The 57,671-nt window shown below is 58.1% G+C and carries 44 protein-coding genes (2 of these 44 running past the window's edge); 26 read left to right on the top strand and 18 right to left on the bottom strand.

The features are described 5' to 3' along the window. Positions 1-622, top strand: the final stretch of a protein-coding gene (locus HMPREF3155_RS01570) for an amino acid permease (RefSeq protein WP_070432415.1). It extends 656 nt beyond the left edge of the window; the window shows 622 of its 1,278 coding nt (coding positions 657-1,278); the start codon falls outside the window, past its left edge; the stop codon is at positions 620-622. Between the two features lie 54 nt (positions 623-676). Beyond that, a complete protein-coding gene (locus HMPREF3155_RS01565) occupies positions 677-1,717 on the top strand; it encodes a histidinol-phosphate transaminase (protein WP_062035692.1) in 1,041 nt (346 codons plus the stop codon). 26 nt (positions 1,718-1,743) lie between these two features. On the opposite strand, the gene HMPREF3155_RS01560 is transcribed toward HMPREF3155_RS01565, so the two are convergent. Next, entirely contained in the window at positions 1,744-2,457 is a 714-nt protein-coding gene (locus tag HMPREF3155_RS01560) for a TetR/AcrR family transcriptional regulator (RefSeq protein ID WP_070432414.1), read from the bottom strand. A gap of 164 nt (positions 2,458-2,621) precedes the next feature. On the opposite strand from HMPREF3155_RS01560, the gene HMPREF3155_RS01555 reads away from it, so the two are divergent. From HMPREF3155_RS01555 to HMPREF3155_RS01540, 4 genes are all read left to right on the top strand, one after another. Then, entirely contained in the window at positions 2,622-4,133 is a 1,512-nt protein-coding gene (locus HMPREF3155_RS01555) for a flavin monoamine oxidase family protein (protein WP_062035694.1), read from the top strand. 3 nt (positions 4,134-4,136) lie between these two features. Beyond that, complete coding sequence (locus tag HMPREF3155_RS01550; RefSeq protein ID WP_062035695.1) at positions 4,137-5,060, top strand: universal stress protein; 924 nt, start codon at positions 4,137-4,139, stop codon at positions 5,058-5,060. A 75-nt stretch (positions 5,061-5,135) separates the two neighbouring features. Next, the gene (locus tag HMPREF3155_RS01545) at positions 5,136-6,698 is read left to right on the top strand and encodes an APC family permease (protein WP_070432413.1); all 1,563 of its coding nucleotides are present in this window, start codon (positions 5,136-5,138) and stop codon (positions 6,696-6,698) included. A 72-nt stretch (positions 6,699-6,770) separates the two neighbouring features. Next, positions 6,771-8,147 carry an NAD-dependent succinate-semialdehyde dehydrogenase gene (locus HMPREF3155_RS01540; protein WP_070432412.1) on the top strand — a complete coding sequence of 459 codons (1,377 nt, stop codon included), beginning with the start codon at positions 6,771-6,773 and terminating at the stop codon, positions 8,145-8,147. 123 nt (positions 8,148-8,270) lie between these two features. On the opposite strand, the gene HMPREF3155_RS12760 is transcribed toward HMPREF3155_RS01540, so the two are convergent. The 4 genes from HMPREF3155_RS12760 to gabT form a co-directional block, all read right to left on the bottom strand. Then, positions 8,271-15,449, bottom strand: coding sequence for a putative Ig domain-containing protein (locus HMPREF3155_RS12760; protein ID WP_070432411.1), 7,179 nt, complete (start codon positions 15,447-15,449; stop codon positions 8,271-8,273). 481 nt (positions 15,450-15,930) lie between these two features. Further along, positions 15,931-17,154 carry an aromatic amino acid transport family protein gene (locus HMPREF3155_RS01530; RefSeq protein ID WP_070432410.1) on the bottom strand — a complete coding sequence of 408 codons (1,224 nt, stop codon included), beginning with the start codon at positions 17,152-17,154 and terminating at the stop codon, positions 15,931-15,933. Between the two features lie 147 nt (positions 17,155-17,301). Then, positions 17,302-18,783 carry an NAD-dependent succinate-semialdehyde dehydrogenase gene (locus HMPREF3155_RS01525; protein ID WP_070432409.1) on the bottom strand — a complete coding sequence of 494 codons (1,482 nt, stop codon included), beginning with the start codon at positions 18,781-18,783 and terminating at the stop codon, positions 17,302-17,304. Positions 18,784-18,814: 31 nt separating this feature from the next. Next, a complete protein-coding gene (gabT, locus tag HMPREF3155_RS01520; protein ID WP_070432408.1) occupies positions 18,815-20,143 on the bottom strand; it encodes a 4-aminobutyrate--2-oxoglutarate transaminase in 1,329 nt (442 codons plus the stop codon). Positions 20,144-20,287: 144 nt separating this feature from the next. On the opposite strand from gabT, the gene HMPREF3155_RS01515 reads away from it, so the two are divergent. The 6 genes from HMPREF3155_RS01515 (at position 20,288) to HMPREF3155_RS01490 (ending at position 27,042) form a co-directional block, all read left to right on the top strand. Next, complete coding sequence (locus HMPREF3155_RS01515; RefSeq protein ID WP_070432407.1) at positions 20,288-21,796, top strand: PucR family transcriptional regulator; 1,509 nt, start codon at positions 20,288-20,290, stop codon at positions 21,794-21,796. An 83-nt stretch (positions 21,797-21,879) separates the two neighbouring features. Beyond that, a complete protein-coding gene (locus HMPREF3155_RS01510) occupies positions 21,880-22,812 on the top strand; it encodes a carbohydrate ABC transporter permease (RefSeq protein WP_371326264.1) in 933 nt (310 codons plus the stop codon). A gap of 16 nt (positions 22,813-22,828) precedes the next feature. Further along, entirely contained in the window at positions 22,829-23,653 is an 825-nt protein-coding gene (locus HMPREF3155_RS01505) for a carbohydrate ABC transporter permease (RefSeq protein ID WP_061920921.1), read from the top strand. Positions 23,654-23,717: 64 nt separating this feature from the next. Further along, the gene (locus HMPREF3155_RS01500; protein ID WP_070432406.1) at positions 23,718-25,040 is read left to right on the top strand and encodes an ABC transporter substrate-binding protein; all 1,323 of its coding nucleotides are present in this window, start codon (positions 23,718-23,720) and stop codon (positions 25,038-25,040) included. Between the two features lie 44 nt (positions 25,041-25,084). Beyond that, the gene (locus HMPREF3155_RS01495; protein WP_070432405.1) at positions 25,085-26,164 is read left to right on the top strand and encodes an ABC transporter ATP-binding protein; all 1,080 of its coding nucleotides are present in this window, start codon (positions 25,085-25,087) and stop codon (positions 26,162-26,164) included. Positions 26,165-26,586: 422 nt separating this feature from the next. Then, a complete protein-coding gene (locus HMPREF3155_RS01490) occupies positions 26,587-27,042 on the top strand; it encodes a hypothetical protein (protein WP_141744808.1) in 456 nt (151 codons plus the stop codon). 85 nt (positions 27,043-27,127) lie between these two features. Here HMPREF3155_RS01490 and HMPREF3155_RS01485 read toward each other — a convergent pair whose 3' ends face one another. Both HMPREF3155_RS01485 and HMPREF3155_RS01480 read right to left on the bottom strand, forming a co-directional pair. Next, positions 27,128-28,369, bottom strand: coding sequence for a M20 family metallo-hydrolase (locus HMPREF3155_RS01485; RefSeq protein WP_070432403.1), 1,242 nt, complete (start codon positions 28,367-28,369; stop codon positions 27,128-27,130). A gap of 51 nt (positions 28,370-28,420) precedes the next feature. Beyond that, a complete protein-coding gene (locus HMPREF3155_RS01480) occupies positions 28,421-30,028 on the bottom strand; it encodes an amidohydrolase (RefSeq protein ID WP_070432402.1) in 1,608 nt (535 codons plus the stop codon). Between the two features lie 112 nt (positions 30,029-30,140). On the opposite strand from HMPREF3155_RS01480, the gene HMPREF3155_RS01475 reads away from it, so the two are divergent. The 7 genes from HMPREF3155_RS01475 to HMPREF3155_RS01445 all read left to right on the top strand — a co-directional run bounded on the left by HMPREF3155_RS01475 (position 30,141) and on the right by HMPREF3155_RS01445 (position 36,829). After that, the gene (locus tag HMPREF3155_RS01475) at positions 30,141-31,265 is read left to right on the top strand and encodes a helix-turn-helix domain-containing protein (protein WP_070432401.1); all 1,125 of its coding nucleotides are present in this window, start codon (positions 30,141-30,143) and stop codon (positions 31,263-31,265) included. 182 nt (positions 31,266-31,447) lie between these two features. After that, positions 31,448-32,800 (top strand): MFS transporter, encoded by a 1,353-nt coding sequence (locus HMPREF3155_RS01470; protein ID WP_070432400.1) that lies wholly within the window; start codon positions 31,448-31,450, stop codon positions 32,798-32,800. An 11-nt stretch (positions 32,801-32,811) separates the two neighbouring features. Further along, complete coding sequence (locus HMPREF3155_RS01465; RefSeq protein ID WP_070432399.1) at positions 32,812-33,426, top strand: cation efflux transmembrane domain-containing protein; 615 nt, start codon at positions 32,812-32,814, stop codon at positions 33,424-33,426. 88 nt (positions 33,427-33,514) lie between these two features. Beyond that, entirely contained in the window at positions 33,515-33,742 is a 228-nt protein-coding gene (locus HMPREF3155_RS01460) for a hypothetical protein (RefSeq protein ID WP_070432398.1), read from the top strand. 23 nt (positions 33,743-33,765) lie between these two features. After that, on the top strand, positions 33,766-34,059 hold the full coding sequence (locus HMPREF3155_RS01455; RefSeq protein WP_148138206.1) for a hypothetical protein: 294 nt from the start codon (positions 33,766-33,768) through the stop codon (positions 34,057-34,059). 160 nt (positions 34,060-34,219) lie between these two features. Beyond that, positions 34,220-35,497 carry an arginine deiminase gene (locus HMPREF3155_RS01450; RefSeq protein ID WP_061920904.1) on the top strand — a complete coding sequence of 426 codons (1,278 nt, stop codon included), beginning with the start codon at positions 34,220-34,222 and terminating at the stop codon, positions 35,495-35,497. A 15-nt stretch (positions 35,498-35,512) separates the two neighbouring features. Then, entirely contained in the window at positions 35,513-36,829 is a 1,317-nt protein-coding gene (locus HMPREF3155_RS01445; RefSeq protein WP_061920901.1) for an amino acid permease, read from the top strand. Here HMPREF3155_RS01445 and HMPREF3155_RS01440 read toward each other — a convergent pair. The 3 genes from HMPREF3155_RS01440 to HMPREF3155_RS01430 all read right to left on the bottom strand — a co-directional run bounded on the left by HMPREF3155_RS01440 (position 36,826) and on the right by HMPREF3155_RS01430 (position 40,328). Then, complete coding sequence (locus HMPREF3155_RS01440; protein ID WP_061920899.1) at positions 36,826-37,800, bottom strand: nucleoside hydrolase; 975 nt, start codon at positions 37,798-37,800, stop codon at positions 36,826-36,828. The two genes, HMPREF3155_RS01445 and HMPREF3155_RS01440, sit on opposite strands and share 4 nt — an antisense overlap. A 104-nt stretch (positions 37,801-37,904) precedes the next feature. After that, a complete protein-coding gene (locus HMPREF3155_RS01435) occupies positions 37,905-39,479 on the bottom strand; it encodes a PTS ascorbate transporter subunit IIC (protein ID WP_070432396.1) in 1,575 nt (524 codons plus the stop codon). Positions 39,480-39,488: 9 nt separating this feature from the next. Continuing rightward, a complete protein-coding gene (locus HMPREF3155_RS01430; protein WP_070432395.1) occupies positions 39,489-40,328 on the bottom strand; it encodes a PTS sugar transporter subunit IIAB in 840 nt (279 codons plus the stop codon). Positions 40,329-40,703: 375 nt separating this feature from the next. Between HMPREF3155_RS01430 and HMPREF3155_RS12755 the strand changes: the two genes are divergently transcribed. Next, positions 40,704-41,099: a hypothetical protein gene (locus HMPREF3155_RS12755; protein WP_148138205.1), complete on the top strand. Its 396-nt coding sequence runs from the start codon at positions 40,704-40,706 to the stop codon at positions 41,097-41,099. Here the strand turns inward: HMPREF3155_RS12755 and HMPREF3155_RS01420 are convergent. After that, complete coding sequence (locus tag HMPREF3155_RS01420) at positions 41,018-42,202, bottom strand: Fic family protein (RefSeq protein ID WP_235591005.1); 1,185 nt, start codon at positions 42,200-42,202, stop codon at positions 41,018-41,020. The genes HMPREF3155_RS12755 and HMPREF3155_RS01420 overlap by 82 nt on opposite strands. 228 nt (positions 42,203-42,430) lie before the next feature. Next, positions 42,431-45,787, bottom strand: coding sequence for an exonuclease domain-containing protein (locus HMPREF3155_RS01415; protein WP_070432394.1), 3,357 nt, complete (start codon positions 45,785-45,787; stop codon positions 42,431-42,433). A gap of 306 nt (positions 45,788-46,093) precedes the next feature. Between HMPREF3155_RS01415 and HMPREF3155_RS01410 the strand changes: the two genes are divergently transcribed. Continuing rightward, on the top strand, positions 46,094-47,488 hold the full coding sequence (locus HMPREF3155_RS01410; RefSeq protein WP_062044349.1) for a GntP family permease: 1,395 nt from the start codon (positions 46,094-46,096) through the stop codon (positions 47,486-47,488). 50 nt (positions 47,489-47,538) lie between these two features. Here the strand turns inward: HMPREF3155_RS01410 and HMPREF3155_RS01405 are convergent, their stop codons facing one another. The 4 genes from HMPREF3155_RS01405 to HMPREF3155_RS01395 form a co-directional block, all read right to left on the bottom strand. Beyond that, a complete protein-coding gene (locus tag HMPREF3155_RS01405; RefSeq protein WP_070432438.1) occupies positions 47,539-48,009 on the bottom strand; it encodes a gluconokinase in 471 nt (156 codons plus the stop codon). A gap of 62 nt (positions 48,010-48,071) precedes the next feature. Beyond that, on the bottom strand, positions 48,072-48,482 hold the full coding sequence (locus HMPREF3155_RS01400) for a hypothetical protein (protein ID WP_223197716.1): 411 nt from the start codon (positions 48,480-48,482) through the stop codon (positions 48,072-48,074). A gap of 27 nt (positions 48,483-48,509) precedes the next feature. Further along, complete coding sequence (locus HMPREF3155_RS13415) at positions 48,510-48,725, bottom strand: IS1096 element passenger TnpR family protein (RefSeq protein WP_080970051.1); 216 nt, start codon at positions 48,723-48,725, stop codon at positions 48,510-48,512. A gap of 10 nt (positions 48,726-48,735) precedes the next feature. After that, positions 48,736-48,984 carry a hypothetical protein gene (locus HMPREF3155_RS01395; protein WP_061920887.1) on the bottom strand — a complete coding sequence of 83 codons (249 nt, stop codon included), beginning with the start codon at positions 48,982-48,984 and terminating at the stop codon, positions 48,736-48,738. Between the two features lie 132 nt (positions 48,985-49,116). Here HMPREF3155_RS01395 and HMPREF3155_RS01390 point away from each other — a divergent pair, with 132 nt between their 5' ends. Beyond that, complete coding sequence (locus tag HMPREF3155_RS01390; RefSeq protein ID WP_070432393.1) at positions 49,117-51,087, top strand: fructose-specific PTS transporter subunit EIIC; 1,971 nt, start codon at positions 49,117-49,119, stop codon at positions 51,085-51,087. Between the two features lie 42 nt (positions 51,088-51,129). Here HMPREF3155_RS01390 and HMPREF3155_RS01385 read toward each other — a convergent pair whose 3' ends face one another. Further along, a complete protein-coding gene (locus tag HMPREF3155_RS01385) occupies positions 51,130-51,681 on the bottom strand; it encodes a hypothetical protein (protein WP_061920882.1) in 552 nt (183 codons plus the stop codon). Positions 51,682-52,206: 525 nt separating this feature from the next. On the opposite strand from HMPREF3155_RS01385, the gene HMPREF3155_RS01380 reads away from it, so the two are divergent. After that, entirely contained in the window at positions 52,207-53,574 is a 1,368-nt protein-coding gene (locus tag HMPREF3155_RS01380) for a hypothetical protein (RefSeq protein WP_070432392.1), read from the top strand. A gap of 271 nt (positions 53,575-53,845) precedes the next feature. Further along, positions 53,846-54,766, top strand: coding sequence for a ribokinase (locus HMPREF3155_RS01375; RefSeq protein WP_070432391.1), 921 nt, complete (start codon positions 53,846-53,848; stop codon positions 54,764-54,766). Here HMPREF3155_RS01375 and HMPREF3155_RS01370 read toward each other — a convergent pair. Then, the gene (locus HMPREF3155_RS01370; RefSeq protein WP_070432390.1) at positions 54,763-55,986 is read right to left on the bottom strand and encodes an amidohydrolase; all 1,224 of its coding nucleotides are present in this window, start codon (positions 55,984-55,986) and stop codon (positions 54,763-54,765) included. The genes HMPREF3155_RS01375 and HMPREF3155_RS01370 overlap by 4 nt on opposite strands. Before the next feature lie 231 nt (positions 55,987-56,217). Here HMPREF3155_RS01370 and HMPREF3155_RS01365 point away from each other — a divergent pair, with 231 nt between their 5' ends. Together HMPREF3155_RS01365 and HMPREF3155_RS01360 are read left to right on the top strand one after the other, a co-directional pair. Further along, positions 56,218-56,979 carry a LamB/YcsF family protein gene (locus HMPREF3155_RS01365; protein WP_070432389.1) on the top strand — a complete coding sequence of 254 codons (762 nt, stop codon included), beginning with the start codon at positions 56,218-56,220 and terminating at the stop codon, positions 56,977-56,979. Next, positions 56,979-57,671 carry the start of a 5-oxoprolinase subunit B/C family protein gene (locus HMPREF3155_RS01360; RefSeq protein WP_070432388.1) on the top strand. The gene runs 861 nt beyond the window's last position, so 693 of the gene's 1,554 nt are visible here — the first part of the coding sequence; the start codon lies at positions 56,979-56,981; its stop codon lies off the right edge, out of view. Before HMPREF3155_RS01365 ends, HMPREF3155_RS01360 begins: the two co-directional genes overlap by 1 nt.

The raw sequence follows: 57,671 nt of genomic DNA, 5'->3' as shown, positions 1-57,671 counted from the left end.
TTCCCACATGGCGGCACTGTCTCAGTTCGCACTAGACATGCAGCCGGCCTATGGCGAGAAGACCGCCAAGCGCGTTGACCGCACGGAGATGCTTACCGCCATCTTGCTGGTGGTCTTTACCATGTTCTTTGTTTGGTCATGCGTCCTGGCTTTGGGCGCCGACGGAATGAATGAGGCGCTGGAACAAAACATTCCGGTACTGTCCTACTTCGCTAACGTCACCGGCACCCCGTTCATGGCCTACATGGCACCCGTTGTGGTCATGTGCGCCATCATCTCCTCCTACTTCGGCCACATGCTGGGCACCGAGGAAGGCACAGAGTACCTGCTGCGCCTAGCAGCGCCAAAGCTGGCTGAGCGCATCTCGCACCGCAGCCTGCTTAACATCATCTATCTCATCACCTTCGTTGGCACTACCCTGGTGGCGGTCTATAACCCATCCATCGTGTCGATGATTTCGGTCGTCGGTGGCATCTTCGTGGCTTTCCTCGTTTACCTGGTCCCGGTCTACATGTTCAAGAAGTTCGACGCTTATTCCAAGTTCAAAAATGACCCGTGGAACTACTTCGTATTCGGCATGGGAATCGTCATTATGGCGGTTACCGTGTGGAACATGTTCTAATTCTTATCTATCACTTCTTAAAAGTCGCTTTAAAGTTAGGAGTTTTATAGTCATATGCTTCGCTCTGATCTCAACAAGTTCCCTGATTACAAGCCCGGCAAGTCCGACGGCGACAAACTGAAGCTCTCCTCCAACGAAATCCCTAACCCGCCGCTTCCTTCCGTGCTCGAGGCAATGACGCGGGCGGCAGCGGAGACCAACCGCTACCAGATCGATGGCTGCCCAGAACTGACCACCGAGCTTTCTAAGTACCTGGGCGTTCCTGAAGATCACCTCACCATCGCAGCGGGCGCCTCGGCCATCGTTCAGCAGGCCATCGGAATGTCCTGCCACACTGGTGACGAAGTAATCTTCCCGTGGCGCAGCTTCGAGGCTTACCCGCTCTACGTGCGCATGGCCGGCGCGGAACCAGTGATGACTCCGCTTACCGAGGACGACCGCTTGGGCTTGGATGCCGTAATCGAGGCCATCACGGACAAGACCCGCGCCATCATCCTCTGCAACCCGAATAACCCAACCGGCACCACCATCACCAAGGGCGAGTTCCGTGACTTCATGGAGCGGGTTCCGAAGGACATCGTGGTTATCCTCGATGAGGCTTACTGGGAGTACAACGACGCGGAGGATACCCCGGACTCTGCCGAGGAGATTTTCAACTACCCGAACCTGGTGGGCGCCCGCACCTTCTCCAAGGCCTTCGGCCTTGCCGGTGCACGCGTGGGTTACGGCATCGCCTCCCCGGAGCTCATCCACGGCCTCAAGCTAATGACCATGCCGCTAACGGTTACCTACATGGCAGAAAAGGCTGCCATCGCAGCGCTTAACTCGGCAGAGGAGCTGCTTGCCCGCGTCGAAGAGACCAAGGTGCAGCGCGAGCGCGTAGCAGAGGCAATTGGCGCGCGCCCTTCCAAGGGCAACTTCGTTTGGATTCCACGCGGCGACGCCGAAGAGGTTGAACGCAAGCTTTCCGACGAAGGCGTCATCATTCGCCGCTACCTGGATGAAGGCGTTCGCGTTTCCATTACAACTGAGGAAGAAACAAACATCTTCTTGGCCGCCTGGGAGCGTGCGGGCATTCGCCCATACGGCGAATAATCGCCTTCTATCCCATCGCCCTTTCCCTACTTAGACGGCGGTTGCTCACCTGGAACCGCCGGCAGGAAATCTGCCAATAACGCCGCCAAACCCGTTTGAAACGGATCTTCCGCAAACGGGTTGGCGGCTTTTTGCTCTTTAGTTGCCGCAGCCGAAAGTTTTTCTTGCCATGCAGCACGAGCGCTGCGCAGATGCGGTGCTTCTATATCACCGTCTTCGGGAACCTCGAAGATTTCTTGGGGAGCATTGGCGTCGAAGGCGGAGCCGTAGATGAAGGACTCCAGCATGATGATCCGCGGCAGAATCTGCGCGGATTCGACGCCGGCAAATGCCAGTACCTCAGCTAATTTTTCGTACATTTTCACTGCCCGTGGAGCACCGGACACGGGGGTAGAAGCAATGACCTCCACCAGCGGATAGTGCCGCGCGAATACATCGCGGTAGGAACGCGCCCAGACCTCTAATGCGTAACGCACGCTCACCTCGCCCGCTAAGGCGGCGTCGAGAAGCGATGCGTCTACCTGCGCCATAACCGCATCCTCTACAAGGATGAGCAGCTCATGTTTGTTAAGTACATGGTTGTACAACGCACTCGGCCCCACCCCCACTTCGCGGGCAATTCGGGCCATTGTGAGTTTGGCATAGCCACTTTCCTCCACAATTTTTAAAGCGGCCTCGGCAATTTTCTCACGGTTTACCAGCGCCTTTGGTGGCCGACCTTTAGCGCGCGAAAAATTCATGGCTCAAACCTCTATCCAGAGTCACATTGATTCCTGTACAGTGACACGCAACACAAAATGAATGTTGTTCATTTTGCGCTGAGCTTTCAAACAATTTTCCCATAGACGTTTCCTCTGCACCGCGTAGAGGAAGATGTTCACCACTTCGCACAGGAGAACCCACCATGTTGTCATTATTTAGCAACGAATCCAACACCAACCCGGTCCTCGAGCGCGACGTTGTCGTCATCGGCGCGGGCCCTGCCGGCCTCATGGCAGCACGCACGCTGAAGAATAAGGGCCTTTCCGTCGCAGTCTTGGAAGCCCGCGACCGCGTCGGCGGCCGTACTTGGAATGGCAAGGTCAAGGATGCCGAGGGTGTCGAGCACTTCGTGGAGCTGGGCGGACAGTGGATTTCCCCGGATCAGACGCGGCTCATCGAGCTCGTTGATGAGCTAGGACTCGAAACCTTCCAGCGCTACCGCGAGGGCAAGTCCATCTACGTTGCCCCAGACGGCACCCGCCATGAGTACGAGGGCACCGTCTTCCCTGCTTCCGAGAAGACCATCGCGGAGATGGACCGCCTCATCAAGATCATGGATGACCTCGCAGCCGAAATGGACCCGGCGCGCCCCTGGGCACACCCGCGTGCGAAGGAGCTGGACTCCATCTCCTTCCGCAAGTGGCTCGAAGGCTTGTCTGATGACCCGGAGGCAATCGACAACGTCTCCATCTACGTCGCCTCGGGCATGCTCACCAAGCCTTCCTATGCTTTCTCCACCCTGCAGGCAGTCCTGATGGCTGCTTCCGCGGGCTCCTTCTCCAACTTGGTCGACGAGGACTTCATCCTGGACCGCCGCGTGGTCGGCGGCATGCAGTCCGTGTCTCTGACCATGGCCGAAGAGCTAGGTGAGGATGTTTACCTCGGCACCCCTGTGCGCGAGCTGCACTGGGCCGAGGTTGACCCAACCACCGCTGATGACCTCAACAAGGTCGCAGCCGACGTTCGCAACGGCGTGCCGAACAACGGCGAGGCCCGCGAGGTCATCGCCTACTCCGAGAAGGTCACCGTGAAGGCGCGCTACGCCGTGCTCGCGGTTCCACCAAACCTGTACAACCGCATCTCTTTCGTTCCGCCGCTGCCACGAGACCAGCAGATCGTGCACCAGCACATCTCCATGGGCTTGGTCATCAAGGTCCACGCCATCTACGACAAGCCTTTCTGGCGCGAAGAGGGCCTTTCCGGCACCGGCTTCGGCGGCGGCCGTTTAGTTCAGGAGGTCTACGACAACACCAACTACGGCAAGAACTTTGCTGCCTCTGCCGAGGGCGAAGAAGACCAGTACGGCACTTTGGTTGGCTTCGTCTCCGACGTTTATGCCGAGGAAATGTGGCACCTGCCTGAAGAAGAGCGCAAGGAGCGCATACTTTCTGCCATGGCGGACTACCTGGGCCCGAAGACCAAGGAGCCAATCGCGTTTTACCTCTCCGACATGGCCGCTGAGGAGTGGACCCGCGGCGCCTACGCCACCTCTTATGACCTGGGCGGCCTATCCCGCTGGGGCCACCTGCAGAACGAGCCGACCGGCTCCATCTACTACGCCTGCTCCGACATCGCTGCCGAGGGCTACCAGCACGTCGACGGTGCTATCCGCCAGGGCGAGCTCGTCGCCCAGGAGATTGCCGATAAGGGTTAAATATTGTCTGCTTCTGATTTTGATCGCCGCGCAGCCACCGGACATATCTTGGTGGGCTACGTTGCTACGGACTATGGCAAGGACGCGCTCCGCTTGGGCATCGCCCTTGCTAAGACCCGCAACGTCAACCTTGAGATCGTCATGGCCGCGCCGGCCAATAATTCCTTCTCCGGTGTCTACCCGCACGACCGCGGATACAGTTCCATCCTGGAAGAACAGATTGCAGGTTGGTTACAGGAGGCGCTGGGCGAAGTCCCCAGTGACATCCGCGCCACCGCCCGAATCGTCCCCGGCGAGTCTGAAGCCGAAGCGCTCAATCGCGCGGCGGAAGAACTGGACTGCGACATGATCGTGGTTGGTGCGCGCAAGGGCGGCCTTTTTGGCCGCTTCCAAATGGGTACTGCGGTCAACACGTTGTTGCACTCCGGTACTGTCCCTATCGCTCTCGCGCCACGCGGCTACTCCTACCCCGGTCCAATTAGCCGCATCACCGTCATGTTTGGTCCGCGCCCAGGCACCACGGACGTCATCGCAATTGGTTTGGACCGCGCGCGGCGCCGTCGCCTTCCGCTGCGACTGCTTTCGCTCGTGCTGCCTGGCGAGTCCGATCTGCATGGCCTCGGCACCGACGTTCCCAATGCGGTACGCGCTTATGCCAACCGCAAGCTGGGCGATATCGCCGAAGAAATGCTCTCGGCTGGTTACGCCACAACCGACGTCGCCACTGGGCGCGACGTCGAAGCCGCAATGGAAAACGTCACCTGGCAAGACGGAGAGCTCGCCGTGGTTGGCTCTTCTCGCCTCGCGGTTCCCGGCCGGCTCTTCTTGGGTGGCACGGCGTCGCGAATGCTGCGCTCCATTCCCGTTCCCATGGTCGTCGTACCAGCCGGCTACATGCACGCCGGCGCCGACCACGAAGCGATCTAGCAGACGCTTTCGCCCAGATCGCTTCCTACCACCAGACCGTATTTCCTAGTTCTTTTTGAAAGGCGGTGAGTAGTCATGACTAGTGCCACTCCTGCACCACCGATTCAGCCCACGCCAGGAAGCGGCGATAACATCGCTTCCACCAAGGGCCTGGCTACCGGGCGCGTCGGCTTACTCGGCGCAGTCGTCATCGGCATCAGCTGCATCGCGCCGACCTATACGCTGACTTCGGGACTTGGCCCCACCATTTCCGCGGTGGGCGAGTTTGTTCCGGCGGTCCTCCTTTTGGGATTCATCCCGATGCTCCTGGTGGCCTTTGCCTACCGTGAGCTCAACAATGCGGTTCCGGATTCCGGTACCTCATTTACTTGGGCCACCAAAGCCTTTGGTCCCTGGGTGGGCTGGATGGGCGGATGGGGCCTTATTACTGCCACCATCCTGGTGCTCTCGAACCTTGCCGCAGTCGCCGTGGACTTCTTCTATCTCCTCCTTGCCCAGATAGCAGGCCGCCCCGAAATTGCAGACCTAACGCGCAATCTCTGGATCAATATCCCCACCACGATGGTCTTCATCGCCATCGCAGCCTGGGTTTCCTACCGTGGCCTAGATTCCACGCAGAAGCTGCAATACGTGCTGGTTGCCATCCAGATCATGGCCATTGTGGTCTTTGACATTGTGGCCATCGTGCGCGCTTATAAGGGCGGTGGATTCGACTTCACCCCGATTTCAGTTTCATGGTTTAATCCGCTGGAAATCGGCAACTTTTCCCTCATCGCGGCCGGCATTTCCTTGTCCATCTTCATGTTCTGGGGCTGGGACGTCACGCTGACGATGAACGAGGAAACAAAGAACCCAGAAAAGACTCCGGGGCGCGCTGCAACCATCACGGTCTTGGTCATCATCAGCCTCTACATTCTGACGGCCTTGGCTGTCATCACGTGGGCAGGAACGGGTGATGAAGGCCTGGGTGCCGGCAACCCGGAGAACCAGGAATCGATCTTCGCCGCGCTCTCCTCCCCTGTGCTGGGCTCGGCCGCCCTGCTTATCTATGTCGCTGTGCTCTCAAGTTCCTTCGCCTCGCTGCAGTCCACGATGGTGGGCCCCGCCCGTACGCTGCTGGCGATGGGCTATTACAAGGCGTTGCCGCCGGTCTTTTCCAAGATCAGCCCCAAGTTCCGCACGCCGTCTACGGCCACGATTGCCTCCGCTATTGCAGCGGGCGGTTTCTACACGGTCACGCGCATCCTTTCTGAGAACGCTCTGTGGGACACCATCTCTGCCCTCGGATTGATGATCTGCTTCTACTACGGCATCACCGCCGTGGCCTGCATTTGGTACTTCCGCCACGAGCTTTTCAGCAGCGTACACAACATCATCTTCAAGTTCGTCTTCCCCCTGCTGGGTGGCGGCTTCTTGCTGCTGATGTTCTTTACCACCGCATTCGATTCGCTTAGCCCGGAATACGGTTCTGGCTCCTCAATTTTCGGAGTGGGCACCGTCTTCGTGCTGGGCATGGGAATTCTGTTGCTCGGCGCCGTATTAATGCTGTTCACGCGCTTTGCCCATCCGGATTTCTTCAAGGGCCGCACATTGAAGCGGATAACGTCCGGCGAAGACTCTCAATTGCCGCTAGTTTAGAGGCTAGCCCTATTTCAACCTAGTTCACTATTAGGCTCTAAAAAGAGCTGGATCACACAACAAGGAGTATTAATGTCTAACACTTACCGAGTTCAGAACCCTGCTACTGACGAGATCGTCGAGACCTTCGACTCCGCCACCGACGCCGAGGTAGAAGGCGCACTGGCGAAGGCCGCCGCAGCCTACCGCGAGTGGAGCGCGCGCCCGATGTCCGAGCGCGCGGAAATCGTTGCTCGCGCAGCACACCTCTTTGCGGAGCGCAAGGAGGAGCTGGCCAAGATTGCCGCGGAAGAGATGGGCAAGCCAATTTCCGAGGGCATCGAGGAAGCAGAGTTCTCAGCGGCCATCATCAAGTACTACGCCGATAACGGCGAGGAATTCACCAAGGATCAGCCGATTCCGGCTTCTGCCAATGGCACTGCGGTAATCCGCCGCCTGCCCATCGGCCCGCTGCTTGGCATCATGCCGTGGAACTTCCCCTACTACCAGATTGCCCGCTTCGTGGGCCCGAACCTGGTCCTCGGCAACACCATCGTCCTAAAGGATGCAGAAATCTGCCCTCGCTCCGCACTCGCCGTGCAGAAGATCATGGATGACGCCGGCATTCCGGAAGGCGTGTACAACAACATCTTCGCCACCCACGATCAGATTTCCACCATCATCGCGGATCCACGCATCCAGGGAGTTTCCCTGACTGGCTCCGAGCGCGCCGGCGCCATCGTGGGTGCCCAGGCAGGCCAAAACCTGAAGAAGGCAGTGCTCGAGCTCGGTGGATCCGATCCTTACATTCTTCTCGATACCGACGACGTCAAGGAAGCAGCCAAGCTGGCGTGGACGACCCGCATGTACAATACGGGCCAGGCCTGCAACTCCAACAAGCGCATGATTGTCATGGAGGACATCTACGAGGAGTTCGTGGCTGAGCTGACCAAGCTCGCACAGGCAGCAAAGGCAGCGCCTGCCGACGCCCAGGGCGAAGGCACCTACTCCTGCCTGTCCTCGCGTGCGGCTGCGGAGACCCTGCACGATCAGATTCAGCGCGCGGTGAAGGAAGGCGCTTCCTTGCGCGCTGGCGGCGAGCTGGCGGACAAGGGTGCTTTCATCTCCCCCGCCGTTATCACCGACATTCCAGTCGGCTCTGACATCTACTACGAGGAGTTCTTCGGCCCAGTTGCTGTGGTCTACAAGGTTTCCTCCGACGAGGAAGCGCTCGAGCTGGCTAACAACACCCAGTTCGGCCTGGGCGGCACCGTCTTTTCCAAGGACACCGAGCGCGCAGCCGCCATCTCTCGCCGCCTCGAGGTGGGCATGGCCAACGTCAACACCCCGGCCGGTGAGGGTGAAGAGCTGCCTTTCGGCGGCGTGAAGCGCTCTGGCTTCGGCCGTGAGCTCGGCCCGCTGGGCATGGATGAGTTCGTCAACAAGCAGATGTACTACATCGAAAACTAGTCCTGCTGGCTTGCCGCCCACGCTCATACGCAAAAGGGAGGCTGTCACTAACCAAAGCGTTAGTGACAGCCTCCCTTCTTTTGATTAAGCCCTAGGGCTCAATCAGTTGAGCTTGCCAACTGACTAGTCAGAAGATCCGGTGGAAGACCCGTCGTCGGAAGCACAGGCATCGTAGACCAGACCGCCTACCAGAAGTCCGGCAGCCACGAGGGCAAGACCGGCGCCTAGCTTGCGCACCTCCGGGGAAATCTTCGCGTTGAAGGCCGCGAGCTGGCGATTAGCCTGCTCGACCTGGCCGGCCAGCTGCGGGTTGAAGATACCCAGCTGCTTCTGCGTCTGAGTGTTGAACTGCTGCCACTGGCGTGCCAGCTGTGCCTGCATCTCAGACAGACCTGGAATGCGAACCTGTGCTGCCAGACCTGCCGGGATGAGCAGCAACAGTGGCAGCCCCACTGCCAAGCCGGTAGCCACACAACGCTCAGAAGGCTGGTAGCTCGAGGAACCATCCGAAGAGCCATCAGAAGACCCATCCGAGCTGCCTGGGTTCTTGCCGGGGTCAGTACCCGGATCAGTGTTCGGCTCGGTGACGGTCACGGTGATGCTGTCGATTTCCTTGTCGGAGTCATCGCGGACGATGACGGTTACGGTATCGCCTGGCTTGGCGTCTGGCTTGATGGTGACGATGACATCGCCGTTCTCTTCCAAGGTCGCGGAACCTGGGCCGGTGGTCTTATCGACGTTGGCACCTGCCGGTACCTTGCCGCCGACATTTGGAACCTTCACGACGCCACCAGCCGGGGCCTTCGCATCGTTCCAAGACGGTTCATCCGGGGTTGGGTCGGTTGGATCCGTCGGGTCGGTTGGATCCGTCGGGTCGGTTGGATCCGTCGGGTCGGTCGGGTCCGTCGGGTCGGTCGGATCCGTCGGGTCGGTCGGGTCCGTCGGGTCCGTCGGGTCCGTCGGGTCGGTCGGATCCGTTGGGTCGGTCGGATCCGTCGGGTCGGTCGGATCCGTCGGGTCGGTTGGGTCGGTCGGATCGGTCGGATCCGTTGGGTCGGTCGGGTCGGTCGGGTCGGTCGGATCCGTCGGGTCGGTTGGGTCGGTCGGATCCGTCGGATCGGCTGCGACGACGTCGATGGTGAACGTCGTGGTGGACTTGTTTCCAGCGGCGTTGGTTGCCGTGATAGTAACCGTGCTGCGGCCAAAGGCGCTCGGCTTGCCGCTGATGGTGCCGGTAGCTGGGTCAAATTCGACGCCAGTAGGCAGGCCGGTTGCGCGCAGCGTTGCTGCTGGGTCATCGCTGTGAACGGTGACTTCAGTGACGTCTTCGCCCAGCTTCACGGTCTGATCCGAAATCGGGTCAAGCTTCGGCGCGCTGGTATCGGCCGGCTCACGGACCACGATGGTGAAGGTTTCGTCGGTGGCATTGCCGCTGGCATCGGTGACCGTCACGGTGACCTCGTAGGTGCCCGGCTTGGTCGGGGTGCCGGTGATGGTGGCAACGCCGTCAACGGTCTCAAGCTTCACGCCATCCGGCAGACCGGAGGCCGTTACCTTATCCGTGTCCGAATCAGAAGAGACCCGAATCGTTTCAATCGGCGTATTGGCATCGACAGCCTGATCTGCAATCGGATCCACCTGCGGACCGGTTGCATCCTTTACGGTGATGGTCAGCTTCTTTTCGGTAGTATTGCCTGCCGCATCGGTGGCGGTCACCGTCACTTCATAGGTGCCCGGAGTAGTTGGCACACCGGAAATCTCGCCGGTGGACGCGAAGAACCGAACGCCATAAGGCAAGCCAGTCACGGTCAGGGTAGCCTGCGGGTCATCCGAGGTGATGTGAATCGGGTCAAGCTCGGTGTCTTCCGTGACGGTCCGATCGGCGACGCCGTCTAAGGAAGGCCCCTCAGAATCGACCACGGTGATCGTGAACTTCTCGACGGAAGACTTACCGTCGGCGTCAGTGGCCGTTACGGTGACCACGATGGGGAAGTCACCCGCGCGGGTTGGAGTACCCGAAATCGTATTGGTATTGGTGTCGTAAGTAACGCCGTCCGGCAGCCCGGTCACGGTGATCGTCGTAGAAATCGACGGATCCGTCACGGTTGGCTTAATCTCCGTAATCGCTTCCCCTAGCGGCACCTTCTGATCCGAAATTGGTTCCAGAACCGGCGCTCCAGGGTCGACGACGGTGATGGTGAAGGTCTCCTTGGTCGTGTTGCCCGCGGCATCGGTGACAACCACGGTCACGGGGTGCTCACCAGCGGTGGTTGGCGTGCCAGAGATGGTCCGGGTTTCTGGGTCGAAGCTGAGACCAGCAGGCAGGCCGATGACCGTCACGGTGTCGCTCGGATCGTCGCTGTCTACCTTGACAGGAGCGATGGCAACGCCCTTCTTTACCGCTTGATCGTCGATGGGGTTGACCTTCGGAGCAGTGGAATCGCTGACCGTGATGGTGAAGTCAACGTAGGAGGTGTTTCCGGCCGCATCGGTTGCCAGGACGCGCACTGGGTAAGTGCCCGCGGTGGTTGGCGTGCCGGAAATCGTGTTGGTAGCGGCGTCATACTGAACGCCCTCTGGCAGGCCGACTACGGAAATCTTGGCATCAGGGTCATCCGCCTTGACAACGATATCTTTAATGGCGCTGCCGGCAGCAACGTCTTGGTCACTGATCTCGTCCAGCTTTGGCCCCTGGGCATCGGTGACGGTGATGGTCGAGGTATCGATAGCCTTGTTGCCCGCTTCGTCGACCGCGGTCACGGTCACGGTGTAGGTGCCCGGCTTGGTTGGGGTACCGGTGATTAGTCCCGTCTCTGGGTCAAAAGTCATGCCATCAGGTAGGCCTTCAACCGTTACCTTCGCAGAAGGATCATCTACGCGCACTGGAATCGGGTTGGCCTCAGATCCCGCAGCGACCGTGCTATCGGGCAGCGGCTGGATGACTGGTGCACCGGCGTCATTGACGTTGATGTTGAAGACTTCTTCGGTGGTATTGCCAGCGTCGTCCTTAGCGGTGATCGTCACTGGGTAGCTTCCCGGCTTAGTCGGGGTGCCCTCAATCTGCTTGGTATCGGGGTTATAGCTCAAACCCTCAGGCAAGCCAGTGACTGTCAAGGAGGTCACCGCAACGTTGTCCTCAGCGGTGATCTCAATTGGCGTGATCGGGGAATCCGCGGGAACGGTAGGATCCGAAATCGGCGCGATCTGCGGCGCGGTCTTATCGGAGACGGTGATGACAAAATCAACGGGCTGCGAGGTATTGCCGGCGGCATCGGTAGCCGTGACCTTAATGGTGTAGGTTCCCGGCTTCTCTGGGCGGCCGGTAAAGGTGTTGGTCACGGGGTCGAAGCTAACCCCCTTCGGCAGGGTCTCCGGATCAACCTGGACGGTAGCATCCGGATCATTTACCGAGACCACGACCGGCTTAATCGTCTCGTTCAGAGCGATATCCTGCTTCTCAATCGGATCGATGACCGGGGCGGTCTTGTCTTCGACGGTGATGGTAAACGGTTCGTAGGACACGTTGCCCGCTGCATCAGTTGCCGCAATAACGACATCATAGGTACCCGGCTTAGTCGGGGTGCCGGAGATTTTCTTGGTCTCGGGATCGTAGGTCACGCCCTCGGGCAGGCCCGTGACTTCAATCTTCGCGTTCGGATCATCGGTTTTGACCGGAATCTCAGTGATTTCGTCACCTTCCGGGACGCTGACGCTGTCCACCGGAGTGATGCGAGGCGCCGTTGCATCGTTTACCGCGATGACGAAGGTCTTAGTCGTGGCGTTGCCGGCGGCGTCCGTTGCGGTCACGGTGACCACAGAAGAGCCGGTTTCCTTCGGGGTGCCGGAGATTTTCTTGGTCTCGGGATCGTAGGTCACGCCCTCGGGCAGGCCGGTGACGGTCCAGGCGAGATCCTGCGCTGCGGTGGAGTTGTCGGCCGGGTTTAGGCTCATCAGATCGATGGGTTTGATGGCCTCCCCCTGGTTAATCGTCTGATCCTCCGGATCATCGAAGGTAGGCGCGGTGGCATCGCCCACGAACAAGACAACGGTCTGCTTCGTGGAGTTACCGGCTGGGTCGGTGGCGGTAACGGTAACTTCGTAGCGCCCCGGAGTGGTCGGGGTGCCCGTGACGAGCCCCGTTTCGCTATCAAAGGTCACGCCCTCGGGCAGGCCGGTGACTTCGATCTTCGCGGTTGGGTCAGGACTGGTGACAGGCTCCAGGTTGAGCGGCTGATCTTCAGGAACCGAGACGTCGCGAAGCGGGCGCAGAGCCGGGGCAACGGTATCGGTGACCTTGATGTTAAAAGTCTTCTCGGTGACGTTTCCATAAGGATCAGTTACCTTGACGGTGACCGGGAAGTTCTTGCCATCTGGGCTCGTGACTTCAGTCTTTGGTGTACCAGAGATGATGCCCGTGGTGGGATCGATACTGACGCCTTCTGGTAGCCCGGACGCGCTGAACTTAGAATTCGGCTCATTGCTGGTCACGTGGATCGGCTCCAAGGCGGTGCCGTTTTCCACGCTCACATCAGCGATATCGTCCACCTTCGGCGCGGTGGTGTCGACTACCGTGAGAAGGAATTCCTGGGTCGAGGTATTGCCGGCGGCATCGGTCGCAGTCACCGTAATTGGGTACTTCCCCGGTGCCTGCGGGGTTCCTTCGATCTGATGGGTCTCCGGGTTATAGGTCAGTAATGGTGGCAGGCCCGCGACTACAACGTTGCTGACGGACTTGTCGAAGTTATCGGTGACGTCTACTGGAATTGCGGTGATCGGTTGACCGGCCTCTGCGGTGGCGTCGTTGATCTTGGCAATGGTCGGCGCCTTGGTGTCGGTAACAGTAACGACCAGGTTGGATACAGAGTTATTGCCCTGGGGATCGGTGGCCGATACGGCGACCGTGTAGATGCCCGGTTCGGTTGGGGTACCTTCGAGGGCACCGTTTTGCTCGTTCCAGGTCATGCCCGGCGGGATATCACCTTCCACGGTGACGGTGGCTTTAGGATCGTCCACCTTGATCGGAATCGAAGCAGGCTTATCCTCTGGGACGGTGGCATCCGGGCTGGTGAGAACCGGCGCGGAAGTATCCACGACGTTGATACTGAATGCAGTTTCGGTGACATTTCCGGCGGCATCGGTGACGCGGACGTTAACTGTCGACGCCCCGGTGGCCGACGGAGTACCGCTAATGGTTCCGGTCGCAGGATCGTAGGTGACGCCATCTGGCAGGCCACTGACCTCAACGCTGGTCACACCGACGTTATCCGTCGGCTTAACCTGAATCGGGGAGATGGCTTTGCCCAGCTCTAGGTTCTGCGAATCGATCTGCGCAATCTCCGGCGGGATGCCGTCAGTGACCGTGACCTTGGCATTGACGAGGTCGGTCGAGCCATCGGCGTAGGTGACAATGACCGGGACGGTGTAATCTTCCAGCGCAACATCGGTGCCCGGTGTGGCGGTGATGGTGCCTTGGTCATCAATCTTTACCCACGTTGGGGCGCCATCCGCCAGCTTGAAGGTGGTACCGGCTGGTGCCGGCAGGGTTTCAACGGTTGTTGCGGTAGTCGAGTCGTCGAAAAGCGGCGCCGCAACGGAACCAATGCTGCTTTGAGCCACGGTTGTAGAACCATAGGTGGGCTCGTAGCGCCCGGACGTCGGCAGTGGCTTAACGGTGAAGGAATCCTGCGTTATCGCCAGGCCATCGCGCACGCCAGAGGGCGAGACCGCAAACAAGCGTGCGGTGTAAGTGGTGGTCTTCTTCAAGTTAGGGTCGGTGACAAAACCGCAGGAAGGAAGCCTGCCACTCGCGTCCGGCGCTACCGGCGGGCAGGTGTACTGGGTCAGTTCATTGCCAGCCTCGTCGAACCACGCGATCTGATAACGCGTGTTACCGATTTTGTCGTACTGCAGGCCCGTCGTGGTGGTCTCGATGGCTTGACCCGCTGTAGCGAAGTTGGAGAAAGAGTCATACGGGGTGACGTCAAACTTCAGGTTGCCCGGGTACAGCGCAAAGTTGATGTTGGTGGCGTAATCCAGCGTACCGCCCCAGTTAGACGGCCATCCGGCCAAGGTGCCGGCGGAGGTTAAGTTGCTGGTGGTGTTGCCGGTGTAACCGTTGTAGTTAAACGGCGTGTTCACGGAAATGCCCGGCATGTCCTGCATTGAGAAGAACATCCACTCGTCGTTGACGTGCTTCGACTTCATGTTGCCGTTGACCCAAGAACCTGCCTCGGCGGAATCAGCCAGGTTGTGCCAGGTATAGTCCTTGGACAAAATACCGCGATCGTCCCAGCTATTTCCCCAGGTACCGCGGAACTGCAGCGTGTACCTACCGTTGGCGTCTGTTACCGCCTTGACGGTCTCTGCAATCCACTTCTGCTGGCCTTCCGCTGCCATCCGCTGCTTAATCCACTGCTGCAGCGCGAGTTCTTGCTGGGTACTCCAGTTGGAATCGCGCACGCGGCCCTTGTAACCGATGGCGGCCATGGTTGCGGGATCGTAGATGCGCGAAAGCGCGTAATCAGAAAGGTAGGAGCCATACACAGTGACGTCTGGAGCCACGGAGTCGATACCGTTGACGGACTGGTAGTTCTGCCACAAGAGGGCGCCGTCGGCGGCGTTGGTTTGGTTCCAGAAGACGGTACCGGAGTATTGGCCATAGGAGCCATTGGGTTTGTTGGTAGCAGCTTCGGCCAGGTTGTGCATCACGTTGTTGTTAGCGATGGGCGAGTAAGCGATCTTGATGTGGTTATAGGTATCAGACCCCACGGACTGGGTAGTGCCGGCCTCGGTGTTGGCGATGTTGCCTTCCGGCATGATCTGCTCTTGGCCATAGGAGTAGAGCAGGTTGTACTGTGAGGTATCCGGATTAATGGACCAGACGCGGAACTTCTCCCCCTCCGGCAAGTTGGGGTCTGCGTCGAAGTTGCGCCGGACGCCCTTGGCGTCAGTAAAGGAGGTCATGCCGATGTGGAACTGACCATCGGCGCCGGTGGTGGTGGTATAAATCGGCGACGCCGTGCCGTCCTTTTCGAACCACTGGGCAAAGACTTTCACGCCAGACATGGGCGCAACGTTTGGATCGCTTAGGTTCGATTGCATGGTGCCGCCGGTCTGCAGGCCCACGAAGCCGTTCACAGAGCGGGTGCTTCCCGCGGGAACCGTGGTGTTTATGGCGGTTTCTTCGGAGGAACCTGGCGCTGCGGTCACCGCCTGGGCTGCAGGCTCATTATCGAGGAGGTTGGGTACAACAACGACCCCGCCCATAACTAGCGCGGCAGCCATGCCAGAGGCAGTGAGCATACGCCAGCGGCCGCTTAAATTAAGCCCGCTGAGTGCAGTTACAGAACGAGGTGGCCGAAAAGTTATTTTGGACATGACCAATGCTTTCTCTAATTCAGGTGTTGTCGCAGCTGTAGAGCAGACAGAGCGATAGCAAAGTACGTGAGGAGGTTGGCTATTCGTAGAGGGATCGAATTACTCGAGATGTTATGTAGACGTATTGAGCTCCTTAGAAAAAGCTTTAGAAATCTCTGTGAAACCCTTACCCAATAGCAGTAACAATTCCTAGCCGAGCAGCCACTGGAAAATATATGACCCTAATCACACTAAAATCACACTAAATTGATTAGGCGTTCAGAGTTCTCATCCCGTAATGTTCGTTTTATTTCGCTATAACCTGCACTGATAGCCGGACGCGGCTGGAAAAATAAATTTCAGAAATACTTTGGAAAAACACCCCTGCCTACCCCCCTATGCAGGAGCGCTTGCCGACGCCATTTTCTTAAGCCCAGCCCGCCGGAACCAGGCCCACAATCGAGACAACCGAATAAACGAAAGCCAAGAAATAAACCACGATGATAACGCCCTGAATCAGCGGGTTTGCCAACGCGCCGACGCTCCAGCCGGGGTCACGATCACCCTTCTTGCGGGAGGCATTCAGCAACATCACCGGAATGATCGACATGATTGCACCCGCAAAGCCGCCCGCGTAGGACAGCGCTGCGACGAAACCGCCAAGACCCGCGATGGAGATAGCCAGCGGCGGTACAGCGGTCAGCGCCACGGCAATGCCACGCTGCGCGTTGTTGCCCTCCCAGTGCAAAATGTCGAGCACGTTGCGCATGGTGGTAAAACCAATCGCGAGGAAGGAGGTCAGCATCGCCGCCAACGCGAAGACATTGGCCAAGTAGTACGCGACCGGTCCAAGCGCCTCGCCCCAGGCGATGGTAACAACCTCAGTAACGTCCATTCCCAGCAGACCCAAAGCCGCAAACGGCACAAGTGCCAGCGTAAAGCCGGTAATCACCATGCCGAGCACGATGGCGCGAGCTGTCTCCTGCGGCTTCGCCGGGTCCATGCCCTGTACCAGCTCCGGCACCACGTACTGAGCCAAGAACGAGAAGACGGCCAGGTTCAAAATAGGAACGATGAAGAACGGGTGAAGCACCAACAGGTTCTCGGCCTCGATTCCAGGTCCCAGAATGGTCCAGCCGCACAGCGCGGCAATGATGATGGCCATACCTGCGGTAATAGCGCCTTCTGTGGCACCGGTGGTGTGCAGGCCGCGGTACATAACCCAAGACCCAAAGCCGAAGAAGATCAACGTACCTGCCAGCGGCGGCAGGCCGAAAATATTATTGATGAGGTCGCCGGAGCCCGAGGCGTAGGCGATGAGCGCGCCGACGCCGTTGACGATAATCGCCACGAAGACCAGCCAACGGCCCCACTGCCCCAGATAGTGCTCCGCCAAACCGGAAACCTGCAGAGGCGCTTTTGTGCGCATCGCACTTTCCGCAACATAAAGCATAGAAATCGTGGTCAGGGTACCCGCAACGAGAAGCGCCATAACGAGCGCCATGAATCCGCCGTTTCGCGCGGCATAGGGAATGGAAAGAATGCCTGCACCAATGTTGGTGCCAAAAATAAGGGCAATGCCTTGGACGAAACTCAAGGCCGGCTTCGCAGCCTGCGAAGCAGCCCCTCCAGACTTTTCAACAACCGTCATATTTTCTCCCGAATCTAAAATAGAAATATAAGTAACTGCGCATGGAACAACTGCGCCCCTCGGCACCCTCTCCTTTTTCTGCAAAAAGTGAGGGCGCCGAGGGGCAATGCCTGTAAAAATCAGCTCGCTGAGGCTTGCCGGTTAGAGCTAAGGCTTAGCGATGTAGCGCACGGAGATGTACTCCTCGATGCCTTCGGCACCACCTTCGCGGCCGAAGCCGGATTCCTTGATGCCCCCGAATGGAGCGGCCGCGTCAGAGATAGCGGAGCGGTTGATGCCCACCATGCCTGCCTCCAGCGCGTGTGCCAGGTATTCCGCGGTGTGGAAGTTCTCGGTGAAGGCATAGGCTGCCAAACCGAACTCGGTGTCGTTGGCCTTCGCCACGCCCTCTTCCAAAGTGGAGAAGGTGGTCACGGTGGCTACCGGCCCGAAGATCTCCTGGCGCAGAATCTCGGCGTCGTCAGGCACGTTCGCCAGAACGGTCGCTGGATAAAAGAAGCCGGCGCCATCCGGGCGCTCGCCGCCGGTGGTGGCGGTAGCACCCTGCTCGAGCGCGCGCTCGACCAACTGAGCCACTCCGTCGCGCTGCTTCGCGCTGATCAGCGGACCAAGCGTGGTGCTTTCTTCCAAACCATGGCCTGCCTGGATAGCAGCCATCTTCTCGGTCAGACGATCTGTGAACTCCTCAGCCACTGCCTCGTGCACGATGAAGCGGTTGGCCGCGATGCAAGCCTCACCGCCGTTGCGCATCTTCGCCTGCATTGCACAGTCAAGCACTAGGTCGAGGTTGGCGTCCTCGTGGACCAGGAACGGGGCATTGCCACCCAGCTCCATGGAGGTGCGTTGCAGACTATCGGCAGACTGGCGCACCAGAATCTTGCCCACGCCGGTCGAGCCGGTAAACGTCACCTTGCGCAGGCGCGGATCCGCCATGAGCTCGGAGGACAGCGCGCTCGACTGCGTGGTGGTCACGATGGAGAACACACCAGCCGGCACCTCGTGGCGAGCGAATACCTCTGCGATGACCTCACCCAACAGCAGCATGGTCAACGGGGTTTCCGCAGCGGGCTTAACCACGACCGGGCAGCCAGCGGCGAAGGCCGGGGCAATCTTGCGGGTGGCCATGGCCAGCGGGAAGTTCCACGGGGTGATTGCCAGCACTGGGCCCACCGGGGTGTGGGAGACGGTAATGGAACCATTGCCTGCCGGCGACTGCGAGTAGCGGCCCGGAATGCGTACGGCTTCTTCCGCGAACCAGCGCATGTACTCAGCACCATAGGCCACCTCGCCCAGCGCTTCCGCGTAAGGCTTTCCCATCTCCAGGGTCATCACGCGAGCGAAGTCTTCCTTGCGCTCAATAATGGCGTTGAAGATGTCGGTGAGGATGATAGAGCGCGTGCGCGGCGCAAAACCGGCCCACTCCTTTTGCGCGGCGTCGGCAAGCTCCAGCGCGCGCATCCAGTCAGCGGAGGTTGCATCTGCAACGTTGGCAATGACTTCTTCCGTTGCTGGGTCGAGGACCTCGAAAGTGGCGCCGCCGGTGGCTGCGACGTTCGTGCCCTCCAGCCAAAGGCCAATTGGCAGAGAACCCAACAGCTCAGAAACCTGCGAATAATCAAAGTTTGTCATTTGCTTCTACCCTTTTGGCTGCAGCCCGGACTTACTTGTACTCGTTGAACTGCTTGACCACTACCTGCAGGGCCTCGCGCCACAGATCCTCCGGGATGGCCAGGGAAGGCAGGAAGCGGATAACGTTGTGGTCAAGGCCGCAGGTGAGAATGAGGACGCCCTCTGCCTTTGCGGCATCTGCAATCTTGTGGACGAGCTCGGAGTCTGGCTCGCCATCAGCGGTGACGAACTCGAGTGCAAGCATGGCGCCACGGCCGCGGAACTCGGCGACGCGCTCGTCGCCCAGGATTGGCTCCAGCTCCTCGTGGGCAATCTTTTCCAGGTTCAGCGCGCGGGCGCCAAAGTCCTTCTCCTCAAATTCCTTGAGGGTGGCCAGCGCTGCGGCGCAGGAAACAGGGTTGCCGGTGTAGGTGCCGCCCAGGCCGCCTGGCTGCGGTGCATCCATAATCTCCGCGCGGCCGGTGACAGCGGAAAGCGGCATGCCGGAAGCAATACCCTTGGCGATGGTGACTAGGTCAGGGACGATGCCCTCGTGGTCGGAAGCGAACCAGGTGCCGGTGCGCATCATGCCAGCCTGAATCTCATCAACGATGAAGACAACGTCGTTGTCGTTGCACCACTTCTGGATAGCTGGCAGGTAGCCCTCAGCTGGGACCACGAAGCCGCCCTCGCCCTGAATTGGCTCGACCACAACGCAAGCGAGGTTGGCAGCGCCGACTTCCTGCTCGATCATCGTGATGGTGCGCTTTGCGGCTTCTTCGCCACTGAGTTGGTCGCGCAGCGGGTAGGACATCGGCGCGCGGTAGATTTCCGGCGCGAACGGGCCAAAGCCATTCTTGTACGGAGACTGCTTTGCGGTCATGGCCATGGTCAGGTTGGTGCGGCCGTGGAATGCGCGGTCCATGACCACGACGCCGCGCTTGCCGGTGTAGTTGCGGGCGATCTTCACGGCGTTTTCCACTGCTTCCGCACCGGAGTTGAATAGCGCGGTCTTCTTCGGGTGATCGCCCGGAGTAACCTCATTGAGCTTTTCAGCGACCTCAACGTAGGACTCGTACGGGGAGATGGTGAAAGAGGTGTGAGTGAAGTGCGCGACGGCCTCCTGCACGGCTTTGACGACGGCCGGGTTGGAAGCGCCCGCGGAGGTAACAGCGATGCCGGAGGCCAAGTCAATGAAACGGTTGCCGTCTGCATCGGCGAGGATGCCACCATCAGCGTCCACGACATAGCCCGGCAGCGCAGGCGCCATGCCAGCTGGGATGGCGTTCTTGCGGCGCTCATCAAGAGCAGCGCTGGCTGGCCCTGGGACCTCCTGCGCGAGGTGGCGGGTCTGCTCGATGCGGTATTCAAGTTCCTGCATGATTCTCCTTCAATCGTCTTGCTTTGTGATGTGAATCATTGTGGATGTCACAACTAGCCACAGGCCATGGACATCGCGTATATATTTTGGGGAAAAGACTATTCACTATGTCTATCGACGAGTTGCTGCAAGAAGGACCCGGCAATGAGCGAACTTCGCTTTCAATGGCTGTTTAACCAGCGCAAACTAAACCTGCGCCCGATTCTCGAAGGCCCGCGTGAGTTCACCACCATCCAAGCCAGCGAGTTGCGCGATCCCAGCGAGTTCACCACCCAGGGCGCCATCATCCTGACCTTGGGGCTAGCTTTCGAAAACTCACCCAGCGACTTTTCCGCCTATGCGCGCACCCTGGCGGCGGCGGGCGTGGGTGCCATTGGCTTCGGCACTGGCCTGACCTTCGCCACGGTTCCGCAGGAGCTTATCGACGCCGCGGCGCGCCACCACCTAACGCTTTTTGAAGTCCCCCGCGCCACGCCTTTCATCTCGATCATCAATACGGTGACTACGGAGCAATCGCGCATTGAGAACAACCTCCAGTTCACCTTGCACCGTCAACAGGAGCGCTTAAATCAGGCGGCGTCGAATGGCATTAACGCATTGTTGGAGCGTGCGTCGAAAGAACTCGGCGCTGCCGTGGCCGTGGCTAATGATTCAGGAAACGTCATCAATCGTCACGACTTAGGCGAGCTTTCCGCCGCCGAGTTCGCTATTGCCGCGGCAAGCCAAAGTTCTGGGCGCACCTCGGGCGCGCGCTCGAGCATCACCAAAGACGGCACGACGATCGCCACCATCACCAACGTGTTTAATACCCACGGCCGGCGGCGAATCGCACTTGCGGTATCCCGCGAGCAAAAATTCGACTCTTATGACCGCGCATTGACCCGCCATCTCGCAGGCTTGGCGGAGATGCTGCTGCAAAACCGCGACTCTTCGGCCCGCATCGTCTTAGGTGCGCTCGCCCTTGCAACGCAGGTCTCCGGCACCACGCCTGCGCTTGGCGCCACGGCTTTAGACGCCGCTTTCAACTCTGTGGCCTCCCACGGCCACCTCCACCTCTGCCTGGTGCAGGCCGACTCCCCCACGCGTCTTAGCCGCGCGTTGGGGTTGGTGCATCGTGCGGCGAACAAGGGCGGCTACGCGTGCTTCGTGCTGCCTTTGGAAGGCACGGCGTCGGAAAGCGCACTCATTGCCTTGCCTCCCGAAACCATCGATGCACAGGAACTATTCGGGCGCTACGCCAAAAACCTGCAGGTATCCGTACTCAAGGACACTCCGTGGGAGGAAATCAGCGCCGACCGCGTAACGGCCCTGAAGACCCACGCGCGCAGCCTGCCTCCTGGAACCATGGCGGAGTTTAGCTCCGACGCCCCCGCCTGGCTCGGTGAATCCGCAGTCCACGAGGCCTTGGGAAAGCGCCGCGCCGCGATCGTCGGAAAGCTTAAGCACCATGACGCCGCACACAATACGGAGCTGCTACGCACCTTGCGCACCTACTTGCTTGCCGACGCCCAGCTAGCCGCCGCTGCCAGCGAGCTTAATGTGCACCGCCACACCGTGCGCGCCCGTATCGAAAAAGTCCAAGCCCTGTGCGGCATCGATCTTGCCAACCCCGTGATTCGGGCGGAGACACTGCTACTTTGCCTTGGTTCTTGAGTATTTTTTCGTTCATCTTTAGTTAGCCAAGTTTTCACCCCACCGGTAGCGGGTTTTAACCTGCGCGGCTTAGCTTCTCCAAAGTGGTTATTAAACAATCGGAGCATAGTCCCGATACAGCTGCTTTACGCAAGAAAGCAGAGGGTAAAAAGCGCCAAGAGTGGTGGCTCGCGCTAGTACTCTTAGCCCCCAACCTCATTTTGTTGGGAATCTTTACCTATCGCCCACTCATCGACAATATCCGGCTTTCCTTTTTTAACTGGAATATCTCGAGCCCAACGTCGACATTCGTAGGTTTTCAGAACTACGTTGAGTGGTTCACGCGCGATGATACCAAGACCATCATCGCGAATACCCTCATCTTTACTTTCTTTGCCGTAATCGGCTCCCTGGTATTGGGGCTCGCGCTAGCTCTCTTGCTCAATCAAAACTTGAAGGGCCGCAATTTCACCCGATCGGTGGTCTTCGCACCTTTCGCGATTTCCGGAGCTGCCATCGGCATTGCTTTCCAGTTCATCTTCGATCCCAACTTCGGGCTTATTCAAGAGATGCTCAGTTGGGTAGGCGTTGAAAGTCCTAACTTCTATGCCATACCCGGTTGGGCGCTATTCATGGTGACTTTCACTTTCGTGTGGAAGAACCTGGGCTATACCTTTGTCATTTATTTGGCTGCTCTACAAGGCCTTTCCAAGGACCTGGACGAGGCCGCGGCTATCGACGGCGCGTCCACCTGGACGCGTTTCCGCCGCGTGACGCTGCCACAGCTTCGCCCCACTACTTTCTTTCTTTCGATCACGGTGACGCTGAACTCTGTACAGGTCTTCGACATCATCAACGTAATGACCCGTGGCGGCCCACAGGGTAACGGCACTACCACTCTTGTGTTCCAGATTTATCAAGAGACCTTCGTGAACTTCCGCGCTGGCTACGGCGCTACCGCCGCCACAATCATGTTCTTGATCTTGCTGATCATCACCTTGATCCAGGTACGCATCATGGACAAGCAAAACCACTAATGGGAGCGAAGCCTTAATGGACAACACCCTTAAAAAAGTTTTTGGATACATCGGCATCGTCGCCGTCCTCCTGCTGGTTGGCCTACCGCTGTTTTGGATTTTGATGACCTCCTTCAAAGCCAAAGGCGACATCTACACGGATCCAGTAAATTGGCTTCCCCCCAGCTGGGAAACCGCGAACTACAAAGACGCAACCACCCGCGTTCCTTTCTGGACGTACCTGCGCAACTCGGTGCTCATCACAGCTGTGCTGTCTGTGCTGAAGATCGTGCTTGGCGTGATTTCTGCGTATGCGCTGGCAATCCTGCGTTTTCCGGGTCGCAACATCGTCTTCCTAGTAGTCATTTCAGCGCTGATGGTACCTTCCGAAATCACCGTCATTTCCAATTACGCACTGGTCAACGCGCTGGGCTGGCGAAATACTTTCACAGGCATCATCGTGCCTTTGGCTGGCGTCGCATTCGGCACCTTCCTGATGCGCAATCACTTCTTATCGCTGCCCTTTGAACTGGTTGAGGCCGCAAGAATGGACGGCGCTGGACCTATTCGCCTGCTGACAAAGGTCTTGCTTCCGATCTCTTGGCCAACGTTGACAGCCTTCGCAGTGATCACCATCGTCAACGAATGGAACCAATACCTGTGGCCATTCTTGATGTCCGATACTGCCGACGTCGCGCCGCTTCAGGTGGGACTAACCATGCTGCAAAACAACGACGGCGTCACCAACTGGGGTCCAGTTATGGCCGCCACCATCCTCACCATCATTCCGATTCTCATAATCTTCCTGACCCTTCAGAAATACATGATCAAGGGCCTTACCACTGGTGCCGTCAAGGGATAGCCGCAGATGGTTACCTCAACCACGCTCGCCGTTTAGTCTTTCTATTTCTACAAGGAGTTAATTCATGGACCGCCGTTCATTCCTCTCTGTTCTTGCACTGAGCACCGCCTCGGTTTCTCTGACTGCCTGCGCAGGCACTTCCTCCACTGACCCACAAGCTAAGAAGAATTCCTCTGGTTCCGGGGAAGTCACCGAGCTGACCTGGTGGTCCAACCACCCGGGTTCCTCGAAGGACATCGAGACCGAGATCATCTCCCGCTTCGAAAAAGAAAACCCGGACATCAAAATCAACCTGATTGATGCCGGCAAGAACTACGAAGAAGCAGCCCAAAAGTTTAACGCGGCACTGACCGGCAGCGACCTTCCCGACATCGTGGTTCTCTCCGATGTCTGGTGGTACAACTTCGCTATCAACGGTCAGATCGCGAACGTCGACGAGCTCGCCAAGGAAGCAAACGTCGACCTTTCCTCCTACGTGCAGCCACTGTATGAGGACTACGCCTACGACGGCGGCCACTTTGCACTTCCATTTGCCCGCTCTACTCCGCTCTTCTACTACAACAAGGACGCATGGAAGAAGGCTGGTCTACCTGACCGCGGACCAAAGTCTTGGGACGAGATGGATAAGTGGGCTACAAAGCTCGCGGATGCAAACCCCGATATGCAAGCCTTTGGCTGGGGCGATGCTGTTGACTACCTGGGTTGGATCTTCCAGGGGCCGCTGTGGTCCAAGGGCGGCGCATACTCCGATGAATGGGAGCTCAAGTTCACTGATCCCAAGACCATCGAAGCCGTCGAGTGGCTGAAGAAGGTCACCGATGAAAAAGAAGGCTACTCCTACGTGGGCAACGATATGGCGATGGAATTTTCCACCGGCCGCGCCGCTGCCACGGTGCTGTCCACCGGTGATCTCAGCGGCATCACCGAAAACGCCAAGTTCGACTTGGGCACCGCGTTCCTGCCTAACCCAAACGGCGATGGTGCTTGCCCAACCGGCGGAGCTGGTCTGGCTATCCCAGCCGGCATCGACAAGAATCGCCAAATCGCAGCGATCAAGTTCATCGACTTTGTAACCAACGACCAAAACACTTCCTACTGGTCGCAGAACGTCGGTTACATGCCCGTGCGCAAGACTGCAATGGAACTGGATGAGCAAAAGAAGTTCATGGAAGAAAACCCGAACTTCAAGACTGCTATTGAACAGCTACCGGATACCCGTCCGCAGGATTACGCACGTGTATTCCTCCCCGGCGCCGATCAGGAAATCGGCGGTGCCTTCGAGAAGATCGTGACCAACCGCGATGACGTCAAGAAGACCCTAACCGATCTGGAAAAGACACTGCAGTCTATCTACGACAACCAGGTCAAGCCGGTCATCAAGAAGTAATTCATCTCGCCGCCCCGTCTTCGTACCTGAACTGAGAGGAAACCATGGCAACTGTCACTTTTGATGGTGTCTCGCGGATTTATTCCAAGGACGCCGAACGCCCCGCTGTCGATTCGCTCAACCTCGACATCGCCGACGGCGAGTTCCTTGTGCTCGTCGGACCGTCTGGTTGCGGAAAATCAACGAGTCTTCGCATGCTCGCTGGACTGGAGCCAACCGATTCCGGCTCCATCCGCATCGACGGCAAGGACGTCACGGGCGTTAGCCCATCCGATCGTGATGTTGCCATGGTCTTCCAGAACTACGCCCTCTACCCCAACATGACCGTTGCCCAGAACATGAGCTTCGCCTTGGAAAACCGGAAGACGAACAAAGCCCTCATCAAGGAGCGCGTTCAGGAAGCGGCGAAGATCCTGCAGATGGAAGACCTACTCGACCGCAAACCTGCAAACTTGTCGGGCGGCCAACGCCAACGCGTAGCGATGGGGCGCGCTATTGTGCGCGAACCGGCGGTGTTCTGCATGGACGAACCACTGTCTAACCTCGATGCCAAGCTGCGCGTATCTACCCGTGCGCAGATTTCCGAATTACAGCGACGCCTCGGTACCACGACGGTTTATGTCACCCATGACCAGACAGAGGCTATGACCATGGGCGACCGCGTGGCGGTACTAAATGCGGGTGTTCTGCAACAAGTAGCACCAACTCGGGAAATTTATGACCGTCCCGCTAATACCTTCGTCGCGGGATTCATCGGATCGCCTGCAATGAACCTCTATGACATCAACGCTTCCGTTCTGCGCCGCTGGGGTTTCGAGCAAGCGCCAGAAGGTCCACTTACGGTGGGCATTCGCCCTGAAGATTGGAAGCAGAGTTCTGAAGGCGAAGGCGGCGTAAAGTTTGTCATTCACCATGTTGAGGAACTTGGCCACGAGTCTTACCTCTACGGCGATCTCACTGGCGAGGACGGCACGGTGTTTAGCTCCACTACTCGTCTGGGTGGCAATACCGGTGTGCTCGTGGAACCGCGCAGCCATCAAAGCATCGGCGAAACCATCTGGCTGAAGCCAAATACCTCGAACGTGCATATCTTCGACCGCGAAAGCGGCAACCGCATCAACTAATGGGCAAGGACTAGAGGCAAACGGCAAGCTTCCATAAACCGCCAGTGATTGCACAGGCAGTCCCAGCGACCTAACAGCCACACATCATTGCTGTGCCAGCTGCATGCCTCATACTTTTGTTGTGCGTTTGAGAGAGCGCATGAGAGAGATAGAGAGAACCCCTCAGCTTCCGGAGGGCAGCCTTGGCTGATAATCGGAGGCGTTTAGAGAGAGACAGCGATAGCGCCCAGAGCCTTTTCGAAGACCTGGGCGCTTTCGTTGTGCAAAATCTAGCGATATACAAACCTACTATCTTTTGCACAGCGTTCTTGCGCCGGTTTCTGGGTTTTGAGGGCTCATAATTTGCGCGTGTGTTTGAGAGAACGCGCAAAGAGAGATAGAGAACAGTGCGGTACCAGCTTCCTCGAGGCAAGGCTTTCGAGATGACTAAGGAATTGCTCCGTCCTCTTGCCGTAACTGCAATCGTCGCTCTGTCCTTAAACAGCACGGTCGTGCCTACTGCCCAAGGGTTTAGCTCCGGGTCATCGTTTGGGGGTTCCTACCTCGGTGGCTTTGGAAAGAGCGAGTGGGTCAGCCCAGTGGGAATGATCGCCCGCGTAGAAAACGGCGAAATCGTGATGGACCGTCCGCTCAACGAGGGCGATGACGTCGAACAACTCGTAAAATACGGGCACGCTGACAACCTCACGCTGCTGCCAAGCGACATCGGCAGCTGGGGCGAAAGCTACTTCCCGATTCTGGATCAGAAGGTTCTCGCTGGCAAGATTTCGCTGCGCTTTATCCGGGGCTGCTGGGGTCTTAGAGTATGTTCAACGCGCAGACCGCCTCAATTGAGGTTCGCGTATCCCGCGAAATTACTGCCGATTGGAATGCTATAAAACCGGCAACCGTTGTAATCGCGGGCCGTGGCGGCTGGCAAGCGCGCAGGTAACGCCGCTGGACAAGTAACTCGAGCCAGGTGTTTTAGGTCAGCGCGCCCTCAACCAGGCGCGCTGCCACGTGGGTAAATACATCAAGACCTGCAACGCAGTCTTCATCCTTGGTGTATTCCGCCTCATTGTGGGAGACGCCGTCAACGCTTGGGATAAAGAGCATGACGGTCGGTACGTGCTCCTTCATATTCGTCGAGTCGTGCCCAGCCACGGTGAAGATCTCCTGGTGAGAATAGCCCAGCTCTTCAACCACTTCACGCGCAAGTTCCACACCGGCCTCTGGATACGGGTTGAGCGCCCACTCATGGGTAGTGTTCAGCTCAACACGGGTACGGGACTCTTCTTCCGCTGCCGCAATAATCTCCCGAACGCGCTTCTGCGCGGTCTCCAGCGTCTCGCTATTCGGCGAGCGTAGGTCGATATTGAAGCGCACCTCACGGGCAATGGTCACCGGCGAGTTTGGCTCCAAGGTCAGCTGGGACACAGATGCCTGAAGCTCAAACTCTGGAAACTCTCGCGTTAAACGCTGTACTTCGGCAATGATGAGAGAAGCGCCAAACAGCGCATCACGACGATCCACCATCATGGTGGAACCGGTATGTCCCTGCTCACCGTGCACTACCGCCTGGAACTTCTTCGCGCCCCAGGTCGCGGTCACCAGGCCGATGGTGTTGCCAGCAGCCTCCAAACCCTTGCCCTGTTCAACATGGATTTCGCCATAGGAAACCACCTTCGGGGCCTGCTCGACCGGGGTCCATTTCGCTTCCTCAAAAGCCTCTGCCACGGTGGTTCCTGCAAGGTCCGTCGATTCCAGCGCCTTTTCCAACGGCATAACTCCGGTGAACACGGAGCTGCCCATCATGGACGGAGAAAAACGCGAGCCTTCCTCGTTGAACCAGTTGATTACGGCCAGGTTATAACGCGGCGAAATCTTCCCCTCTTCCGCATGGCGGGCCACCCGGTTTGCCGCATGCGCTGCCGCCAGCACGCCGTATGCACCGTCATAGCGCCCGGCCAAAGGCTGTGAATCGAGGTGCGAACCCAGGCCTACAAAAGGCGCGTCCGGAACGAACTCGAAGAGACCGTACTGATTGCCAATCTCGTCGTAGTGCACGCGCGCACCCATCGACTCCAGCACCTGCGCAAACCACGCACGATTAACGCGGTCGCCTTCGCTCGCAGCCTGCCTTTCGACGCCACCTCCCGCAGTCGCGCCGTTCGCCGACATCTCACGAAAGTCCGCCAGGTACTGTTCATCAGTTGTTGCTCGCATTATGTATTCCTTTCCGAGTTAATTCGCAATGTGTATTAGATTTTTTGGGTTTTAGAAGCTTCCGTAGCGAAGTTCGCCACCGACCACAGTCGCCAGAATTTCTATCTCAGATAGCGCTTCCACTTGTGTTTCCAGTGGGTTCGAGCCCAACAGAACGAAATCCGCGAGCTGCCCGGGCTTTATTTGTCCCTTTCGGCCTGCCCAGCCTGTAGCTACCGCTGAACCCGCGGTATACGCGTAAAGAGCTTCAGATACGGTGATCTTGTCTGCAGGCCCATATTCATTGCCCGCAGCAGTAGTTCTTTGCGCGAAAGCTTGCATGACTTCGAGTGGGATACCACGCGTCACCGGTTGATCTGAACTACCAGGCAGAGTCATTCCGGCATCAAGGAGACGCTTAGCTGGATAAGACAGCTCTACACGCTTGGCACCGAGTTTCTGCGCCATTGCATCACCGAATTCTTTAATGAAATACGGCTGTGGGACCAGAACTACAGGCAGCTTCGCCAAGCGATCAATCTGTTCTGCTCTAACAACGCCTCCATGTTCGATTCGGTGCGGAATCTTGGGTGCGCCGTGCACACGAATGGCTTCTTCGAGCGTTTCAATCGCGAAGTCAACCGCAGCATCACCGATTGCGTGTAAAGCGAGTGACCATCCGGCGCCCGCTGCCATTAAGGCATTACGCTTGATTAGCTCCGGGTCGCCTTGAAAATAGCCTGAATGCTGGCAGCACTCATAATTCTCCGTCATCGCAGCCGTAGTCCCAAGCAGGGAGCCGTCCGTAAAAATCTTGGTGGGGCCAATTTGCAACCATTCGTTACCGAGCCCGCTTCGGATGCCGGCGTCGATACCCCAACCTATGCCATCAGTTTGATGCCCATCGAGTTCGTGGAGAACATCCATGGTCACCATTACCTGCGTACGGACTTGTAAATCAGCAGCTTGGTAAGCCGCAATCTCGCGAGGGCTATGTCCAATCCATCCGCCCGCTACACCAGCATCAGTAACTGACGTAATTCCTCGTTCGAGGTAAACTTGGTGCGCTCGTTCCAATGCACTTGAAATCTCAGTTTGAGATTCAGGCAAAAGCACCTGCTGAATCGGGCGCATCGCATTTTCGTCCAGCAAACCAGTACATCGACCAGCTGAATCGCGAACGAATTCTCCGCCTTCTACTGTCGGCGGCGCCGCAGGATCAATTCCCGCTAATTCGAGTGCACGAGTATTAACGGTATAAGCATGGCCAGAGTTGTGTTTGATAAGAAGCGGACGTCCAGCGGCCGCGCGATCCAACTCGCTAAGTTCAAGGGTCTGTCCACCCAAGCTAGATGCGACGAAGCCCGAAGCAATAATCCATTCGCCAGAAGGCTCAGCGGAGGCAACTGCATCATATACATCTTGCGCGCTAACAACCTTGGACAAATCAACTTCCATGAGCGTTTGCCCGAACCACACGGAGTGCGAATGCACATCGTTAAACCCTGGGGTAAGGACTTTTCCTTGTGCATCCCAACGTTCACCCGGAAGAGCTAACGCAGCATCATCAAGGGCAAGTATCTTCCCATTCGCGAAGGCAATCGCATGCGCTTCAGGGTAAGACGGATCCTGAGTCAGTACATGAGCATCGTAGATGATAGTGATTTGATTCTGATTCATTCACTCCTCCTTACTTATGCTGCAAGTCACACTAAGCGAAGAAGGGCAGCTGCACAGTCATTTCCCACAAATTGAGTCATTTTCCCACCCTTTAGCCAGTAGTGTTGTGCATATGCACGATGGCGATTGGGAAAGAATCCTCAAAGAAGTTCAGTCAGACATCCCAGGATTGGTCGATGACTTCATTGCTGATTTCAGCAGTCTTGGCAGCTATGGCAACTCCCCTGTCAGTGAGAAAGAACTTCGCCGCACTGCTTTTGAGGTGCTCACCATGCTGATGGAGGCCATCGCAGGCACACTGGACGACACGACTTTTCGCCAGCATGCAGACGCCTTAGGACGCAGACGCGCGCAGCAAGGCGTCCCCATCAGCACGCTCATAGATGCAGTTCAACTGGATTTTCTGGTGATTTGGAACCGCATCCGTCAAGCCGCCGGAGGAAACCAAGAAGTACTTATCTCTCACGTGGACCAACTGCACAATGCGGTCGCAAAATACAATTTCTTCGTTCGCGATGGCTTCCGGAGAGAAAATGCCCGTATTGCGCAAGATTTACGCCTAGCCAACGCCCGCCATCTCGACAAATTATTCTCCTCCGCCTCCATTGACACCATCACAATCAAGGAAATAGCCCAAACAATAGGCTGCGACGCACATAGCAATTTCAAAGTCGTCGTTTTCCACGCAAACAGCGCCTTGAAAGCTCGAGACGCACTCGAACTTGCAACAGCGGAAGGAAAGATCTTCGGCTATCCGCACAATGGTTTATTCACCGCTTTCTGGCCCATAAGCGCCGAGAATCAGCCGAACATTCCAGCATTACCCAGCGCTGTTTTCAGTAAGGTCGAAGGGCTTGCAAATGTCCGCGATGCAGTACTAGCTAGCCCCAAACTCTTTGAGGCTTCACGCACGCCCACACAGCCGACCCCAGCCCATGAACTATCTTGGGCAATTGCAGGAAGCGCACTCGCATCTTTTCCCGGTTCGAAGCAAAACGAGCTAAGCGCCGATATTACGAAGTTACGCAATTCCAACTCCCCGGCCCTAGAAACTGTAGAAGCTTATCTTCGCACCGGCTCAATCAAACAAACAGCAGCCATCAGCTACTGCCACCGCAACACTGTCATCAATCGGCTCAGCCAATTCGCAGATGCAACAGGCTACGACGTCACGCGTCCTTACGACGCTGCCGCAGTCATTCTCGCGCTCAACTATAAACCGGTAACCACTTTCTAATCCTCTTCCCCCGCCTCTCGATCCACACGGCAAACACGCCCTTCAAGCCATGGGCTGTGCAATTGCACAGCCCATGTTCAATCCGCAGGAAAAATCCCAACTTTTATATTTTTCATCCCGCTACAATTTCTCCACCGTTATTGTGTTATCCACACCACACCTTAACGACAGGAGGGAATATCTTGACTGGCCCGACCGCTCCCCTAGACACTCAGTCTTCAACCCCCGAGCAAGTCGAAGTCAACTCCAAAGACGTATTCAAAATTGCTAGCTCAGCATTCATTGGTACCGCGCTTGAGTGGTATGACTTCTTCCTGTTCGGCACCGCCTCAGCATTGGTCTTCAATGACCTCTTCTTCTCCGACGCCAGCGAAACCACAGCAACTCTCGCGTCTTTCGCGACGCTAGGCGTTGGCTTCCTTGCTCGACCTTTTGGCGCAATTTTATTCGGCCAGATCGGCGACAGGATGGGACGTCGCCCAGCACTTCTCATCTCGATTGTCGCTATCGGCGTAGCAACGGGCTTAATCGGCCTATTACCTAATTACAATTCAATCGGCATTTGGGCTCCGATTGCGCTAACCGTTCTACGTCTTGTACAGGGAATTGCAGTTGGTGGCGAGTGGGGCGGCGCCACCACGATGGCAATTGAACACGCACCTGCAGAAAAGCGAGGGCGCTACGCCGCATTCGTCCAAATTGGCTCGCCCGCTGGCACGCTCCTTTCTTCTGGCGTCTTCTCCCTCATCCTCATGCTGCCTGATGACGCAGTTTCAAGCTGGGGTTGGCGCATTCCTTTCTTGATCGCGTTCCCATTCCTCGCAATTGCGCTTTATATCCGCACAAAAGTAGAGGAATCTCCGGTCTATCAAGCCTTGGAGAAGGAAGCAGAAGAAGATGAAGCGAAACACAAAGGATCCCTCAAAGAACTATTTACCGAGCACTTCGGGCAAATAGTTCTTGCCGCTGCAGCAGCCCTGCTCGGAATCGGCGGGTTCTTCGTATTGACCACCTACACCATCAGTTACGCCACAATCACCTTGAACTTCGAGCGCCAAACGGTAGTCAATGCGACGCTCGCTGCCGCTGTTTGCCAGATCTTCATCAACCTTTACTTTGGCCGGCTCGGCGAGAAGATCGGGCCAGGCAAAGTAATGGGCTGGGGAGGTATTGCAACTGCTGTCATGGCCTATCCCATCTGGGCAATGATCGACTCTGGAAACGCAGCCTTGTTAACTGTGGCTGTCTGTCTCGGCCTCTCGTTAGTAACGAGCACCTACTCTGTCTCCGGCGTTCTTTTGTCCGAAATCTTCCCAGCGAACGTCCGCTATTCCGGCGTCGCTATCGCTGCAAACATCGCTGGAGCAATTTCCGGACTCCTGCCGTTTATCGCGACTGCAATGAACGCTTCAAACGAGACGCCAAGCTCGATTCCTGGAGTTATCATCCTCGTGGCAATCTCCCTGATTACAGCGTTGGGCTCATTCTGGGCTGAGCGTCACCGTCGTACCGATGACGTGGTCGTTAAAGACTAATATCGAGCTCCGTGAGCTCTGAACTAACTTCTTCTACCCTCGGCACCCGCGCCCGGCGCGTGGTGGCGGGGGTTGCCACATTGAACCTGTTTGGCTTCATCGTTGAAGTGGCCATGGCCTGGCACATCGGCTCGGCTTCACTGCTTGCCGACGCCGCGGATTTCCTTGAAGACTTCCTCATCAACGCACTCGTCTTGGCGGCGCTTGGATGGTCGGTAGCGGGGCGTCGGAAAGCAAGTTACGGGCTTGCGGGACTTATCCTCATTCCGGCAATCGCGGCCTTTGCCACTGCAATCTGGAAGATGATTAGCGGCACTCCGCCAGAAGCCTTCCTGCTTTCCGGTACCGCGGTATTTGCTATGCTCATCAACCTACTTTGCGCGGTATTGCTACTTAGCCTGCGCAAGCATGGAAGCGCGCTGACCAAGGGCGCCTGGCTGGCGGCCCGTAACGACGTAGCGGCCAATCTTCTTATCCTGCTGGCTGGCGTTATCACCATCTGGTGGTTTAGCCCGTGGCCGGACATCGCTGTCGGCATTGTAGTAGGCGCTATCAACTTGAGCGCTGCGAAGGAAGTTCTAGAAGCCGCCCAGGCAGAGGACCCAGAACTAGAGCTAGAGGAATAGTCCCCATTTTCCGAGGGCACTTGGGACTTTTGCCCCATACTCCTTATCAGAACCGCTGACCTCGATAAGGAAGGAACCTAGATCTCTCATGCAGTCCCAGACCACGCAGATGCCAGCCCTGACGCCTGAACGCATCGCACAGGAACGCTCCCAGATTCAGTCCAACAAGAAGGCAATGGCGCGCGTCGCCAAGCTCGAGCGTGAAGCCTTGCCTGAGGCACGCAAGCAGGAACGCGACTTAGATACCGTGTTCCTAGGCATCCTGTCTGGGGTCCTGCTGGTCTACATGGCGCTGATGGCTGCCGCTTTGGTTTAGGTGAGAATGCCGTGGTGACCACGATGGAAATTCCCAACCGATACCGCAGCAAAGCCTTCGCGGAAAAAGCCCGCGAATCGGCACGCATGGCAAAGGCTTTGGAAAACGCCAAGCGGGAGGAACAAGAGGCCGGACGCGGCACCACCTATCTGTTGGCCGTGCTGTGCGCCTTGGTAGGTATCAGCATCTTCATCAAGGTTTGGCCGTGGGTTTTGGCTTTCTGCGCCGTCGTCATCGCGACGGTTATCGTCGTCGCGCTTCTCCCCGCCTCCTACGACGAGTCCTACCCCCAGACGGGTGCAACGCGAAATTCCTGAATCTTTTGCGAATTATGCAAATCTTATTCACTACCAGCAGCATGAATGATATGTATGATTCAAATTACTATTCATTTCGTCATGTGACCCATAACTCATAAGGGTTTAGTTACTGTTGCCTCCAGCACCAAATACTTGAAAAAGGAAGGCACAGATTTACATGATGGATTCTGTTGAAACCTCCGGTAACAAAGACGGACAGCAACTCGGCGCTTGGTCAGAGGTAGGCAAACTCCGCCAGGTAATGGTCTGCCGCCCCGGCTTGGCACACGAGAGGCTCACTCCAAACAACTGCAAGGAGCTGCTTTTCGACGACGTCCTGTGGGTCGAGGAAGCGCAACGCCACCACGATGAGTTCGTCGCCCGCATGGAAGAGCGCGGCGTCGAGGTGTTGCACATGCGCATCCTGCTAGAAGAAACGCTGGCGACCAAGGAAGGCCGCGAGTTCATCCTCGGCAACAAGCTACTGGATAAGAACGTCGGCGTGGGCGTGGGCAGCGAATTGCGCGAGTGGTTTAGCGGGCTGGACAACAAGACGCTGGCCGAACTTCTCATCGGCGGAGTGCCTTTCAACGAAATCCCCAAAGGCCTCGGCCACGGCGTCATTGACACCATGCGCAACGTGTACGCTCCCGATGAGTTCGCGCTGCGTCCTCTGCCCAATAGCCAGTTCTCCCGCGATAACTCCGCCTGGATTTACGGCGGTGTCTCGCTGAATCCGATGCGCCTTCCTGCCCGCCACCAGGAGACGATGCTCACGCGTGCTATCTACCGCTACCATCCGCGCTTTGCCAACGCATCCTTTGAGTTCTGGTACGGCGACACGGACGAGGACCCAGGCCTTGCCGCCCTCGAAGGCGGCGACATCATGCCGGTGGGCAATGGTGCAGTCCTAGTGGGCATGGGCGAGCGCACTACTTGGCAGGGTGTGAGCCGCTTGGCCAGCAACCTGTTCAAGGCGGGTGCAGCAGAAAAGGTCATCATCGCAGCCATGGCCCCAGATCGCGCCTCGATGCACCTGGATACCGTGTTCACCTTCCTCGACGCCGACAAGGCCACCGCCTATCCGCGCGTGGTGGATACCATCCGTCCGCTTATCCTGCGCCCTGCAGATGATCAGAAGAAGCTGGAACTCGAAAGCCCAGACAAGCACTTCGTCACGGTGGTCGAGGAAGCGCTCGGCCTGGATAAGCTCCACGTCGTAGAAACTGGCGGCAATTCCTATGCCGCGGCGCGTGAGCAGTGGGATGACGCCAACAACGTGGTTGCCTTGGAGCCCGGAGTGGTCGTGGCTTACGATCGCAACAAACACACCAATGCCAAGCTTCGCGACGCCGGCGTCGAAGTCATCGAGATCGGCTCCGCCGAACTGGGCCGTGGTCGCGGTGGCGGACACTGCATGACCTGCCCTATCGTGCGCGATGCAGTGGACTACTAAGGGGAGAACTAGCCGATGACAACTTTTGACACTGCCGCGCCCGCCGCGGACGAGACCGCATCTACTGCCTCCCCAGTAGGTCGCGAGGGAAAGAAGACCGAAGGTACTGCGCTGGGCTGGGTGCTCGCGCTCTTCGGCACCGCGATGGGCGCAGGTATCCTCTTCCTTCCGCTACAGGCGGGCACCTTTGGCTTCTGGCCGCTGGCCTTTGCTACGGCCATCATCTTCCCAGTGGTCTATTTCTCCCACCGCACCTACGCGCGCATCGTCTCGGGCGCTCCGGTCAAAGACCACGGGCTTGACGTCCTCGAGCTGGTACGCAAGTACTTGGGCCGGCATACCGGCCTCTTCGTGGCATTGATGTACTCGCTGGCGAACATCCCCACGGTGTTCATCTACGCCATCTCGTTGACCAACGCCATCGACAGCTTCATTGTCAATCAGCTCCACGGACCATCCATTAACCGCTGGGTTCTTTCGGTCCTGTGCGTGGGCATCCTGACCGGCATCTTCGCCATCGGCCGCAAGCCCATGCTGTGGCTGGCGCAGGCACTGGTCTATCCGCTCATCATCTCTTTGGCTGCTACCTCGATTTATCTGATCCCGCAGTGGGACCTGCGTTCCTTCATGGAAGTGGAATATCAAGATGGCAGCTGGCCTTATATTCTGCTGGGCTCGGTGCTGATTCTGCCGGTTCTTGCCTTTTCTTTCTCGCACATGGCCGGCCTTTCCCAATTCTCCGTGGATATGCAGCCAACCTACGGCGAGAAGACGGAAAAGCGCGTTACCCGCATCGAGCTCTACACCGCCGCTCTGCTGGTCATCTTCACGATGTTCTTTGTCTGGTCCTGCGTGTTGGCCTTGGGCGCCGATGGCATGAAGGAAGCAACGGAGCAGAACCTGCCCGTGCTGTCCTACTTCGCCAACGTCACCGGCGTACCGCTGCTTGCCTGGCTGGCCCCGATGGTCGTTATCTTCGCGATTATTACCTCTTACTTCGGCACCATGCTCGGCGCTGAGGAGGGCACCTCTTACATGGTGCGCCTCATCGCGCCACGCACTGCGAACCGTCTGAACCGCCGCGGATTGCTCACCATCGTCTACACGTTCATCTTTGTCACCGGCACGCTGGTCTCGGTGTTCAATCCGCCAATTCTCAACCTCATCTACTTGGTGGGTGGCGTCTTCGATGCGGTGCTTATCTTCCTGCTTCCGGTCTACATGTTCCACCGGGTCAAGGAGTACAAGGCCTACCGCCATGACCCGTGGAACTACTTTGTGTTCTTCTTTGGTTCGGTGATTCTGGCAGTCACCATCTGGGACCTGTTCTAGTCCGCTTTCTGAATCGGACGGTTTGGGTTGGTCTGGGTTTCCAGGACGTCGTCAAGCAAGCCAAAGAAGCTTTCGCGGTCCGCCTTTTCGATGACCGTCGCGTTAGCTTCCAAGCCAAAGGTCTCCCAGGCCATTGCCGCATAGCCTCGCGTAATACCGTTGCCCGTGACCACGTCTACCTTGTAGCGCCCGGATTCTTGGATGAGTTCTGGGTGCAACAGCGTTGCTAGCGTCATCGAATCCGGGTGGGTGGAACCACCAATACCGGCGGCTTCATCGAAGTCCAAGGTGGTATCGCACATGGCCTTGAAAAACTTGGCAATCGGGGTGCCCACCGCGACCTTTTGGTCATACTCCGCGCGCGGCATGGTGGCGTCATTGAAGGTCACTGGATCCCACGGCATCACGACGATGTCCGCGAAGCCGGCGCTGAAGACAATCTGCGCCGCTTCCGGATCGACGTAGAAGTTAAACTCCGCGGCCGGCGTAATGTTTCCACGGCCATTGTTGGAACCGCCCATGATGTAAAGCGACTTCACATTCTTTACAAAGTTGCGGTCTTTGACCACTGCCGTTGCGATATTCGTCAGCGGCCCGATTGCCACCACGGATACCTCGCCTGGGTTCTCCGCGGTGATACGCAACAGGGCGTCGACAGCATGCTCTTTTTCTACCTCGCAGCCCGAGTAGTCCATGCTGAGGCCTCCCGAACCGTCACCGTGCACGTCTTCTGCCGAGGCCCACTCCTGCAGCATCGGCTGCGAGCAACCGGCATAGATAGGCACCTCGCCCAGCTTGCCCGCCGCATTCAAGGTCATGTGCGCATTCTTAATCTGCTGCTCAAAGCCCACGTTGCCAGCCACCATCGTGATGGCACGGAAATCCGCGCGCTTGTCCAACAATCCAACCAAGATTGCTACGCAATCGTCTTGGGCGGTATCGGTATCGAGAATGAAAGGAACGGTAGACATTATCTTCCTTAAGCAGTGTGGACATCGGCTAGTTAGGCCTCCAATTTATCCTGTGCACGGGCGCGCAAAAAAGCGCGCAAGGACATCCTTGCGCGCTTTGTAGGTTAGACCCGAGAAGGAGGAACCGGAGCACCCTTCGGAGGAAGCACCTTGGGGTACTTCTTCGAAGCTGCGGTCTGGCCAGCGGCAAGCGGCTTAACGCCAGATGCCTCAGCCTTTGGGGTGGCAGCGCCCGGCTGCTCACGCCACGGGGTGGGGTCCCAGTTGGTGGCCACAAGCTTGCGCTGAGAGAACCAGCCCAGGGCCAAGACGACTAAGCCAAGTACAGCGATGAGCACGAGGCCCAACGCTCCACCGGCCTTGGAGGACCAGCCCAGGAGCAGGCCGAACCAGCCAAAGTCGGCGTCGCCAAAGGTGGTGTTTGCATCGCCGAAGGAGCCGAGGACGCCGAGGAGGAAGGCCGGCAGGAAAGTGATGATGAGGCCGTTAACAAACGCACCGAAAATGGCGCCGCGGCGTCCGCCGGTTGCGTTGGCGTAAACGCCCGCTGCACCACCTGTGAAGAAGTGCGGCACGAGGCCTGGCAGGATCAGCGCCACGCCGAATGTTGGGCCGAGCCATGCGGCCAGAACAGCGAGGCCGATGAGGCCGCCGATGAAGGAGAAGATGAAGCCCACCAGCACGGCGTTTTGTGCGTACGGGAAGACGATAGGCGCGTCCAGAGCCGGGATGGCACCGGGGACGACCTTGGCGGCGATGCCCTGGAATGCAGGGACGAGCTCGCCCAGGATGGTGCGCACGCCGAAGAGGATCACGGCCACGGCCACGCCGAATTGGAGGCCTTGGGTAAAGGACTGCATGAGGTAGTTACCCACGTTGGTGGCACCGCCTTCGAATGCAGTGAAGGCCTCCTCGGTACCAGCGCGCACCATGAACATGACGGCGAGCACGATGTACATGAGAGCCATGGACAGTGCGGTAGCCACCATGGAGTCACGCAGGAAGCGCAGGCCTTCGGGAAGCTTGAGCTCCTCCGTAGACTTAGACATCTTCTCGCCCTTGCCGCCAACTGCCTTGCCCACGGCACCGGCAGCGAGGTAGCCGGCGGTACCGAAGTGACCAATTGCGATGGAGTCGTCGCCGGTGATGCGGCGCGTCCACGGGTGTGCGATGGCAGGCAGGGAGACCATCAAGATACCCAGCAACGCGGCGCCGAAGGCAACCACGATCCACGAAGAGTATCCAGCAGGTGCAAGGACCATGGTCAGCAAGGTGGCCATGAACAGCACGTGGTGGCCGGTCAGGAACACGTAGCTCATCGGGGTAAACCGGGCCAGAATCAGCGAGACCACGAAGCCCAGGATCATAATCCAGGCCACTTGGGAGCCGAACTGATTTTGGGCAATGCCCACGATGGCCTCGTTGGTGGGCACCACGCCCTGCGCGCCGGTGGCGCCGGTGATCATGGCGCCGAGCGGCTCAAGGGAGGCGGTGACCAAGCCGGCACCCGCGCCCACCAGAAGGAAGCCGAGTGTGGCCTTGATGGCGCCGCCGAGGACCTGGCCCACGCCACGGCCCATCGCGGCGAGACCCACCGCGGTAATGATGCCGATTAGGAACGCCGGCACTGAGAGAATTTCATTGACCAAGAAGTTGGCAATGTTCAACAAGACATCCATGAGCGCTCCTTAGACGTCGTAAAGCTCGCGCAGAGCAGAATCGATTTCGGACATGTTCGTAAAGTCTTCGATGACGTGGACGGGCACCCCGACGTCGCCAAGCGTTGCAGCGATCTCCCCGGAGGTAAGCAGGAAGTCAGCTTCCTTCGCACGCCCCTTGGCCGAAATCGTGTCTGTTGCCTCGACGGTGAGGTACTTGCCCCAGCCCCATTCATCAAGGACCTGCTCCAGCGTGTTCTTCAGGAACAACGACGTGCCCAGGCCATTGCCGCACACGGTGTAGATTTTGCCCTTTGAGGCCACCGAATCAGCCGCGGTCTGGTGCTCGGCGCCCTCTCGCGCGTCACTGTGATCAGTTGCAAGAGCCGCGCTTGCCGACGCCGCCCCTGCCCCACCGTTCGCAACATCCGCAAGCACCTGGCGCAGCTCAGCTTCGCTTTCTACAGAATCCAGACGCGCACGCACGTCCTTCTTCCCCAGCAGCCCGGCCAGCTCTTTCATAGCCTTCAGGTGCTCGGATGAATCCTTCGCCGCAAGTGCTACGACAAGAGTCACGGGGTCATTGGTCTTGGAACCGAACTCCACTGGTCGATCCAGGCGGACCCACGACAACGCCGTTTCCCGCACTGCCTCCGACGGCCGCGCGTGGGCAAAAGCGAAGCCCGGTGCGACCACAATGTACGGTCCGTTTTCCTCCACCGAGCGCACCATGGCCTCGGTGTATGCCGGGCTCGTCTTGCCCGCCGCAACGAGCAAACCGCCCGCCAACTCAATAGCCTCACGCCAGTCACCAGCACGGCCATGCAGATCAACCGCATCCTCCGCGAGCAACGCATTCAGCATGGACATACGTGTCCTCCTACCTTTATTCTTTGCCGGCCACGAAAGATATGACCAGCCCTAGCTAAAGTAATTACCAGGTATGCAAACGTTTACCTAGTCGTTGACGAAGATTTAGGCACATGCCACTCAACACTCGTTTCTGCCTTTATCACGCAACCAAGAATGGAAGCCGCATTCGCACTTGCACACCTTCAAGCAGAGCAGTCCGAAAGTTTTTACGCCGCGGCTTTCAAAAACGCTCCCAATCACATCATCGGCACACAACTCACTGATGCCTTCTGGCGCTTTAGCCGTATTAACCAAGCCGCGAATTTCGCGCCCACCGACTGATCAACCAACATTCACATCGCAGACCGTGCATCACACGATTACTGGCCTGAATTGGTTGCAGATCGCTCGCAAGGCGATGAGTGGCTGGCACATCAAATGTATTGGCATGCGATGCCGGAGAATTGGGAAAACCTCGACTACGACGTTTTCTTGGCAGAGCGCAGCCAACTCATCGCATTCGTCGAAGCCGGCCTCCTCAAGCCCGGCGACCTCCTCGATCCCGTGGATCCAGAGTGGGTTGTCGATGCTGTGGTCAACGACGACGGCCAGCTTGTCATCGACGGCATCAACATCTTCGAGACCCTCGATGAAGCCACCGAGTCCTTGGACGTAACCAACCTCAGCAGCGAAGATTTCTGGGCTCGTCACTCTACGAGCCCAAGCCACGTCAATCCCGGCGCGGTAAGTGCCGTAACGAGCGGGCGCCGCGACAAGAACTCGACGTAGCCCATGCTCTCGAGCTCGGCAATCCCTTTACGCGCGGTCTGCTTAGACACTCGGACAACGCCGGCTACCTCGTCCAAGCTCAGGCCAGCACGTGGACCAAAAAGCGCGACCTGTCCAAGCAAGAATGCGATTGACAATGCCAGCTCGCTTGCAGCTCCTTCGCTCTCTAGCGCACGCAGGCTCTGTTCCAGCCTATTCAGTCGGTCGCTTCTTTCCTCGAGGGAGGACAACAAACGGGCCTGGGCAGCATTGACCATCGCAGCCATATCCTCGACAAAGAAAGTCAGCTCACCATAGTTCATGGGGTCTTCTGCCGTAGTGAAGGCATCGTAGTAGCGCCTCTTCTGCCTAAAGATTTCCGCCGAGAGCGACAACGCTGTCGGGGTAGAAAGTAGCCGTGATAGCCGAATGCTCAGGAGGAATCGCCCCATGCGTCCGTTGCCGTCGTAGAACGGATGGGTATGTTCAAACATGAAGTGCTCCACAAAGGCCGCGAAGAGCTGAACCCCGCGAGACTCATGAACAGAATCGAGCATCACCTCGAGGCGCGCCCGAATGGCGGACTCGCCCCGTGCGCCCGCATGAAGCTCACGCACTCCATCGTTTAGCGAAACATCACCAGTTCGGAAGAGCTCGCCATCGGGCACATCGGCTTTGTCTACTTCTTCGCCGACGAGGGAGTCGTACAGCGAGCGAATCTCAGACAGGTTTGAGGGAAAACCCAATGGTGGAAGGTCATCTCGCCCCAAAAATTCGCCGGGGAGGGCCAAGTATTGCCGCACCATTTCCCGGAATCGTCGCACTGGCGCGCCTTCCGACGCCTTTCCCATGCTGCGTTCAGCCTCAACCGCAGCGGCGACTTCTTTGCGGGTGGAGGAAATGTTCTCAATATCGTTGGTCGCCTTTATTTCATCGACCACCAGCTCGTGAAAATAGTGTTCCCTAGCCGTCACTGGAAGCTTCTGCCACAACGCAGCAATCTGAACCTCTTGGCGCCAGACGCGCTCCACCCTTTCTGCGAGACCACGGGTGTGAACGTAGAAAAGCCCGTGCTTGCCCACCTCATAGGGCCAGGTAAAAGCAGCAGGACTTGAACGCCGCACACGGAGCTGCTCAGCAACAAGCTCCCTGCCACCGCTCGTAGCACGATAAAACACCTTTTTCAGTGGTTCGTATTTTTCCACAGGCATTACACCGCCTAAACGTTAAAAATCGCGATTTTTGTAATTAAGCTACCCCAAAAACTCGCCTAAAATGAAAAATTCGCCCTTTTTAATCTTAAGCAATGCACGGGACTGCGTTATTTCAGCCCCCTTGCTCCATGAAATCCCCTAGAGCTCCTGAATAAGGTCAGCGATCTCGTCCTGGTGGCGATGACGGAAGACCGCCACCGTTCGCCGGCGCGGCGCCTGCGGGCTCAGTCCCAGTATCTCGTTAACTCGAGCTAGCGAATCTTCCGTCGATTCACCAGGCTGCATCAGCGTGCCGTCAAGTCCCACGAAGTCATAGAGGCGAGCCAACCCAGCCTCATGATGCTGGACAGCAGGTGCGATCGAGACATCAAAGGTCCTTTCTTTGCCCAGCTTGAGCCACACCCGCTGGCCCTCGCGGACACCGAGCTCGTCGAGGAACCGCTTTATCGTTGACAACGAGACTTGCTTAAGACGATTGACACGAACAAACTCCTCACCTAACCGGCTACTCAGCGCACAGCTCTCGCCCACTTTTACTCCGTAGTACGCAGCAATGGGCGCGGGCACAGCGAAGCCGCTGCCACGCAGGTGGTCCTTGTTAACTGTCAGCAAGAGGTTCCACTCGCCGTCACGGAGATAGGCATCGCGGGCATCTGCGATATCGCCCTCCATGACGTTTCCAGACTCATCCACTCGTGCAATAACCATGCCGTCGCGAGTCTCAAAATCTCCATTGGCCGCATATTGGCGGATCGAGAGTTCTGAAATTCGCAATCTCTCTGCCTGCGCTAGCAGCTCATTCAAAGCAATCGCAGGGACTTCCTGCGAGGAGCCTGCGGCATCGACAACCGTATGAGTTCGGGTGCTAGCGGCCAGGCGCGTAGAGATCCAGCTAGCAATACTCTTGAATTCCTCGTGTCCCCACTCCGTCAGCGCCCATTGATCGGCAGAGACTTTTGTCAGACGAGGATCAATGGAGAATTGATTAGAAGCAGACCGTGGGCTGCCGCCCCCGAGGGTATCCATGATCGCCTCTGCAGTCATCGGCTCACCGTTTATAGCAAGCACGCTCACAGCACGGTCTTGGTAGCTGCCGACCTTTGTCAGCACGTAATTGTCTAAGACTGCGACCTTAAGTTCCTCGTTGGTCACGATGTACTGCTCCAGCCGTTCCGGCGTAACTTCCAAGCCCACGGCGAGTTCATCAATCCGAACAATACCGTGGTCGTCCGCCAGCGTTGTTAGCTTCTCTGACAATGCCTGAGTGAAGCCATTGAACACCAACCAGCCGTTGACAACTTCCCATTGCTTGCCAATGCCCGTGAAGATTTCACCGAACGTTGCGTCAAACTCTGCCGGCTTTCGTACGAGATCAGGTAGCCCCCTTCGGAGCTCATCCACAGGCAAGATTGGACGGGCACGCTTACCCACAGCCGCCACGACTTCTTTAAAGAGAGCACTATTCTTCTCAAAATCTTCCGCCAATTGTCGCTCCAACTGACGGATCCTCTCGCGCGTGAGACCAAACGCGGTGCCGATGGAATCCAACGTCGCCCCACCAAGCCACCGGCTGCAAACGATTCCGCGTTTGCGTTCATCACCGTCAATGGCTCGATCGAGCTCATCCACGGCGCGTTGGAACAAAGCCCGCACTGGGGATTGGTGCTCAAGGTGTGCAGAAATTATGGGGACCTCGGCTGCGACGGCACTTGGTAACGACGCAACCTCTACAACCGCGCCATTTAGCTGTGCCCACCCGATGTACAACGCGGCTTGGTCCAACGCGCGGATTTCTTCGGACGTTCGACCCAAAAATTCAGCAGCGCGCCCAGCGGAGTCATCGTCGCTAAAAGGATTGTCACCAATGGGGATGTCACCATAAGGGTTCTCCGCTGCACCAATACTATCGATCACCGCGGCATTTCCACTGTCACTGGCTGCAAGAACCACAGCTTCCACCATGGCTACAAGCTTGTGTTCGCCTACTCCTGGAAGATCACGCAAGTCCTCCACGGTTGCCTCCAGCGGTTGCGGGAACCGCGCAAACCACTGTGTGTACCCGCTCTTGTAAGAACTTTGCACCTCGATCTCACTAAACGGCGTCAACTGGGGTGAGAGCTCCAGAAGCTTCCGTCTTGGGTGCTTGGCGCACCACTCCACCGCCAATGCCTTCGTGCCAGTGTGCGCACTTGTGCCAGAAACGCCAGTGCTCCACGGGAAGATCCCGTAGGTTTCTGTCAGATCAAGTTCAGCAGGCTGTGCCGACAGGTCCTGCTCCACGAATTGTCCGCCCCCAGACATACTGCCCAACAGACGAGCAAAGGCCGTCTCACCAATAATTGGGACGCCGTACTCCCTGGCCTTGCGCGCCTTTCCACTCATGGAGTCAGGGTTCGCAGCAACGAGTAGCACGGACTTCTTCGTCACGCCGCCGACACTTAGCCCTACTGCCATTGCGCGACGTTCCCATTCTTCTCGGGGAAGATCGAACTGCCCCGTAAACGTCACTCTGTCCCCAGCAGACAGGCTGATACCCAGTTCACTTTCCCCTCGCTGCGGTGCCGCAAGGAGTGCCTCGGCGGTATCGGCAGGCAGCCCCAGCTGCTCGTTGAGCAACAGCAGCGTGGCACGTTCTTCCTCTGTCACCTCACCATCAAGCCAAACCTCCACGGCGAGCTGCCGGATGAATTCTTCATGAATACTCATCACGTCATTGCTCGTGAGACCCTCCTGCTGCGCTTGGTTCTGCAGCTGGACAATTTCAGACTTGGAAAGTTCCTTATCTACCAACGCTGCCGCGAGCAGTTTCTTGTACTTCTCCGCATCTCCGGAGCCTTCAGGTGCTGCAGTATCTGCCAGGCGGACCAGCCATTCACCACGCTTGTGCGTCAAATCTTCTGCCAACGCGGTGCGAGGTAGAAGCGCGCCGCGGGCAGGAAACTCCTGCGGTGGGAGGGTAATTGCTCTGCTGCTTATCACCACATCAGTCCCTTGGCTAACCAGCCGGGCAAACAGCTCTGCAGTCGCCAGTGCATCTGCCAGTGCCGAGTGCGGACGGGCATTTGTAATCCCAACAACTTCCAAGGCGTGCTCAAGGGTTGCACCCTCGCCTGGATACGTCTGTTGGAACAACCGCTTGGTATCAACCACCCACGCCCCGTAGTTGGGCCACGCCACCCCTAAACTAGAAAACTCCCTCTGCAAGAACCGCGCCTCGAAAGGCGCATTGTGTGCGACCACCGTGCGCCCGTTGAGAAGTTCGAAGAATTCCCCTGCGACTTCGCCGAAAAGGGGCGCATCCACAACGTCAGTCGGTGTGATGCGGTGAACGAATGAGTTCGGAATATCCCGCTGCGGCTGCACCAAGGTCTCCCACGTTGACTCCACCTCCCGGTTGTGGTCCAACAGAACAACACCTATCTCGATGACTCGATCAGTCGAGCCAAAGCCTGTGGTCTCGAAGTCAACGACGGCGTATCGCTTAGGGGCAACCATGGGGCCTTCCTTCTAGCTTGTTGGATCAATGCGTTGAGCTACTCAATTGCGCTGCACACCACATCATATGTGTCGACATGTCTCGAGTCTGTCGGCCTGGCCCAGATCGGTGTCCTAAATAAATGGAATCGTCGTCATCGTCCTCCTTCGAGGTAGCGCTGACGCTTAGGTTCCAATTTGAGCTGCACGGTACGAAAGTCACATTTGAGTGGTTATATCCACGCTTATTTCCGATGATAATCTGACTCACAACTACGGCTTGACAGCAAGGCCGTAACTTAAGAAAGGATTAGTTCCATGGACGTCATGGAAACCTGGGAGCCGGTGCTTACAACCGGCCCTCTGCTGGGGATAGCAGCTGCCGCGGTTGCCTTGATTCTGGTCATGGTGATCTACTTCAAGGTTCACGCATTCATCGTGTTGACCATAGTTTCTACCCTGACTGCGCTTATTGCCGGTATCCCTCTTGAAGGCGTAGTACCGACGCTAACCAAGGGCTTTGGTTCAACGCTTGGTTCCGTTGCGCTGTTGGTTGGTTTGGGCGCCATGATCGGGCGCTTGGTTGAAACCTCCGGTGGCGCTAAATCGCTTGCCGACGCCCTGGTTAAACTCTTCGGCGAAGATAAAGCACCGTTTGCGCTAGGCGTTGCCTCGCTCATTATGGGTTTCCCCATCTTCTTCGACGCTGGCTTAATCGTGATGCTGCCGGTGATCTTCGCAGTGGCGCGGCGTCTTAACGGCCCGGTTCTCGCCTACGGTATTCCCGCGGCCGGCGCGTTCTCAGTAATGCACATCTACCTTCCGCCCCACCCGGGTCCTGTCGCTGCCAGCGAATTCTATGGCGCTGACATCGGTCTCATTTTGGTCTTCGGCCTGCTGGTCGCGCTTCCTACGTGGTATCTCTCCGGCTACCGCCTGGGCCTGCACTTGGGCAAGAAGTACCCCTTCGTTGTCGGCGATATTTTGACCGGCGAACGCGTGGCGGATGAAAAGCTTCCGGAAAAGCCAGCTTCACCGGCGACGGTCATCGGAATTCTTCTTATCCCAATGCTCCTTATCTTTGGCAACACCGGCTTGTCGGCGCTTTCCTCCGCCGGTCACATTTCGGGCGATGCCACCTGGGTGAAATTCTTCATCTTCCTAGGCCAGACCCCCATCGCACTGCTCATCACGGCGATTGCCGCGATGATTGCGCTCGGATTCAAGCGCGGAATGGATAAGACGGCGATCGAAAAGACCATGGAGTCTTCCCTGGGGCCGATTTGCTCAGTGGTGCTGATTACCGGTGCCGGCGGCATGTTCGGCGGCGTGCTACGCACTTCTGGAATCGGCGATGCTCTGGCTGATTCGATGGCAGGCCTCGGCATTCCTGTCATTCTTGCCTGCTACCTCATTGCGGTCGCGCTACGTCTTGCGCAGGGTTCTGCCACCGTGGCTCTTACTACTGCAGCAGCGCTCATGGTCCCGGCTGTGGAAGCAGCAGACTACTCTGCGGTGCAGCTTGCTCTTATCGTGCTTGCCACCGCCGCGGGTTCGGTCTTTGGCAGCCACGTCAATGACTCGGGCTTCTGGTTGGTCGGCCGCCTCATGGGCATGGACGTGGCAACCACGCTGCGCACGTGGACCCTCAACCAGGCACTCGTTTCCTTCGTCGGCTTCGTCTTCGTGCTTATTATCTTTGGGATTACTGCAGCGCTTTAGCCCCAGTTAGCCTCAGTCCAAGAAAGCCAAGCCACAACGGTTTAGGGCATCTAGCCCCGCAGATACCTCGCTGCTTCGGCAGCTAGTTCTGCGGGGCTTTGTGCTACGTCGAGCACGATCCCCGGCTCATCCTCATCGAGCGGCTCAAGCGTTTCGAACTGCGATTGCAAAAGCGATACCGGCATGAAGTGGCCTGCACGGTTTTGCATGCGCTCCAGCAAAAGCTCGTAGCTGCCGTGCAGATGAACGAAGAATGTATCCGGCGCATGGGTGCGAATCAGATCCCGGTACGAACGCTTAAGCGCTGAGCATCCCACGATGGCGCCTTCGGTTTGCCCCTGCATCCACTGCCCGATTGCTTCGAGCCAGGGCCAGCGGTCGGCGTCGTTAAGCGCGTGCCCCGCGGACATCTTTTCGATGTTGGTGGCCGGATGCATGTCGTCGCCGTCTCTAAAGGCGAGACCAACCTGGCCTCCCAGCAGCTGCCCCACCGTGGATTTCCCGCAGCTGGACACTCCCATCACGATGACGTGTTTATGGGCAAGTTCCGTGTTCACCTTAGTAGAGTTCACAGCCTTCAAGCCTAGTACTGCGGGGTGAAGTTGATACGTTCAATCTCCGCTCGCGCGGCCGGGTCCAACATCGCGCACAATCCGCCGACCACGTAACGGACTCCGGGAACCGTGGTGGAGGAACCCACGCCTTGCACGCAACGATCAAAGGCAGGCAAGCCGATACCGGGTGCCGGCGAATTCATCGAATAGAACGACGCTGCCATCGCCGCACCGCGATTGCTGTTCAGCGCATCAGAGGAACCCTTGATTCCCTGCCACAAGACTGCCCCAACCGGATCAACTAGGAACTGATGCTGCTCCTCCGGCGTCAACGCGGCAGCCTCTGGCGCAGTCGCACCCACGCCACCACCACTAACCACGCCAAGGGACAAAAGCCCAACTGTCAAAGCACGAGCACAAACACGAGAGAACTTATTCATAAACGCAACCTACCACGCTAATCAGTCTCACGAAGTGGCTTTTCCACACGTTATTAACAGCGCTTCAACGCGGTGGACCCAACTATCCCTTAAAGCACAATTTCGATGCGTGAACTGATCCCGATGGCAGTCCTCCCAAGCAAAAGCCACCTGCAAAACCTCGTTCAAGCCCGACAACGTCATGCCTGCATCAACAGCAATTTCGCGAGTGACTCGGAATTGTCCGACTTCCAGTGTGGCCAAAAGTTACTAGCTACTCATGATTTGAAGGCTTCGGATTAGCTATAGCCTGTTGAATCATCACGAGCTCGACTCCTAAGATTTCGCCGGAAGATGACACATCCACAGCACCAGCAATAGATGCTGGATCGTCACTGAAAGATAGTGGAATTGAGTACTGATATTCGCCGACATCTTTATCATCAGTGCGTTTTAGCGTAATGCCTACATCGTCGAATACGCCTGACAAGTCCAATCTGTCACCCTTTTTGATCATCTTCATTCTCCCCTTTTCCAATTAGCACGTACATCCGAAACACTATCGCAATTCAGCTCCCTCTTCCCTCACTTCGGTTCTCAGGCCAAACACCACCGCCGCTAGATTCCCGATTCCCCGTCCTGTTAGATCACAGTTATGAGTACATCGCAATCAAGGCCGAGGCTGCTTGCCATCACGGCCTGCCCAACGGGAATCGCACATACCTACATGGCGGCGGAAAACCTTGAGGCCGCGGCGCAGAAGCTGGGCTACGAGCTTAAGGTGGAAACCCACGGCTCCATCGGAGTCGAGGGGAAGTTTTCGCAGGCAGACATCGATGCGGCAGACGCCGTTGTCATCGCGGCGGATACGGTGGTGGCTAAGGACCGCTTCGTCGGAAAGCGGCTCGTAGCTACCGGCGTCGACGAAGCCATTAGCCGCCCGGAGGAGCTACTGGGCCGTGCACTGGAGGCAACGGCGCTAACTACAGCTGAGGCCCGGCGTGACTCCGCCGAGAGCGCCACCCCGGCGGGAGGCCGCACAGAAGGTACTGCCGATTCGGGTCTGCGCGGCTTTGGCCAGACGCTGTATAAATCCCTGATGAATGGCGTGAGCCACATGATCCCCTTCGTAGTCACGGGCGGTTTGCTCATCGCGGTCGCGCTGTCCATCGGCGGCACGCCAACCCCGGAGGGCATCGCCATTCCGGAAGGCAGCTTCTGGTTCACCATTAATCAGCTAGGTGCCCTGGCGTTTTCTTTGATGGTGCCGATTTTGTCCGGCTACATCGCCGTGGGCATTGCGGATAGGCCGGGCCTTGCACCGGGACTTATCACCGGCCTTATCGCCACGACGGGTTCGCTCTACGGATCGGATGCGGGTGCCGGATTCATTGGCGGCATCATCACAGGTATCTTGTCCGGCTATGTTGCCCTGGCCATCAAGAAGATTCCGGTAGGCAAATACGTCGCGCCGATTTGGCCGATTATTGTCATTCCGATTCTCACCACGCTTATCGTGGGCCTGGCGTTCATCTACATCATCGGTCATCCAGTCGCCGCTGCCTTCGAGGCCATGACGGATTACCTCGCCGGCATGCAGGGTTCCTCCGTGCTCATACTCGGCGCTGTCATCGGCGCGATGATTGCCTTCGACATGGGCGGGCCTTTCAACAAGACCGCCTTCCTCTTCGGCGGCGGCCTCATCGCGGCTGGCAACGCGGCACCGATGGGCATGGCGGCAACGGCGATTGCCGTGCCACCGCTAGCCGTCGGCGTCGCCACCTTGGTTCGCCGCAGCTGGTTCAACAAGGCCGAGCGCGATTCCGGTATCGCCGCCCTTTTCATGGGTATGTTCGGAATTACCGAGGGCGCGATTCCGCTCGCCGCTGCTCGTCCGCTGCAGGTCATTCCGGCTAACGTCATCGGCGGTGCCGTCGCGGGCGCCATCGCGGGACAGCTCGGCGTCGAGGATCACGTCATGCACGGCGGCCCGATCGTGGCGCTGCTGGGCGCCGTCGACAACGTTGGCGGATTCATCATCGGCCTGGCGGCCGGCATTCTTGTCGACGCCGCGCTTATCCTCCTGCTCGTCGGTATCACCGCCAAGAAGGGTGCCGCGGCGTCGGAAGCAACTCCTACTGAAGGCGCCAGCGATAGCGATGCCCTGCTTCTTCCCGATACGGTCGCGCTTGAGACCACGCGTGGTACCAACCGCGAGGACATCATTCGCGAGCTCGTCGCTTCCATCGCAGCCACCGGTCGCGCTTCCGACGCCGAAGCGCTTGTCGACGCCGCACTAGCCCGCGAAGAGCAACACTCCACCGGCGTCGGCAATGGCGTTGCCATCCCGCACGCCCACACTGCAGGGGTCACGCGCCCAACCTTGGCTTTCGCCCGTCTTCCCAAGCCCGGCATTCAGTGGGCCGAGGGCGAGGAGGCAACCGACCTAGTATTCCTGATCGCTGTTCCGGAAGGCTCCGGCAATCAGCACCTCAAGATTCTGTCGAAGCTGGCCCGCCGCCTGATGAAGGAAGATTTCCGCGCACAACTGCGTGCTGCGGGCACTCGCGAAGAGGTCATCGACCTGGTGGGCGATGCAGTCGCTGTTCCCACCCCGGCGCAATAGTTCTTGAACTAAACGCTAAATCCCCCGCTTAGCGGGTGCTCGTCACGCTACTCGATCTCCCCATAGCACCCGCAATTCCTCAGTCGCCGGCCGCCAGTACGCAGCTTGGGCCGCAGTAAATTCCTTCAGCAAGTGCCCGCCGCTGCGTGCAGCGGTGCGGGTGGCCTCGTTCGTAGCGGCATCGAGGACGTCGATATAGCGGCCGACCTCGTCGCGCGGGATGCGAAGTCCCATCGTTATATGCGGGGTCCAGCGGGCCCCTCGTGATTCAGGATTGGCCGCGCTAATCTCCCGAGCGGCCGCTTCGAACTCATCGGTTGTTTCCAGAAGCCAAGCGATTGATTGCTTCGAGCGCGTTCCGAATACTACGGTTCCCACCCGTTGAAAAGTTGCTGGCAATAGCGGCGGAAGCAGTTCAGCGGCCAGTTCCACTGCCTCGGGGGCCATGGATTGGGCGAAAGTAATAGTGATGTGCGGGCGCTGATTCTGGCGTGGCAGGCCACGCCGAACGAGGTCGTCGAATAGCTCGGCGATGGCCCGTTCTTGCTCTTCAGAAAGATAAAGCAAGAGATTTTCTGGGGATTTGGCGCTCATGATTTCAGGTTATGGCATTTGAACTATTAAGGTAATCTGGTTTCCAAATGCTGTTAGCCGAGCACATTAGCCCGCATGGTGTTATCCTCACCACTGGGCACTATAGACCACGTGACAATACATCCCAGTCATTAATTTGCACAGGCTATCCCAAGGTGAAGCGCGGGGCTGAGCCAGCAAAACGGATTTTCCGCCTTTCGAGGACCGCCATTTAGCCATTTTCCACATAAGGATCACCCCTGAAAGTAATCATACTTTAGTTTGTGATCGTTCGGACAAGAACACTTTTCGCACGATGTAGTCCTAATTTGGAAAATTCCCAGTCAGCGTTAATTTTCCACCGAAGCTGTTTACAGCGTTCATGACACTTATGTGAATTTCTATCTTTAATTGTCAATACATCTCTATCGTGCGTCACTGAAAAACAGTCGCTAGCGTAGGTCTTCGTCACGCACCGCCAACGTATTCGCCGTGCGTAACTCGCCAAAAATACGTCCACCTCCAGTCGTTCGAGGAGAACTAAACATGTCTATCCGTCGTCGCTCCGCCGGCCTGTTCGCCGGCCTTGCCATCGCCGGCAGCGCGCTCATGATGCCAGCAGCTAACGCTGAAACCATCACCGAGTCCTACCCAGAGACTCCGGCCATCAACGCCAAGCTGCCAATCATCCACACCACCCACGGTTCCGACCACATGAAGGCTAACGTCCTTAACCCACGCCCGGTCTGCAACCCATGGGAAGACCACCGCACCGTTGTCTACAAGGCAACTGACACCTTCATGCCAGCTGGCACCATCTCCACCACCAACCAGACTAAGAAGGACATTCCGCTGCAGCAGAATCTGTCCAAGTCTCAGTCCATCCAGCTGGAGGTCAACGGCGACCGCACCAGCACCACCTCCATGAACTTGGGCGGCGACGTCTCCGGCAAGAACTCCAAGGGCTCCGCAGGCATCTCCCACGAGATCGCTACCAAGATCGGCGCTTCCGCTTCCTACTCCCTGTCCTGGGAGGCTGGCCAGTCCATCGGACCTTACGACGTTCCGCCAAACCACACCGGTGAAGCAACTTACGGCTTCCGCGTTCTGAACATGACCGGCACCCAGCAGTACTGCAAGACTAACGGCACCTGGTCCACCCCGACTGCTTGGTCCGCAATGCAGCCAGTCAAGAACGAGGTTCGCGTCAAGCTGTACGACGACATCGCTGACTCCTTCGCTCCTAACAAGGACGCACAGAACACCGAAGAGGTTAAGCAGGAGGACAAGGATCCGAAGGCTGACGCTGAGGTTGTCAAGGACAACGAGGCTCCGGTAACCGAGGCACCTGTTTCCGAGGCTGAAGCTAAGAAGGAAGAGGAAGCTGACAAGGCAAAGCTCGAAGAGGTAAAGAAGGACGAGAAGTCTGACGAGAAGCAGAAGCTCGACCTGAAGCCTTTCTTCACCACCTCCGGCGCTAAGCACTCCGGTTTCGCAGGCACCGTTGCTCTGCAGCTGGAAAACGTTGGCTCTGACCGTTACTACGGCACCTTCCCTGCAGTTCAGTACCGCGTTGACGTGAAGACCGACAAGGGCCCGAAGGGCGTTGACCGCCTCATCACCCCACGTTCTTCCAACGGCGCTCACATCCGTGACCTGGGCTTCAACGAGAAGACCTCCACCCGCACCTTCGAGGTCACCCTGGCTAACCCAATCAACGCTGGCGAGAAGGTTCGCGTTGCAAACCTCGACTTCGGCGATGGCGACACCAAGGAAGGCCGCATCCACAACTACATCGAGGTCACCCAGATTGGCCGTCTGGAAGGCGACAACTCCCAGGCTAACGACCAGAACGTTGACTCCCGCAAGGCAACCGTCAACGACTTCGGCAAGCAGGTTAAGGGCACCTTCTAAGCCCTGCAAGCATCCGCTGCTTAGATAAGCCGCTCCACATCTTCCTTCAGCTCCCTTCTCAGGGGCTGGAAGATAGGGAGCGGCTTTCCCAGTTTTGCGCACGCCCATCGGGGTCAATCCAGCACAATTTGCCAAACAAGGCGCCAAAACTTCCCGAAATCACCCCAATATTTGGCAAATTGCGCCCTTGCGCCACCCCAAGCCTGGACGCGGACTCTTAGAGTGGACCACACAAGGGAGCACACAAAGGCACAAACGCAAAGGAAACTCCATGACTACAAAACAGCCGCGATGCGTAGTCGTCGGCTCGATCAACGCCGACTTGATGATTAGCGTGGAACGCCACCCCACCCCGGGCGAGACATTGATAGGCGGTGGCGGCGACATCCTCGCCGGCGGCAAGGGCGCAAACCAAGCGGTAGCTGCGGCACGCCAAGGCGCCAGTGTCTCATTCGTGGGCGCAGTCGGCGATGATGCGTACGCAGGCCCAGTCATGGAACTGCTAGAAGCATCGGGCGTCGATCTCAGCCACGTCGAACACCTCGATTCCACCACCACGGGCCTTGCGGTAATCGAGGTCGCAGCCGATGGCGAGAACACCATCGTCGTGGTCCCCGGCGCGAATGCGCGGGTAGACGCTGAGTTCGTTCAACAGCACGCGCGGGCAATGCACAAGGCGGACTTGGTGCTGCTACAGGGCGAGATTCCCGCCGCAGGATTCCAGAAGGCGGTCGAACTCGCACGCGCGGTAGGCGCCCGCGTGGTGGTGAACCTGGCGCCGGTGGTGGACGTCGATAAGCAGGCGCTCCTACAGGCAGACCCACTCGTGGTTAACGAACACGAGGCGGGGTTGGTGCTCAAGCAACTGGGGGCACAGACGCCGGGCGATGAACCAGAGGAACTCGTAGAATGCCTGCGCGCCGAAGGCTTTGCCGCGGTGGTGTTAACGCTTGGACCGCACGGGGCCATCGTGGCGGATGCCGAGGGCACCACGCCGATTCCCACCCCACAGATCAAAGCGGTGGACACAACGGGCGCTGGCGACGCGTTCACAGGCGCGCTCGTGGCGAAGCTCCTACAAGGGGCCACGCTTACCGACACCGCCCATCACGCCGCCCGCGTCGGCGCCTTCGCCGCGCTGAGCCGCGGCGCCCAGCCTTCCTACCCGGATCTAAAAGCGCAGCTTCCTTAAACCGCCAGCCAAGGGCAAAGCGCAGCAACCGTGGCCTCCGCACCTGCTTCCAGGGTGGGGTGCAGCTCAGGGACGAACTGCGGAGAGTGATTGCCCGGTGCATTCTCCGGATCTGAGAAGCCGCCGACGACCCAGAAACAATACGGTGTGCCAAAGGCATTCGGGATATCCGGGAAATCCTCAGAGGCCGATAAAGGCGCGAAGGTCTCCGTGCGCTCCTCCCCCAACAAGGTCTGCATAGACTCGGTGACCTTGGCAGTTACATCGCGGTCATTGTCCAGCACCGGGAAGCGTTCGGAGTATTCAAAGGAAGGCTCCGGCGCGCCCGCCGCGGCGGCCTGATTGTTCACAATGCGCTCGATCGAGGCATGGATGTGGTCTTCGACTTCCTGCGAGTAGCAGCGGGTATTGAGCTCGAACACGACTTTATCCGGAATCACGTTGGACTTCGTGCCGCCGTGGATTGTGCCCACGGAGACCACCGCGCGCTCGCTGGCCGGTAGCTCACGGGAGATAATTGTCTGCAGCTGCATGATGATTGAGGACGAAAGCACGATTGGGTCGACGCCCTTCTCCGGCATGGAACCATGCGAGCCGACGCCGCGCACAGTTACTTTCACAGTGGAAGCCTGGGAGAAGCTAATGCCCTCGTTGGTCGCAACATGGCCCAGTGGCAATGCACCCATGACGTGCTGGCCCAGCATGACATCGGGGACTGGAATCTTGCCCGTGATTCCCGCCGCAACCATGTCCTTGCCGCCTTCAGCGATCTCCTCGGCGGGCTGGAAGACTGCTTCGAAAGTGCCGGACCACTGCTCGCGGTTTTCCGCCAGATAAGAGATGGTGGTCAAAAGCCACGTGGTGTGCATGTCGTGGCCGCACATGTGCCCGACCGGAACTTCCGCGCCCGTCTTAGCGGAGATCTGCGTTGCAGTGGAGGCATAGTCCACGCCGGAGGCTTCCTTCACTGGCAAGCCGTCGAAATCGGCACGCATCGCCACGGTTTGGCCAGCGCCGTTGCGCAGGATTCCGACGACGCCGGCTCCGACGTCGACTACCTCGACGTCGCCAAGCGCCTCCAGCTCTTTGATAATCCGTGCCTTGGTTTCGGCTTCCTGCAGCGAGAGCTCCGGGTGCTGGTGGAACCACTTATAAAGCTCCTCACGCTGCGTCTTCGTCTTTTCCAGATACGTTTCCAAAGATTCAAACAGCTGCGTCATAGATCTCACCTTATGCCTGCCCGGTCACCGGTTGCAGAGAACGCACTCTTGACGCCGCATCCCCCGCCAACCCCACCACCGTCATCATCGGGGGGTAGTCACGCACATCGATACAGCGTGACTACCCCCGCTCTTCCTCAAAAATGGCGTCCTACTTCACAAAGTGGCGTGACGCACGATACGCTGTCCGCCTATAGATTGTTGAACAATTTTAAAAGGGGATTTGAGTGTATGAGCCAGCTCTTTATTGATCTCAATGCCGACCTCGGCGAGACCACCGCAGGCAATCCAGTCGCAGACGACGCAGCGATGCTCAAGCTGGTCTCCTCTGCCAACGTCGCCACCGGCTTCCACGCGGGTGACCCACACTCCATCGCCGGCACCGTCCACGCAGCTAAAGAGGCAGGCGTCGTCGTTGGTGCACACGTGGGTTACAACGACCCGGCCGCGTTCGGCCGTCGCTTCATCGACTACAACCCGGCTGAGTTGGCAGACGAAGTCACCTATCAAATCGGCGCGCTTGAGGCGCTGGCCCGCGCACACGGCACTCGCGTGAGCTACGTCAAGCCGCACGGCGCGATGTACAACGCCATCGTTCACCACGAGGCCCAGGCCAAGGCAGTCATCGACGGCATCAAGGCCTTTGGAGATATCCCGGTCATGCTGCTGCCGGGCGGCGTGGCAGTCGACGTCGCCGAGGAACGCGGCCTGACTGTAATCCGCGAGGCCTTCGCCGACCGCAACTACAACCCCGACGGCACCCTGGTCTCGCGCACGCAGGACAATGCTGTGCTGCACTCGGCAGACGACGTCGTAAAGCGCGTGCTCGAGGTGGCAGAAACCGGCGCCATCACCGCCATCGACGGCAGCGTCCTTAGCGTAGATGCGCAGTCCGTTTGCACCCACGGCGACTCCCCGGGCGCCGTGGAGATGCTACGCGGCGTGGTAGCCGAGCTGGATGCCCGTGGCATTGAGATCCGGAGCTTTATCTAATGCACATTCACCCCGTAGGAACCCGCGCGTTGCTCGTGGAGTTGGATGATCTTTCCCAGGTCATGACCTGGCACGAGGCACTTACTGCGCAGCCACTGAAAGACCAAGTCGATGCGATTGCCGCAGCGACTACCCTATTGCTCACCTTTAATACCCCAAACTCGGCGCATGCCGCCGCCGAGCTCTTGGAGGATTTCCGCCCTTCCGCACGCTCCGTGGAGGAGCCACGCTTGGTGGAGATCGACGTGCTTTACGACGGCGCGGATCTGGACGAAGCTACCGACCTACTCGGTATGTCTCGCGAGGGGCTTATCGACTGGCATACCTCAACCGAGTGGCTTGCTGCCTTCGGCGGCTTTGCCCCAGGCTTTACGTATTGCACCCCGGCAGATGCCTCCCGCGGCGTCGACATCCCGCGTCGCTCTACCCCGCGTACCGCGGTGCCGAATGGTGCGGTAGGCATCGCCGGTAACTTCTCCGCGGTCTACCCGCGCGTCTCCCCCGGCGGCTGGCAGCTGCTAGGCACCACCTCGACCCCGATGTGGGAATCGGATGCGCAGCCGCCGGCGCTGGTGCAGCCCGGCGACCGCGTGCGCTACCGTGCCGTCAGCTCCCTGCCAGACATCGTGTCCACCACCCCGTTTGGCCGCCGTACCCCGGCGCGCCTGCCACGCATGGAAGTCATCGACCCA

The sequence above is a fragment of the Corynebacterium sp. HMSC06D04 genome, assembly GCF_001807315.1.
Lineage (GTDB): Bacteria > Actinomycetota > Actinomycetes > Mycobacteriales > Mycobacteriaceae > Corynebacterium > Corynebacterium simulans.
Note: the sequence above shows the minus strand (reverse complement) of the source record. Positions and strands in the feature narration are given on the sequence as shown.

What these genes read in the sequence shown, in the direction of transcription:
- HMPREF3155_RS01475 (WP_070432401.1), top strand. Translation starts at nt 30,141, where the DNA reads ATGCACGATGGCGATTGGGAAAGAATCCTCAAAGAAGTTCAGTCAGAC.
- HMPREF3155_RS01560 (WP_070432414.1), bottom strand. Translation starts at nt 2,457, where the DNA reads ATGAATTTTTCGCGCGCTAAAGGTCGGCCACCAAAGGCGCTGGTAAAC.
- HMPREF3155_RS01385 (WP_061920882.1), bottom strand. Translation starts at nt 51,681, where the DNA reads ATGAGCGCCAAATCCCCAGAAAATCTCTTGCTTTATCTTTCTGAAGAG.
- HMPREF3155_RS01555 (WP_062035694.1), top strand. Translation starts at nt 2,622, where the DNA reads ATGTTGTCATTATTTAGCAACGAATCCAACACCAACCCGGTCCTCGAG.
- HMPREF3155_RS01365 (WP_070432389.1), top strand. Translation starts at nt 56,218, where the DNA reads ATGAGCCAGCTCTTTATTGATCTCAATGCCGACCTCGGCGAGACCACC.
- HMPREF3155_RS01400 (WP_223197716.1), bottom strand. Translation starts at nt 48,482, where the DNA reads ATGAATAAGTTCTCTCGTGTTTGTGCTCGTGCTTTGACAGTTGGGCTT.
- HMPREF3155_RS01435 (WP_070432396.1), bottom strand. Translation starts at nt 39,479, where the DNA reads ATGGATGTCTTGTTGAACATTGCCAACTTCTTGGTCAATGAAATTCTC.
- HMPREF3155_RS01565 (WP_062035692.1), top strand. Translation starts at nt 677, where the DNA reads ATGCTTCGCTCTGATCTCAACAAGTTCCCTGATTACAAGCCCGGCAAG.
- HMPREF3155_RS01380 (WP_070432392.1), top strand. Translation starts at nt 52,207, where the DNA reads ATGTCTATCCGTCGTCGCTCCGCCGGCCTGTTCGCCGGCCTTGCCATC.
- HMPREF3155_RS01515 (WP_070432407.1), top strand. Translation starts at nt 20,288, where the DNA reads ATGAGCGAACTTCGCTTTCAATGGCTGTTTAACCAGCGCAAACTAAAC.
- HMPREF3155_RS01395 (WP_061920887.1), bottom strand. Translation starts at nt 48,984, where the DNA reads ATGAAGATGATCAAAAAGGGTGACAGATTGGACTTGTCAGGCGTATTC.
- HMPREF3155_RS01460 (WP_070432398.1), top strand. Translation starts at nt 33,515, where the DNA reads ATGCAGTCCCAGACCACGCAGATGCCAGCCCTGACGCCTGAACGCATC.
- HMPREF3155_RS01370 (WP_070432390.1), bottom strand. Translation starts at nt 55,986, where the DNA reads ATGACGCAGCTGTTTGAATCTTTGGAAACGTATCTGGAAAAGACGAAG.
- HMPREF3155_RS01505 (WP_061920921.1), top strand. Translation starts at nt 22,829, where the DNA reads ATGGACAACACCCTTAAAAAAGTTTTTGGATACATCGGCATCGTCGCC.
- HMPREF3155_RS01450 (WP_061920904.1), top strand. Translation starts at nt 34,220, where the DNA reads ATGATGGATTCTGTTGAAACCTCCGGTAACAAAGACGGACAGCAACTC.
- HMPREF3155_RS01390 (WP_070432393.1), top strand. Translation starts at nt 49,117, where the DNA reads ATGAGTACATCGCAATCAAGGCCGAGGCTGCTTGCCATCACGGCCTGC.
- gabT (WP_070432408.1), bottom strand. Translation starts at nt 20,143, where the DNA reads ATGCAGGAACTTGAATACCGCATCGAGCAGACCCGCCACCTCGCGCAG.
- HMPREF3155_RS01445 (WP_061920901.1), top strand. Translation starts at nt 35,513, where the DNA reads ATGACAACTTTTGACACTGCCGCGCCCGCCGCGGACGAGACCGCATCT.
- HMPREF3155_RS01375 (WP_070432391.1), top strand. Translation starts at nt 53,846, where the DNA reads ATGACTACAAAACAGCCGCGATGCGTAGTCGTCGGCTCGATCAACGCC.
- HMPREF3155_RS01525 (WP_070432409.1), bottom strand. Translation starts at nt 18,783, where the DNA reads ATGACAAACTTTGATTATTCGCAGGTTTCTGAGCTGTTGGGTTCTCTG.
- HMPREF3155_RS12760 (WP_070432411.1), bottom strand. Translation starts at nt 15,449, where the DNA reads ATGCTCACTGCCTCTGGCATGGCTGCCGCGCTAGTTATGGGCGGGGTC.
- HMPREF3155_RS01440 (WP_061920899.1), bottom strand. Translation starts at nt 37,800, where the DNA reads ATGTCTACCGTTCCTTTCATTCTCGATACCGATACCGCCCAAGACGAT.
- HMPREF3155_RS01410 (WP_062044349.1), top strand. Translation starts at nt 46,094, where the DNA reads ATGGAAACCTGGGAGCCGGTGCTTACAACCGGCCCTCTGCTGGGGATA.
- HMPREF3155_RS01490 (WP_141744808.1), top strand. Translation starts at nt 26,587, where the DNA reads ATGACTAAGGAATTGCTCCGTCCTCTTGCCGTAACTGCAATCGTCGCT.
- HMPREF3155_RS01480 (WP_070432402.1), bottom strand. Translation starts at nt 30,028, where the DNA reads ATGAATCAGAATCAAATCACTATCATCTACGATGCTCATGTACTGACT.
- HMPREF3155_RS01540 (WP_070432412.1), top strand. Translation starts at nt 6,771, where the DNA reads ATGTCTAACACTTACCGAGTTCAGAACCCTGCTACTGACGAGATCGTC.
- HMPREF3155_RS01485 (WP_070432403.1), bottom strand. Translation starts at nt 28,369, where the DNA reads ATGCGAGCAACAACTGATGAACAGTACCTGGCGGACTTTCGTGAGATG.
- HMPREF3155_RS01530 (WP_070432410.1), bottom strand. Translation starts at nt 17,154, where the DNA reads ATGACGGTTGTTGAAAAGTCTGGAGGGGCTGCTTCGCAGGCTGCGAAG.
- HMPREF3155_RS01430 (WP_070432395.1), bottom strand. Translation starts at nt 40,328, where the DNA reads ATGTCCATGCTGAATGCGTTGCTCGCGGAGGATGCGGTTGATCTGCAT.
- HMPREF3155_RS01415 (WP_070432394.1), bottom strand. Translation starts at nt 45,787, where the DNA reads ATGGTTGCCCCTAAGCGATACGCCGTCGTTGACTTCGAGACCACAGGC.
- HMPREF3155_RS01455 (WP_148138206.1), top strand. Translation starts at nt 33,766, where the DNA reads ATGGAAATTCCCAACCGATACCGCAGCAAAGCCTTCGCGGAAAAAGCC.
- HMPREF3155_RS01405 (WP_070432438.1), bottom strand. Translation starts at nt 48,009, where the DNA reads ATGGGAGTGTCCAGCTGCGGGAAATCCACGGTGGGGCAGCTGCTGGGA.
- HMPREF3155_RS01545 (WP_070432413.1), top strand. Translation starts at nt 5,136, where the DNA reads ATGACTAGTGCCACTCCTGCACCACCGATTCAGCCCACGCCAGGAAGC.
- HMPREF3155_RS01495 (WP_070432405.1), top strand. Translation starts at nt 25,085, where the DNA reads ATGGCAACTGTCACTTTTGATGGTGTCTCGCGGATTTATTCCAAGGAC.
- HMPREF3155_RS01500 (WP_070432406.1), top strand. Translation starts at nt 23,718, where the DNA reads ATGGACCGCCGTTCATTCCTCTCTGTTCTTGCACTGAGCACCGCCTCG.